We start from the raw sequence: 57671 nt of genomic DNA on the forward strand, positions 1-57671 counted from the left end.
GGTGAGATGCGGCACGCGCTATTTCTGGTTCCCGTGCAACAATCGCCTCGAAAATACTGGCGCGGTGGTTGCTTACCGTCGCCAGCATTTCCCGGCGTGAGTAAAGCAATTCAAAGTTCTGTCGAACGTTCTTCTCGAGCATCGGCCCCATACAGCGAACCAGATGCAGCAGCACCACATTATGGGCTGCTTCTGTTACAGCGACCTGATACTGCATAACCGCGTCGGCTTCTGCGTCCAGATCTCCGCTGTCTTGTGCGGTCTGAATGACCACGTGACAATCGCGAATGCGCTGCAGATCTTCCTCTGTGCCACGAAGCGCCGCGTAATACGCAGCGATACCTTCAAGGGCATGTCGTGTTTCAAGGAGATCGAATTGTGATTCAGGATGGTCGGCCAGTAACTCAGCCAGCGGATCACTCACGCTTTGCCACAGGTTACTTTGTACGAAAGTACCACCACCCTGACGGCGCAGGAGTAGCCCCTTCCCTTCCAGGCTTTGGATTGCCTCTCTGAGAGAAGGTCGCGATACATCAAACTGTTTGGCAAGTTCGCGCTCTGGCGGAAGCTTTTCCCCGGGTCTCAAGGTGCCTTCGAGGATCAGAAACTCAAGTTGCTGCTCGATCACATCGGATAACTTAGGCTGTCGGATTTTGCTGTAAGCCATATATGTGCGGTTCTCTGCGAGTAGCGACTCTGTTAAGTTGCCGGAGTCAATTGGTAATACCAATTTAAAAAACGTGGCCGTAAAGTAACAAAGTATTCACCTTGTGTCCATATGGCTACCCAGTAAATGCGTCGACCCCGCACATTTTAACAAATTTTTATCATTTATCTTTTTTACCCGGCCTCAGATCACATTTTATGGATCCTGAACAAATTTACAGTCAATTTGGCTATTTGTTATGCAGATGATGCATAAACCCCGTGCAAACTTTTCCGCATAACATTATTCTTGCCCGAACGGTAGATGATCCTGATTTTTAGGCACAATCCAGCCGTAAATAATTAGATACAAAAAGTGTAATTATCGCCTTACATTCTCTCTAACACACAGAATGTTATGGGTTTTGCCCCAATGACAGAGGACAGGTAAATGGTTGATCAACAACAAGGCGATGAGCTGAAGCGCGGTCTCAAAAACCGGCATATCCAGTTGATTGCATTAGGTGGGGCCGTCGGTACAGGGCTGTTTCTGGGCAGTGCTTCCGTCATTCAGTCCGCAGGGCCAGGGATTATTCTCGGTTATGCCATTGCGGGTTTTATCGCATTCTTAATTATGCGTCAGTTGGGTGAAATGGTGGTTGAAGAACCGGTTGCCGGTTCATTCAGTCATTTTGCCTATAAATACTGGGGTGGATTTGCGGGTTTTGCTTCCGGCTGGAATTACTGGGTGCTGTACGTTCTGGTCGCGATGGCCGAACTGACTGCCGTCGGTAAATATATTCAATTCTGGTGGCCGGAAATCCCGACATGGGCTTCTGCTGCGGTTTTCTTCGTGCTGATCAACGCTATCAACCTGACTAACGTTAAAGTGTTTGGCGAGATGGAGTTCTGGTTTGCGATCATCAAAGTGGTTGCCGTGGTGGCGATGATTCTGTTCGGTGGCTGGCTGCTGTTCAGCGACACGGCAGGCCCTCAGGCAACAGTTCGCAACCTGTGGGAGCAAGGCGGTTTCCTGCCCCATGGCATGACCGGGCTGGTGATGATGATGGCGATCATCATGTTCTCTTTCGGTGGCCTGGAACTGGTCGGGATTACTGCTGCTGAAGCGGATAATCCGGAAACCAGCATTCCTAAAGCAACCAATCAGGTTATCTACCGTATTCTGATTTTCTATGTGGGCTCACTTGCCGTCCTGCTTTCCCTGATGCCATGGACCCGTGTCGGGCCGGATACCAGCCCGTTTGTGCTGATCTTCCATGACCTGGGTGATGCACTGGTAGCGAATGCTCTGAACGTGGTGATCCTGACGGCAGCGCTGTCGGTTTATAACAGCTGTGTTTACTGCAACAGCCGCATGTTGTTTGGTCTGGCTCAGCAAGGCAACGCGCCTAAAGCATTGCTCAACGTCGACAAGCGCGGCGTGCCGGTGGCTTCTATCCTCGTTTCTGCTGCCACCACAGCGCTGTGTGTTCTGATTAACTACCTGATGCCGGGTGAAGCGTTTGGTCTGCTGATGGCTCTGGTGGTGTCTGCACTGGTGATCAACTGGGCGATGATCAGCCTGGCGCACATCAAATTCCGTCAGGCGAAACGTCGTGAAGGCGTGGAACCTAAGTTCAAAGCGCTGCTGTATCCGCTGGGTAACTACATCTGCCTGCTGTTTATGGCGGCAATTCTGGTGATCATGGCTATCACCCCGGGCATGGCGATCTCCGTATGGCTGATCCCGGTGTGGCTGGTAGTTCTGGCCATCGGTTACTGGATCAAAAATCAGCAAAGCGGGAAATCCGTTAACGCTTAAGTATTCGTTTTAAAATTGAAACGAAAAAGCGCCCCGGTTAAGTGAAGACTTACCGGGGCGCTTTGTTAGGTACGTCACATTTCCTCCCGTATGACCAAAATGTCCATCTTCATGACTCTTACCTCCTGACCCCTCTTCCCTTCCCCGGCCAATACTCAGGGCTAACAAACAGTTTTTTAACAAAATCCTTTTATCCACAATCCGGAGAGAACATCCATGAAGGAAGGCGCACTGTCGTTCAAAGAGAAAGTGGCGTACGGAATGGGGGATGCGGGCTGCAATATGATTGGCGGCGCCATCATGCTGTTTCTTAATTATTTTTACACAGATATCTTCGGTTTAGCCCCGGCACTGGTTGGCGTATTGCTGCTATCAGTGCGTGTTATCGATGCCGTCACCGACCCGATCATGGGCGCGATTGCTGACCGTACCACCACCCGCTGGGGCCGTTTCCGCCCGTATTTGTTATGGGTTTCGGTGCCATACGTACTGTTCAGTGTGCTGATGTTCACCACACCAGAATGGAGTTACAACAGCAAAGTTATCTATGCGTTTGTAACCTACTTCCTGATGTCCCTGACTTACACCGCCATCAACATTCCCTACTGCTCGCTGGGCGGCGTCATTACTGCCGATCCGCATGAGCGTGTTGCCTGCCAGTCTTACCGCTTCTTTATGGTAGGGATCGCGACGCTGATCCTGTCTTCCACCTTACTGCCGATGGCCGACTTTTTCGGTGGCGCAGACAAAGCCAAGGGCTATCAGATGTCGATGGGGGTGATGGCAATCATCGCGCTGTTCATGTTCCTGTTCTGCTTCAGCTCGGTAAAAGAACGTATTCAGCCTGCGGTACCGTCAAAACATGCCTTAAAATCTGACCTGAAAGATGTGTGGAAAAACGACCAGTGGGTACGCATCCTGCTGCTGACGTTCTGCAACGTGTGCCCGGGCTTTATCCGTATGGCAGCCACTATGTATTACGTCACCTGGGTAATGGAAAAATCCACATCCTTTGCCAGCATGTTTATCAGCCTCGGCGTGGTGGGCATGATGATCGGCAGTGCACTGGCAAAACCGCTGACCGATAAATACTGCAAACTGAAAGTGTTCTTCTGGGCCAATATCATCCTGACCATTTTCTCCTGCGGATTCTATTTCCTCGACCCGCACGCCACCACGCTTATTCTGGTAGCGTACTTCATCCTCAACATCATGCACCAGCTCCCTTCCCCGCTGCACTGGTCGCTGATGGCCGACGTTGACGATTACGGCGAATGGAAAACCGGCAAACGTGTTACCGGCATCAGCTTCTCCGGTAACCTGTTCTTCCTGAAATGCGGACTGGCGGTAGCGGGCGCGATGGTCGGCTTCCTGCTCTCCGCGTATGGCTACAATGCCAGCGCAACGCAGCAAAGCGACCATGCCATCAACGGCATCATGTTGTTGTTCACTGTCATTCCTGGCGTGGGCTACCTCATCACTGCCGGTGTTGTACGCTTACTGAAAGTTGATCGCGAAACCATGCGTACCATTCAGGCAGATCTGGAGATTCGCCGCCGTAATTACCGCGAGCTGAATGAATATCACGACGAGAAAAATGCACAGGACGCAGAAGCACTCAGCGTCCCACTGACCAGCAAGGAGCTGAAACATGAGTAATTATCCCAACCCGCTGATTGAGCAACGTGCAGATCCGCATATCTGGCTGCACAGCGACGGAAACTATTACTTTATCGCATCAGTGCCTGAATATGACCGGCTGGAGATCCGCCGCTCGCCAACGCTGACAGGGCTTGCCGACGCGCCAGCCACCATTGTCTGGCATAAACCTGATACCGGCCCGATGAGCGCACTTATCTGGGCACCGGAGTTGCATTTTATCGACGGACAATGGGTGATCTATTACGCGGCCGCCCCCTCACAGGAGATTGTTGACGGCTTATTCCAGCACAGAATGTATGCGCTGGTGTGTGAAGAGGCGGATCCGCTCACAGGGAAATGGCAGGAGAAAGGCCGGATCCAGACGCCGATCGACAGCTTCTCGCTCGATGCCACGCACTTTGAGCATCAGGGCAAAAGCTATTATCTGTGGGCGCAGAAAGACCCGGAAATTCGCGGAAACTCCAATTTGTATCTGGCCGAAATGGAAAACCCGTGGACGCTGAAATCACCGCCCGTCATGCTCAGCAAGCCGGAGCTGGACTGGGAAATCATCGGTTTTTGGGTTAATGAGGGACCGGCGGTGATCAAACACGGTGATAAAATTTTCATCACCTATTCCGCCAGCGCCACCGACGAAAATTACTGTATCGGCCTCCTCACTGCAGACATCAACAGCAATCTGATGGATCCGGTGAGCTGGCATAAATCCCAGCGTCCGGTATTCACCACGCAGGCCCAGAACCGGCAGTTCGGGCCGGGACATAACAGCTTCACTCGCAACGAACAGGGCGCAGACGTGCTGGTATATCATGCCCGAAACTACACTGAAATTGAGGGTGATCCGCTGTACGACCCGAACCGGCATACGCGCATTAAAACCTTCCGCTGGGACGAGAATGGCATGCCCGATTTCGGAGAACCCGCCGCCGATAACCGTCCGCTGACGTTACAAAAACAGCACTGACAAAAAGCAAAAAGCCCGGACACTAAAAATGTACCGGGCTTTTTTATGCAATATCGGATGATAAAAGAGAATTAAATCAAGGTGCCGTAAATCGTCAGCAGCGCTACAACCACCAGGATTATCATCGTCACTTTACGCGCGAGGCTCACAGCAGCGCGAGGTGTCTGTACCGGATCGGTATGCGGATCGCGCGCCAGAGAGAACTGCGCCAGCCGCGTTAATACATGGTATTGCGAAGAGTGAATATCGCCCAGCGAAGCAAACCAGGCCGGTAAGGCTTTCTCGCCATGACCAAGCAATGCATAAGCCACGCCGGCCAGACGAACAGGGATCCAGTCGAGAATATGTAACAGGGCATCCACGCCGGACTGCGAACGTTTCAATGGCGGCATATGGCGCGCCAGCCAGGTCTGGTAACCGCGCAATACGGCATAACCGCCCAGCGCTATCGGTCCGTAAGGCCCACAAACCACGAACCAGAACAACGGCCCGAGATAGTAACGGTAGTTAATCCAAAGCAGCGCATTTTGCAGCTCTCTCAGCCGGGCTTCTTCGCTGCAATCTGTCGGCAACCCGTGGATCAAGGCCAGCTCTTCTGCCATTTCCTTACAGGCATCAGCATCGCCCTGACGGGCGGACTTAAGGTAGGCACGGTAATGCTTGCGTTTGATGCCAGCGCCAATACACAGCAGACATAAAATCACCCAGAAAATCAGGGTTGGCACCCCGAAGAAGATCCCCTGCACTGCGCGCAATACTGCCCAGATGATCACCATCCAGACAATCGTAATGACCAGCGTTTTAGCCAGAGAAGCCTGCCGGCCACGGCGGAAAATCACCTCAAACCGATGATCCAACTGCCAGTGTTCACCCAGTTTGAACAAGCGTTCCCAAGCCAGCACCAGGAGCAAAGTAAATAACGTCATCGATTGTCACTCTCTCTAAACACATCACACCCGTAAAAACGAAACCGAAAACCGGTTAATTACAGGTCAGAAAGGTCATTCTGCCCTACCGGCAGCGCTAACAGCTTGCGATAAAATGCCCAGTCGAATTCAGGGCCGGGATCGGTCTTACGCCCGGGAGCAATATCACTGTGTCCGGTAATCGCTTCAAGACTAATGGGATAATGCTTCATTAACAACTCAGTAACGGCAACCAGGTTGCGATATTGCGCATCAGTAAAAGGCTCAAAATCCGTCCCTTCCAGCTCAATACCAATCGAAAAATCATTACAGCGCTCACGCCCCCGCCAGCTGGATACACCCGCATGCCAGGCGCGTTTATCAAAGGGCACATATTGCACAATCTCGCCATCACGACGAATTAAACAATGCGCAGCAACGCGTAAGTGACTGATCCCTTCAAAATAAGGATCATCCTGCGGATTCAGTGTACCGGTAAACAATTGATCAATATAAGGACCGCCGAATTTTCCAGGCGGCAAACTGATGTTATGGATCACCAGCAATGAGGGAATTTCATCTTCAGGACGGAGATCAAAATGAGGGGAAACGACCTGCCGGGCTTCTGTTATCCAGCCTTGTTTTAAGTGCATCAAAGACCTCAATGATGTGCTCAGGTGGTACTTATCACAGCAACAGGGTAGCATGTTTTTTTGTCCTTCTTATCCGCCATTTCGGAGTATTTGTATGTCTACCCGCAGCTACAGCCGTGAAAGTCGCCGCGCACAGTTACTCGAACGTATCCAGAATGATATTCCTTCTCTTGTTACTCAGGCTCTCGGTGAGGATCTTGGGGGCGAAGCCAATGCCAACAATGACTTAACTGCTCAACTGTTGCCGCAAGACAAAAATGCTAACGCCACCATCATTACCCGCGAAGCCGGTATTTTCTGCGGACAGCGCTGGCTGGACGAAGTCTTTCTCCAACTGGCAGGCGATAAAATCACCGTCAAATGGCATGTCAAAGACGGCGACCACGTTTCTGAAAACCAGACCTTATGTGAACTCTCAGGCTCCGCACGCATGCTGCTGACCGGTGAGCGCACTGCTCTTAACTTCGTGCAAACCCTGTCCGGCGTGGCAACCGAAGTGAATCACTATGTGAAAATCCTTGAGGGCACAAAAACTCAGTTGCTCGATACCCGGAAAACCTTGCCTGGCCTGCGTACGGCACTGAAATATGCCGTGTTATGCGGTGGCGGAAGCAATCACCGCCTTGGTCTTGCCGATGCATTTCTGATTAAAGAAAACCACATCATTGCCTGTGGCTCGATAAAAGCCGCCGTAGAACGCGCCTTATGGATCCACGCCGACGTGCCCGTCGAGGTAGAAGTCGAATCCATGGATGAACTTCAGCAGGCGCTGGATGCGGGTGCTGACATTATCATGCTGGATAACTTCACTGTGCCGATGATGCGCGAAGGCGTTGCCCTCACCGCAGGTCGTGCGCTACTTGAAATCTCCGGTAACGTGACGGAAAAAACGCTACGCGAATTCGCGGAAACCGGCGTGGATTACATTTCTGTCGGCGCGCTGACCAAGCATGTCAGGGCCATGGATCTTTCCATGCGCTTCAGCTAATCGCTGCGCTGTTGCCCCTGAATTCCTTTCGAGGGGCAACACGAATTCTTGCGATCTATTTCATCTTGCCGCACTACCCTCGCATTCACCCTTTCTGAACACCACCCCCTTTTTCATTTCATCTTTATTGTTGCGAGACATCGCACATATGTTTTGCCTGCCTTGCTGGCATACATATTTATCCTGGCAGATGTCGTGGAAAAGCCAGCAATAGCGCTGGAGTCAAGCTTTTTCTCCGTTTAGTTTGCTGCCTGAGAAACAACCACGCAGTCTTACGAAACGGAGAACGCCATGAAACGGCAACAAGGATTTACCCTCATTGAACTGATGGTAGTGATCGCGATTATTGCGATCCTGAGTGCCATCGGCATACCCGCTTACCAGAGTTATATCCAGAAAGCAGCCATGACTGACATGCTGCAAACTATGGTGCCCTACAAAACCGGCGTCGAACTGTGCGTCATCGATACGGGGGCGCTGACGAATTGCAGCGCCGGCAGTCAGGGAATTCCGGCGGCAGCTACCAGTCGTTATGTCAGCCAGATTCAGGTTAATGCGGGCGTAATTTCACTGACAGGTCAGCAGGCACTGGACGGTCTCAGCGTTGTGATGACACCGGTCCGGGATAATCAGGCGGGCGGTATCACATGGAGCAGAATCTGCACCAATGCCAGTAATACTTCGATGGTTGAAGCTTGCGAAAGCGTTTTTCGGTTTGACACCACAGGAGCGCCATAATGAGTGATATGCCACGGCGCCCCGAGTCTCCGCCCGATAATGATCGCCTGCAAAGCGAAGCGTCACTTGAAGCACTGTGTCAGCGCTACAAAGCCGTTGTATTGCATCGCGACAACCAGACTCTTCATGTTGCATGCCATGAAACAGAAGCAGACACGGATGCCTTGAGTAATGTATTGCGCTTTACCACCGGCTTAAAAGTGCAGCTTGAACGCTGGCCACAAACGCGGCTTGAACAAGTCATGGAGCAAGGAAATTCAGAAATAAAGAAAAAAACGGCCGCAGACGAATCGTGGTCATCCGCGCAAAGCGATGAAAACAATGAACTGAATAATCAGAGTGATGCGCCGGTCATTAATTCTCTCAATCAGATACTCAGGCAGGCCATCACCCGCAGGGCTTCAGATATACACTTTGAGCCGTACGAGCACAGTTTCCGGGTTCGTATGCGAATTGACGGAGTATTGCAGGAAGTCCCCGGACCTGAATTTTCGATGGCAGCGGGCGTGTGCGCACGACTAAAGATTATGGGGCAGTTGAATGTCGCTGAGCGACGGTTACCCCAAGATGGCCAGCTCTCAGTCATGCTGCAAAATCAGAGATATTCCATGAGAGTATCTTCTCTGCCGACCTTACACGGCGAAAAGATCGTGCTGCGCATTCTGCATATGACTCAGCAAGATCTCTCTATGCCTCAACTGGGCTTCACACCACGGGATCTGGACTATTTCAAAGCTGCGCTTAAACATCCACAAGGGCTAATTCTGGTCACCGGCCCGACAGGCAGCGGAAAAACGGTCACACTTTACAGTGGTCTTCGTCATCTTAATGCCATCTCCCGCAATATTTGCAGCGTGGAAGACCCGATTGAGATCCCGGTCAGTGGCATCAATCAGACCCAGATTAACAGCAAAACAGACCTCAGTTTTGCCAGTGTCCTGCGTGCGTTATTACGTCAGGATCCTGATGTGATTATGGTCGGAGAGATCCGCGATAAAGAAACGGCCGAAATCGCGGTAAAAGCCGCTCAGACCGGACATCTGGTGCTCTCAACACTGCATACCAATTCCACTTGCGAAACACTGACCCGCCTGCGACAGATGGGGATTGAAGGTTTTCATATTGCTGCCAGCTTACGTTTGGTTATTGCCCAGCGGCTGGTACGAAAACTCTGCCCGCATTGCCGTAAACCGCATGTATCACTGGTCGAAAAAGGCGCTGATGGCAGCAGCGGGCACATGCAGTTGTGGCTACCTGCAGGATGCCATCAATGCTTTTCGGGCTATTACGGACGCACCGGTATTTATGAAATGCTGAACATAACACCCGGTTTACAACAGGCGCTGGTGGCAGAGGCAAGTGTCAATGAGTTGAGTAAGATTGCCCGCGAACAAGGGCAAAAAACGTTGCAGGAAGCCGGTATGGCGCTGGTCGAACAAGGGATCACCTCACTTGAAGAACTTTATCGTGTTACCGGTGAAGGCGCGGATACATGAAAACTGACGGCGGCGCGCCTCAGTCCTGGCGGTTATATCACTGGCAGGCTATCGACACTCTGGGAAGCCTTCAGCAAGATCACTGCATTGAGGTGGGTAAGGACGGCATTTACCAGCAGCTTTTTGCTGCCGGATTGCAACCGCTGAAAATCAGAATGAAGCAGCGATTGGGACGACGTTTCTGGAAAAATCAGGAACGTGTTGCATTCGTCAGGCAACTTGCAACGCTGCTACAAGCCGGGCTACCGCTGGTCAATAGCCTGACGTTGCTGGCCAACGAGCACCCGAAACCCGCGTGGCATTGTGTACTGTCAAATGTTGCGAAAGGCGTTCGCGAAGGAAAACCGCTGTCGGTAACACTGAATCATTATCCCGATGTATTTCCTGATATTTACAGACAGATAATTTCTATTGGTGAGCTAACGGGACAACTGGACAAATGCTGCCTGCAACTGGCGACTCAGCAGGAACAACAGGCTGAATTAAGAAGCAAAGTAAAAAAGGCGTTGCGGTATCCGCTGATTGTTAGCGTTATCGCTATCGTGGTCACTCTGCTGATGCTGACTTTAGTATTGCCTGAGTTTGCCAAAATCTATGCTTCCTTTGATGCCGAACTCCCCTGGTTTACACGCATGCTGGTCATTGCTTCTGATGCCCTCATCAGCATCGGCCCCTGGCTGGTGGGTACTTTTTCGTTTTGTTGTTTCGGCTATCTGCAGAAGTTGCACCCGCTTAAGCACTGGCAACTGCGTGAGCAGATGTTACTGCTCAGGTTACCTCTGACGTCACGACTGGTGACAGACAGTTGCCTCAGCCAGATATTTCAAACGCTGGCAATGACACAACAGGCGGGCATGACGTTAATTGCCGGGCTGGCAGCAGCGTCTGCATCAATGTCCAATCTGCATTTTCAGGCCGCACTGAACCAGATACGTGAGCAAATCATGCAAGGAACACCGTTACACAAAGCTTTTGTACAGTCGCCACTGTTCCCGACCTTATGTCATCAGCTGATAAAAATCGGTGAAGAATCAGGGTCTCTGGACGAGTTACTGCTGAAACTCGCATATCTGCATCATGACAAAGCTAACTCGCTGGCAGAAACGTTGTCACAAACGATTGAGCCGGTACTCATGGCCGTAATGGGGGTGATTGTCGGTGGGCTGGTGATTGTGATGTATCTGCCAATTTTCCAGCTAGGTTCGGTTATGGGATAAATCAAAGAGGAAAAAGCGGCGAAAAATGTTTCGCCGCCATTATGGTCATATCCTTACTTACTGCCGAACAGACGGTTTTCCTGTTCCGCAACGCGGATGAAGGTTGTACGTTTGGTCAGTTCTTTCAGGCGCTCTGCACCGACGTAAGTACAGGCAGAACGCAGCCCACCGAGAATGTCACGCACGGTGTTTTCAACCGGACCGCGCAGAGGCAATTTGACTGTTTTACCTTCCGCTGCGCGGTATTCAGCAACACCGCCGACGTGGCGTTTCATCGCAGATTCTGAACTCATACCGTAGAAAAGCATGAATTTTTCGCCATTCTCTTCAACGACCGTGCCTTCACACTCGTCATGCGCAGCCAGCATCCCGCCAAGCATAACGAAATCAGCACCGCCGCCGAACGCTTTTGCCACGTCACCCGGAACAGCACAGCCGCCATCGCTGACAATCTGTCCGCCCAGACCGTGAGCAGCATCAGCACATTCGATAACAGCAGAAAGCTGCGGATATCCCACGCCGGTTTTTACGCGAGTCGTACATACCGATCCCGGGCCGATGCCGACTTTTACAATATCCGCGCCAGAAAGAATAAGTTCTTCCACCATTTCACCGGTCACCACGTTGCCTGCACAAATGACTTTATCGGGGCAAGCTTCGCGTACACGTTGCAGGAAACCCACAAAGTGCTCGGAATAACCATTAGCGACATCCAGGCAAACAAACTTCAGCAGAGGCGACAAAGCAAGAATTTGCAGGGTTTTAACGAAATCAGCTTCTGACGTCCCGGTCGATACCATGATATTACGCAGCACGGATTCATCGGAGGAAGTCACGAATGCCTGCCACTGTTCTACGGTGTAATGTTTGTGCACGGCCGTAAGCAAACCAAAAGACGCCAGTACGGTCGCCATACGGAATGTGCCGACGGTATCCATGTTCGCAGCAATAATCGGGGTGCCGGACCAGTTAAAACCTGAGTGTTTGAATGTGAATGTGCGCTCCAGTTCAACTTCGGAACGACTTTTGAGAGTGGAACGCTTAGGGCGGATGAGTACGTCTTTAAAACCTAACTTTAAATCTTCTTCAATGCGCATGGCGGGTTAGTCCTGGTTTGGCGACGGGTCGCTAGGGTGCACGAAAAATTTTTACACACCCTTTCCAGTGGTTTTATCATACACAGGAAAATGACAACGGCAAGATGGCTTTTACAACCTTCATCACAGACTTTTGATTGTGCAGATTAATAATTTTTCGCATCAAAACCGAGAACACCACGGCTTGCACTTACTCATAATCTCTTTATCATTTACCTAACTAATTTTATCAGAGCACCAGCATGAGCTATATCGTTGCATTGACCGGGGGTATCGGTAGTGGCAAAAGTACCGTTTCCGAAAGCTTCGCCCGTCATGGCGTAAGCATTGTCGATGCAGATGTGATTGCCCGCCAGGTCGTTGCTCCAGGTGAGCCAGCGCTGGAAGAATTAAGACAGCGATTTGGTGAAAGCATTATTTCCGCTGATGGCTCACTGAACCGCCCGGCCCTTCGGGCGCGGATTTTTAGCAATCCTGATGAAAAAGAATGGGTTAATAAATTATTACACCCCATTATTCATGCCAGAACACAATGTTTGATTGCTGAGGCGCAGACGCCGTACGTGCTCTGGGTCGTACCGCTGCTGATTGAAAATGGATTACAGACGCAAGCAAATCGCGTTCTGGTGGTGGATGTTGAGCCACATATTCAACTTTCCCGGACGATGTCGCGCGATGGCATCAGCCGCCAGCAGGCTGAAAGTATTATTGCTGCACAGGTCAGTCGTGAAAAACGTCTGGCCTGTGCGGATGACATTATTGATAACAGCGGTGATCCGAAATTAATTGAACCGCGTGTTGCCCAACTACATCACCGCTATTTGCAACTTGCGGTGTGAGTAAACAGACAGGATATTGCCAAGCATGACTGATGTAGCTGCAACCGTTCTCTTTGAACATCCACTGAATGAGAAAATGCGCACCTGGCTTCGCATCGAATTTTTGTTGCAACAGATGCATTCCAACGCACAACTCACTGATATTGCTTCTGCTCTGCTATTTTTTCGCACCGCTTCAGATTTACTGGATGTACTGGAACGTGGTGAAGTCCGTACCGATTTACTGAAAGAGCTTGAACGCCAGCAGCAAAAATTGTCTCAATGGAAAGATGTTCCGGGCGTTGATTTAGCAAGGATCGAGGGGCTGCGCGCTGAGCTTAAGCAATGTGCATCTGTGTTAATGAAAGCACCACGCATAGGGCAAGCGCTGAAGGAAGATCGCCTGATGGCCCTGGTTCGCCAGCGTCTGAGTATCCCCGGCGGGTGTTGCAGCTTTGATTTGCCGACACTGCATATCTGGCTGCATCTGGCACAATCACAACGTGATCGTGAAGTGCAAAACTGGCTCGAAACACTGGCTCCGCTGAATAATTCGCTCATGATGGTACTGGATCTGATCCGCCAGTCAGGCGCGTTTCGCAGTCAAATCAGTTTGAATGGTTTTTTCCAGGACAACGCTGAAGGCGCAGATCTGTTACGATTGCGGCTCTCGATGGAAAATCAGCTTTACCCGCAAGTATCCGGGCATAAAACCCGTTATGCCATTCGCTTTTTACCCCTCAACAGCGAACATGGCGTGGTTCCCGCGCGACTGAATTTTGAACTTGCCTGCTGCTAGGAGTTGCAAATGGACCCTGAAATCATTGAAGTAAATTGCCCGACCTGTCAGAAAATCGTGGTTTGGGGTGAGCAAAGCCCTTACCGCCCTTTTTGTTCCAAGCGTTGCCAGCTTATTGATCTCGGCGAATGGGCCGATGAAGAGAAACGCATCCCAAGTAAGGGTGACGTGAATGATCTGGACGACTGGAGTGAAGAAGAGATTTAATCCAGACAACGGGTATAGAAAAAGGGGCTTCGGTCCCTTTTTCTATATGCCACCAAATTCTACACGTAATCAGTACTGATTGTTTTTGAGGGCTGTAACAACCACTTCGTTGGCGGGAGGGAATTCCTCCTCTTTCAAATCGGCCTGCGCAACCCAGCGCTTCGGCTGCCCTTCTTTGCCATACGGCTCGCCCTGCCAGTCTTCCACCAGGAAAAAATAGAGTGTAATGATGCGATCCGGGAATCGGTGCTCCAATGTTTTCAGCAGCACAGGAGATTTAGCATCAATGCCGACCTCTTCCTGTAATTCGCGAATAACAGCCTGTTCAGGTGTTTCACCCGCTTCAATCTTACCGCCCGGAAACTCCCAGAACCCCGCCATATGTGACGATGCATCGCGTTGAGTGATAAAGATTTCTTTGCTGGCATTCCGGATAATGCCCGCTGCGATATTAAGTTGTTTAAGCGCCACAGTTTCCACCTATCCGCTGACTGCAATGACTGTCTTTATGGGGACTTTTTAGACAAAAATAAAGGCGGCAATTACGCCGCCTTCAAGATTAACACGATGACTTAGCCGGAGATCTTACTTTTGCAGGCGGCCATGGCATTGTTTGTATTTTTTACCAGAACCGCACGGGCAGAGATCATTACGACCCACTTTGCGATCACCAGAAGAAGCAAGACGTGCAGCTTCGGCTACTTCGATTTCTTGCTGATCCTGATGGCTAAGCTGCTGCTGACGAGCCAGACGTTCAGCTTCTTCACGACGCTGAATTTCCATCGCTTCAACTTCTTCAGGCATACGAACCTGAACTTTGCTTAGTACGCTGACCACTTCATATTTCAGAGATTCCAGCATGGCAGCAAACATCGCGAAGGATTCGCGTTTGTATTCCTGCTTAGGATCCTTTTGAGCGTAACCACGTAAATGGATGCCCTGACGCAGGTAATCCATTGCCGCCAGATGTTCTTTCCACAGAGAATCCAGCGTTTGTAACATCACGCCTTTCTCAAAATTGCGCATCATTTCAGCGCCAACCACTTCTTCTTTACGGGCATAAGATTCTTTCGCGATTTCCATGATACGTTCGCGCAGGGTTTCTTCATGCAATTCCGGCTCTTTGTCCAGCCATTCTGCAATCGGCATTTCCAGCTCGAAGTCTTTTTTCAGACGTTCTTCCAAACCCTGTACATCCCACATTTCTTCCAGAGACTGTGGCGGAATGTAGCTGTCGATGGTCGCCTTGAACACGTCTTCACGGATGCTGGCGATGGTTTCGCTCACATCAGACACGTCCAGCAATTCGTTACGCTGGCTGTAGATCGCACGACGCTGATCGCTTGCCACATCATCGTATTCCAGCAGTTGCTTACGGATATCGAAGTTACGGCTTTCGACTTTACGCTGCGCATTGGCAATCGCTTTGGTCACCCATGGATGCTCAATCGCTTCGCCCGGTTTCATACCCAGTTTACGCATCATGCTTGATACACGGTCAGAGGCGAAAATACGCATCAGTGCATCTTCCATAGACAGGTAGAAGCGGGATGAACCGGCATCACCCTGACGACCCGCACGGCCGCGCAGCTGGTTATCAATACGACGGGATTCATGACGCTCGGTACCAATAATATGCAAACCGCCGGAAGCCAGAACCGCGTCGTGGCGAATCTGCCAGGCAGCTTTGATTTCTGCAATTTTCTCATCGGTGGCTTCTTCACCCAGGTTTTCAACTTCAACCTGCCAGCTGCCGCCCAGCACGATATCGGTACCACGACCCGCCATGTTAGTAGCGATGGTCACTGCGCTTGGCTGGCCTGCCTGCGCGACGATATCCGCTTCTTTAGCGTGGAATTTGGCGTTCAGAACGCTGTGCGCAATGCCTGCTTTGGTCAGTTCGTTAGAAACAACTTCTGATTTTTCGATGGAAATAGTACCGACCAGAACCGGCTGGCCTTTGGCAGTACACTGACGGATATCTTCGATAATCGCGCCAATCTTTTCCATTTCAGTCATGTACACCAGGTCGGCCATATCTTTACGCACCATAGGGCGGTTAGTTGGCACAACAATGGTATCCAGCTTGTAGATAGAGCTGAATTCGAACGCTTCGGTGTCCGCAGTACCGGTCATGCCAGCCAGTTTTTCGTACAAACGGAAGTAGTTCTGGAAAGTAATGGAAGCCAGTGTCTGGTTTTCGTTCTGAATATCCACGCCTTCTTTGGCTTCAACCGCCTGATGCAGACCGTCTGACCAGCGACGACCTTGCATGGTACGACCGGTGTGTTCGTCAACGATGATAACTTCGCCGTCTTTGACGATGTAATCGACATCGCGGGTGAACAGGACGTGCGCGCGCAGTGCTGCGGTCACGTGATGCATCAGCATGATGTTAGTCGGGGAATACAGAGATTCACCTTCTTCCATAATACCGGCTTCAACCAACAATTCCTCGATCAGGACCAGACCACGTTCAGTCAGGTGAACCTGACGTGATTTCTCATCAACAGAGAAGTGGCCTTCCCCCTGGAAGGAATCGGAATCTTCTTTTTCCTGGCGGATCAGTTTAGGGATCAGTTTATCCACACGCGTATACATTTCTGAGCTGTCTTCGGCCGGACCGGAGATAATCAGCGGTGTACGTGCTTCATCGATCAGGATGGAGTCAACCTCATCCACCAGCGCGTAGTGAAGTTTACGTTGCACGCGTTCTTCAGGGCTGAATGCCATGTTGTCACGCAGATAGTCAAAACCGTATTCGTTGTTTGTGCCGTAAGTGATATCAGCAGCGTAAGCAGCACGCTTAGCCGGAGAAGGCATGCCTGGCAAGTTGATTCCGATGCTCAAGCCAAGGAATTCAAACAGCGGACGGTTATTTTCGGCGTCACGCTGTGCCAGGTAATCGTTGACAGTGACGACGTGAACGCCCTTTCCGCTCAATGCGTTCAGGTAAGCGGGCAGGGTTGCGGTTAACGTTTTACCTTCACCGGTACGCATTTCCGCGATGCAGCGCTCGTTCAGTACCATACCGCCGAGTAACTGCACGTCAAAGTGACGCATCCCGAAGACACGTTTACTGGATTCACGCACCACAGCAAAAGCTTCCGGGATCAGGTTTTCCAGCACTTCACCTTTCGCCAGACGCTCACGGAACTCATTGGTTTTCGCCTGCAGTTGCTCATCAGTCAGTTTTTGGATTTCAGGTTCCATGCGGTTGATCAGGTCAACCACTTTACGCATGCGGCGCAATGTGCGGTCGTTACGGCTACCAAAAACTTTGGTCAATAATTTGATTAACATAGTGCTTAATATCTCTTGGAGGCCACCAAATGCAGCCAATAATTTGTTGATTTATAAATAGAGTTTAGAATTACAGTCTGTTAAATCAGAGAGAACGGGCCGGCACGAATGCCTTGCACCTGTGCTAACCACAGGCCGGTTTGATGCGATGAAGCAAGAGGGAGGAATGGCTGTTGCGTCTGACGGATGATAACCGGAGGTTTTGGCTCATGGGTCAGTAAAGCATTAAGGGTAACCAGCAACGCGAGTTGCTGAACATGCAACGGCTCAGCGGCCTGCATTTCTGCTTCCGGCTGCGCTACGGTGTAAACCACCTGCGGGGCCAAAGCAAAAGAAAGATGACGGATGACCGTGCGTAATGCATGCTGTTGCCAGTAATCAACACCAAAAGCCGGGCGGCGATTCGCCTGGAGTAACGCAAGATTACTCAGCCCTGTACTGGCGATGTTAAGACGATTTAGACTTGAGGAAGTATTAGGAACCGCTGGCAGTTCCGTTTGCGACAGGCTCGTGGACACGCCAAGGCTTGCCGCGACCATCCCCAACAGGAGATGCGGCCAAAAATACCTTCTGCCAAATTGTCGCCAACGATTTAGAATGCCAATCACAAGTTTACAATCCGCCGGAGCCCATCATGCGCGATAGTCGCCCACAATTATTAGATATCCTGTTCGATGATGCCTCTTCGACTGAACAAAGCCCGCTGCGTATTGTTCAACAGCGTGCTGCGGCGTTATTGAAACTCAACCGCGCAGTGAAAGGTCTGTTACCGACGCCCATGCAACCATGGTGTCGTGTCGGTAATTATCGACAGGGAGTTTTAGTACTTGAAATAGCTAATGCCAGCTGGATGATGCGATTACGCTATGAACAACCCGCATTACTCTCTGCACTTCGAGCGCAAATTCTACCATCATTGTCATCAATCGACATCAGGATTAATCCTTCGCTCATGGCGAAAATGGAAAATGCTTCGCAGATCGCGATTAAAAATAAAGCGATCGCTGCAGAATCTATGCCCGTCAGGCATTTAAGCGCGCAGAGTGCAGAAGAATTAAGGGGACTTGCGAGCCGTAGCCCGGAGAAACTCAGAAAGGCTTTAGAACGACTGGCTGGCCTGGCCGGAGAGAGTGTCAAACCAACCAGTCGTAATAAGTAATACCAAAAGTACCGATTACGCCAATACTGTAGACGGTGCTTTAAAAGCCAGTGGCATTTCAGCTTCATCCTGGAATGTGACTAATTCCCAGGCTTCCTGCTTAGCCAATACCGCTTGCAATAACTTGTTGTTCAACGCGTGACCCGATTTGTATGCGGTAAACGCACCAATGATGTTATGGCCACACATGAACAAGTCACCGATAGCATCCAGCATTTTGTGACGAACGAATTCATCTTCAAAACGCAGGCCATCTTCGTTAAGCACGCGGTAATCATCCACAACAATTGCGCAATCAAAGCTGCCACCCAGGCACAAACCGCGTGACTGCAGGTACTCGATATCACGCATGAAACCAAAAGTACGTGCGCGGCTGATTTGGCGAACAAATGCTTCTGCGGAGAAGTTCATTTTGTAGCGCTGTGAGCTGGAATCAATCGCCGGGTGATTGAAGTCGATAGTGAAGTCCAGAGAGAAACCATTAAATGGTTTGAACTCGGCCCACTTATCACCGTCTTCAACACGCACGGTATCTTTGATGCGCAAGAATTTCTTCGCGCTGTTCAGCTCTTCAATCCCTGCATCCATCAACAGATAGACGAAAGGTGCAGCACTGCCGTCCATAATCGGCACTTCAGGCGCATCGACTTCGATAACAATATTATCGATGCCCAGGCCAGCTAATGCCGCATTAAGGTGCTCTACCGTAGAAATACGTACGTCATGCTCATTAACCAGGCAAGTACAGAGCATGGTATCACGCACGGATTTTGCATCTGCCGGGAAATCAACCGGTGGATTCAAGTCAGTGCGACGATAGATGACCCCGGTATTTGCCGGTGCAGGACGCAGAGTCAGGGTGACTTTCTTGCCGGTATGCAAACCGACGCCCGTCGCCTGAACGATACGTTTTAATGTACGTTGTTTGATCATCGTTTTTATCTCGCAATGTTTATCCATCCAACCGACCTAAGCATACCTTAAGGTCGGCGGGACAGTTTAGCACAAAGAGCGGAGATCCTACAATTCGGACTAGTCTGCCTGCTTACGCAGGAAGGCCGGGATGTCCAGATAGTCGGGCTCTTTATTAGATTGCGCGCTTTGATCATTGACCACTTTCGCCGCGGGTTTCGTTTCCTGCGGCAACGGAGACATCCCGTGCTGCTGGTAACGATGATCCATGACTGGCTGGCTGGCCGGTTTGTTGGTCACCAGAGTGATCTCAGGACGTTTGTCCATGCCGATACCCGTTGCAACAACGGTCACACGCAATTCGTCGTTCATTTCCGGATCAAGAGACGTACCGATAACGACGGTTGCGTTGTCTGATGCGAAAGCACGAATGGTGTTACCCACGGTTTCGAACTCATCCAGACGCAGGTCGAAGCCCGCAGTAATGTTGACCAGAACGCCGCGCGCGCCGGACAAATCGATGTCTTCCAGCAGCGGGCTGGAAATCGCCATTTCAGCGGCTTCTTCAGCACGGTCTTCGCCACATGCCACACCGGAGCCCATCATGGCATAACCCATTTCGGACATAACTGTGCGCACGTCAGCGAAGTCGACGTTCATCAGACCTGGACGGGTGATCAGTTCAGCGATACCCTGCACCGCACCTTTCAGCACGTCGTTGGCCGCACCGAAGGCGTCCAGCAGAGAGATACCACGGCCCAGAACTTTTAAAAGCTTGTCGTTCGGGATAGTGATCAGGGAGTCCACATGTTTGGACAATTCAGCAATACCCTGCTCCGCGAATGCCATGCGCTTTTTGCCTTCGAAGTTGAAAGGCTTAGTCACAACAGCAACGGTCAGAATACCTAAATCTTTTGCTACTTCAGCAACCACTGGCGCTGCACCGGTCCCGGTACCGCCACCCATGCCCGCTGCGATAAAGACCATGTCAGCACCTTCAAGCGCAGCGCGCAGGGCTTCACGATCTTCTTCTGCAGAATTGCGACCCACTTCCGGGTTCGCACCAGCTCCCAGACCTTTGGTAATACCGCTACCGATCTGAATCGTCTGGCCTACTGCCGTTTTACGTAACGCCTGAGCGTCTGTGTTAACGGCAAAGAATTCAACACCTTCGATGCGCTCACGCACCATGTGTTCGACAGCATTACCGCCGCCACCACCGACGCCGATGACTTTAATCACCGCGTCATTGGTCAGTTCCATAGGTTCAAACATAGTTTCTCTCCGTTTTGTGCCTGTCGCGTCGGGATCAAAAACCTTAACAGCATGATCCCGTTGTTAAAACATTAGAACTCTTTTCTCAGCCAGCTGTTGATTCGTTTGAACCAGTTGCCCACTGAGGCACGTTTTTCTACTTCGGCCTCACCGCTCAGGTGAGACTCCTTCCCGTAGTGCAGCAGCCCTACAGCCGTTGAGTAGTAAGGTTCCTGCGCATAATCCGTCAGCCCGGTGATGTTCAGGGGTTGCCCGATACGCACCTGGGTATGGAATACCCGCTGCGCACAAGCTGCCAGACCATCAATTTGTGCTGCACCGCCTGTCAGAACAATGCCGGCGGCCAGATGATGTTTTACGCCTTGCTGACGTAACTGCTCCTGCAATTGCAAAATTTCATCGTTCACTAAATTCAGCAATTCTGTGTAACGAGGCTCGATAACTTCAGCCAGTGTCTGACGCTGCAGACTGCGTGGTGGACGCCCACCGACGCTCGGCACTTCGACGTTTTCGTCTTTGCCGACAATTGAACCTAATGCACAACCGTGGCGAACCTTGATCGCTTCGGCATCGGTCGGTGGCGTTCCAAACGCATAAGCGATGTCGCTGGTGACCACATTCCCTGCATAAGGGATTACCTTAGTATGACGTAGTGCGCCGCCGGTATAAACCGCGATATCCATGGTTCCACCACCAATATCAACGACACAAACACCTAATTCACGTTCATCTTCCGTCAGAACGGCATAACTGGCTGCCAGACCGGCAAAAATAAGCTGGTCGACTTTTAAGCCACAGCGTTCTACCGCTTTCACAATGTTCTTCGCCATATCGTTATGGCAGGTAATCAGGTGAACTTTAGCCTGCATACGCACGCCGGAAAGTCCGACCGGGTTTTTAATCCCTTCCTGATAATCAATGGCATATTCCTGAGGGATCACATGCAGAACCCGATGCTCATCACGTACGCGTACCGACTTAGCGGTATGCACCACGTTCTCTACATCTTCCTGCGTGACTTCCTCTTCTGAAATAGGAACCATCCCTATTTCATTCTGACAACTGATATGTTTACCAGACAAAGCAAGGTAAACAGAGGAAATTTGGCAATCCGCCATCAATTCAGCCTGATCGATGGCGCGCTGTACGCATTTCACCACCGATTCCAGGTCATTCACGCCACCCTTGTCCATGCCACGGGATGGGCAACTGCCCACGCCAATAATATTGACCATGCCATCGGGCAGAACTTCCCCCACCAATGCGGCGACCTTTGCCGTACCGATCTCCAGCCCAACTACCAGTTTTCTGTCCGTCGACTTGATCATTGTTGTTTAGCCTGTGCCTGATTCTGTTGCTGATTACTGTTTTGCTGGTCAATAAACTCTGGTGCCCAACCTGCTGACGCACCGCTGTCATAACGTAAATCGACATAAGTGATGCGTTTTTTATCGGCTTCAGCCTGTTGCTGGAATCGCGGGTAAAGCTCGATAAAACGTTGTAAACGCCCCATCCGGTCATCTCTCCCCAATTCCAGCCGGACGTCATTATCCAGAGTTAACTGCCACGAGTGACGTGCACTCATTGCCACTGCTTTCAACGTGAACTTGCCGGCGGCCAGCGCCTGACTCATCGTTTGAAAGCCCTGCAAAACATCCTGTTCGCTGCCTTCCGGACCGTAAAGCAACGGCATTTTTTGTTTGACCACACGCTCGGCGGGTATGCTGAAAGATTTGCCATCGGCATCAACCATATGCAGATCATTCCAGTGTGCGACCGGCACATACTCCACGAGATGTATCTTCAGTTCATTCGGCCATTGCTTACGTACGCTGACCTGTTTTATCCAGGGTAAACGCTCAATCTGCTGCTGAATGACGTTCACATCCTGCGTCATGAACGTTCCCGGTGCCCCTAAGGACAGAATCGCCTGACGAATATCATCGTTGGTCGTGTAATGCCGCTCCCCGGTGACAACTAACTGGGACAACGGCAATCGGTTTGCATCCTGCATCCAGCCGACAACGGCCCACGCACTCCATAAAATCGTTCCTACCACCAACAGCAGAAACACGATCCCTGCCAGCTGGCCACCGTTACTGCGACGGCCGTTGCTCTCGGCCGTCTCACGCTCTCGGGTATTCAGGGCGGCTTGAGACATATCAGTCTGCCAGTTCCAGAATACGGAAAACGAGTTGCGGGAAACTCAACCCGGCGTGTTTAGCCGCCATCGGCACCAGACTGTGGCTGGTCATTCCCGGCGACGTATTCACTTCCAGTAAGTTGAAGTTGCCGTCACCGCCCTGCATGACGTCGACACGTCCCCAGCCACTGCAATCGAGCGCCTGATAAGCCTGCAAAGCCAGTGAAGTCAACTGCTGCTCCTGCGCTTCGCTTAAACCGCTCGGGCAAAAATATTGTGTTTCATCAGACAGATATTTTGCCTGATAGTCATAAAACGTACCGGCTGGCTGGATGCGAATCGAGGGCATCACCTGGTTGCCCACGATAGCCACGGTATATTCCGGGCCACTCAGCCATTTTTCGATCAGTACGTTATCGTCATGCCTGAAGCCTTCCTGCAGGGCGGGTAACAACTCTTTTTCCGTTGTCACTTTGCTCATCCCGACGCTGGAACCTTCACGGCTTGGTTTGACGATCACCGGCAGGCCTAATTCAGCGATTTTTGCCGCCAGAGCGCCCTGCCCTGCTTCCTCAATTTGTGAACGATGCAGTGCGACAAACGGCGTGACCGGTAACCCTAAAGCCTGCCACACCAGTTTGGTGCGGAACTTGTCCATAGTGAGCGCCGACGCCATCACGCCGCTGCCGGTATAAGGCAAACCGATTTGCTCCAGCAACCCCTGCAACGTTCCATCTTCGCCACCGCGACCGTGAAGTGCGATAAAGACTTTGCTGTACCCTTCTTCTTTGAGAAGCGCCACATTAAACGTTTTGGTATCGATGCCGTGGGCATCAACACCGGATTCGCGTAAACCAGCCAGCACTGCGGCGCCTGACTGTAATGACACATCGCGTTCTGCGGAAGTACCACCCAACAATACCGCTACTTTCTCAGACATGATGTTCTTCACCTTTCTTTACTGGTTGCAGCTTTTGATCTGCCAATTTACGGGCCACTCTGCCGACATTACCGGCGCCCTGAACCAGAACTAAATCGTCGCCTTCGAGGATTTGCGCCAGACTTTCCGGCACCGCCTCAATATCAGAAACCAAAATCGGATCAAGCTTGCCGCGTGCGCGAATAGTGCGGCACAACGAGCGGCTGTCTGCGCCAGGGATCGGCGCTTCACCGGCCGGATACACATCCAGCATGATCAGCACATCAACCTGCGAAAGCACATTTGCGAAATCGTCGTACAGATCGCGAGTACGGGTATAACGGTGCGGCTGGAAGATCATCACCAGGCGCTTGTTTGCCCAGCCCGCACGCGCGGCTTTGATCGTCGCATCCACTTCTGTCGGATGGTGGCCGTAGTCATCGACCAGCATCGCGCTACCTGTTTTACCGTTCACATTTTCCAGCGCGTATTCGCCCAGAAAATCGAAACGACGGCCGGTACCCTGAAAACCTGCCAGCGCGCGCAAAATAGCATCGTCGCTGATATTTTCGTCCGTCGCGACGGCAACTGCGGCCGCGGCGTTCAGCGCATTGTGACGACCCGGCGCATTGAGCGTAACGCTTATCAGCGGCAAGTCCTGACGGCGCAGCGTAAAGTGACCTTGCGCGCCCACCTGACGGTAATTTTCGATAATCACATCGGCGTCTTCGCTGAAACCGTACGTCGTCATATGACGTCCTACGCGTGGGATCAGCTCACGGATAACCGGATCATCAATACACATCACTGCGCGCCCGTAGAACGGCAGGTTGTGCAGGAAATTGATGAACGTCTGCTTCAGGATTTCAAAGTCACCCTGATACGTGTCCATGTGATCCGCTTCAATGTTGGTCACGATGGCCACCATCGGTTGCAGATGCAGGAAAGACGCGTCGCTTTCGTCTGCTTCAGCGATCAGAAAGCGGCTTGACCCCAGACGCGCATGCGTACCTGCCGCTTTCACCAGTCCACCGTTTACAAAGGTCGGGTCTAGTCCGGCCTCGGCATAAATACTGGTCACCATCGCCGTGGTCGTTGTTTTACCGTGCGTACCTGCCACGGCAATACCGTGGCGAAAACGCATCAGTTCAGCGAGCATTTCTGCACGGCGGATCACCGGAATACGGGCTTCACGCGCCGCAACAATTTCCGGGTTATCGGATGAAATAGCGGTGGAAACTACCACCACACTGGCATCCAGCACGTTCTCCGGGCGGTGATTGAAATAAATCGTCGCGCCCAGCGCGGTCAGTTGCTGAGTCACCGCGTTAGGTGCTAAATCAGAACCGCTGATCTGATAGCCTTCATTGGCCAACACTTCGGCGATACCACCCATGCCGGCACCACCGATGCCAACAAAGTGAATGTGCCGGACACGATGCATCTCGGGCACGAAGGTACGCAGTTTCGCCAATTGTTGTGTATTCACGTTTTTATTCACTATTTCAGGTTACTGATTAATCCGTTTCTTACGGCTGGGACCCCACACTGCGTGGCCCGTTCATTTTCATTTTTTGCTTGCGGCAACCACTTCAGCGGCTACACGCGCTGTCGCATCGGGGATGGCGGCGGCACGTGCTGCCATCGCCATTTCCATCAGATGGGTTCTGTCCCATCCGGCCATCAGATCAGCGACGGCGGCGGCACTAAAATCTTTCTGTTCGATAATCTTCGCGGCACCGGCTTTTTCCAGCGGCAGCGCATTCCAGTACTGTTGACGGTCTTTATGCTGGAAAGGCACAAAAATCGCGGGTAAACCTGCGGCGGCAATTTCACTGACCGTTAACGCACCGGAGCGGCAAACCACCACATCGGCCCAGGCATAAGCCTCTGCCATGTCATCAATGAATTCGGTCACTTTATGCTGCGTCTGACCGGCTTTTTCATAAGCCTGATTCACTGACGCCAGAGCACCTTTACCGACCTGGTGCCACAACGTAATCTTATCGCCCATCAGCGCTGCCACTTCCGGCATGCTCTGATTAAGGACTCGCGCGCCCTGACTGCCACCAATCACTAATACGCGGATTGGACCTTCGCGGCCGGCCAGTCGGGTTGCCGGTAATTCCAGCGCCAGCACGTCAGTACGCACCGGATTGCCAACAACGTCAGCATTTGGAAATGCCCCCGGAAACGCCTGCAATACTTTTTTGGCAATGTGCGACAACCCTTTATTGGTCATGCCGGCAATGCCATTTTGTTCGTGTAACACCACCGGAATACCCAGTGACCAGGCAGCCAGGCCTCCGGGACCGGACACATATCCGCCCATGCCCAATACCACATCAGGCTGGAAGCGCTTCATGATGGCCTTCGCCTGACGCCACGCATGATATATGCGAACCGGTGCCGTTAGTTGCGCTTTAAGACCTTTCCCACGCAATCCGGCAATTTTAATGAAATCAATCTCGATACCATGTTTTGGAACCAAATCCGCTTCCATTCGGTCTGCTGTACCCAGCCAGCGAACTTCCCAACCTTGCGCGATAAGATGATGGGCTACTGCCAGTCCCGGGAAAACATGTCCCCCGGTACCACCTGCCATCACCATTAAACGCCGGGTATTGCCACTCATCGGGCACTCCTTACAAACGCCTGGGCTTTTGCCAGCCGCGTTTCAAAATCCACTCGCAGCAATAACACGATTGCCGTCGACATAATTAACAGGCTCGACCCACCGTAACTGATGAGCGGCAATGTCAGGCCTTTAGTTGGCAACATGCCCGCCGCAGCCCCGACGTTAACCAACGCCTGGAAGCTAAACCACACGCCAATTGAACAGGCTAAAAACCCAGAAAAACGCTGGTCGGTCTCTAACGCGCGACGCCCGATGGACATGGCGCGAAAAGCGACGAAGAATACCATTAACAGGGCGAGAACCACACCGAAATACCCCAATTCCTCGCCTAAAATGGAGAAGATAAAGTCGGTGTGTGCTTCAGGTAAATACTCCAGTTTCTGGACTGAATTACCTAAACCTTGTCCCCAGAATTCGCCACGACCAAATGCCATCAGTGACTGAGTTAACTGGTAGCCACTACCAAACGGATCCGCCCACGGATTCCAGAACGATGTCACACGGCGCATACGGTATGGCTCGGCAAGAACCAGCAGTACCACTGCGAATACGCCCGAACCGATAATGGCCAGGAACTGCCACATTTTTGCCCCTGCCAGGAATAACATCGCCAGCGTGGTGATGAACAGTACAACCACCGTACCAAGGTCCGGCTGAGCCAACAGCAATACTGCCAGCACGACCATCACACCCATCGGTTTGCAGAAGCCCCAAAAGTTACTGCGCACTTCATCCACTTTTCGCACCAGATAGCTGGCGAGGTAGCAGAACAGTGACAACTTGGAGAACTCTGCCGGCTGAATACGCAGCGGCCCGAGAGAAATCCAGCGAGATGCCCCGTTAACCGAGCTGCCCACCACCAGCACCACCAGCAACATGATGACCGACAGCAGCAGCAGGACATTGCTGTACTTCTGCCAGACCGCCATCGGCACACGCAATGTCACCAGCGATAAACCAAAGGCCAGACCGAGATAAATAGCATCACGTTTAGCAAACAAAAACGGATCGTCTGCCAGACGCTGACCAATCGGCATCGACGCTGATGTCACCATCACGAAGCCGACGATAGCCAGCCCGAAGGTCAGCCACAGCAAAGTCCGGTCATACAACACCAGGGTGACGGACTCGCTTTCTTTGGCGCCCATCACCCAATCATTAAATTTGCCGACGAGGCTCAGCCCGGGTATCCGCATCAACCCAACTCCTTCGCCAGCGCGGTAAAGACATCGCCGCGTTGTTCAAAACTGCGGAACTGATCCAGGCTGGCGCAGGCTGGCGACAGTAAAACCATATCGCCGGAAACCACACGCGTGCTGATATCACGCATCGCCTGTTCCATCGTTTCAAACAAGGAAGAAACGTCAGGGCGCAAATCCGCCAGCTCTGCGCCATCACGGCCAAAGCAGTAAATACGCAGATTGTCGCCCTGCAAATAACGCGTCAGTGGCGAGAAATCAGCAGATTTACCGTCCCCGCCTAATAACAGATGCAGCGTGCCTTCAACGTGCAGACCGTTCAATGCGGCTTCGGTACTGCCGACATTGGTCGCTTTAGAGTCGTTAATCCAGCGAACGCCGTTATGTTGCCATGCCACCTGAAAACGATGAGCCAGACCGGTAAAGGTCGTCAGGGCTTTCAGGCTGGACGCATGAGGAATACCGACTGCATCCGCCAGCGCCAGCGCCGCCAGGGCATTGGTGTAGTTATGGCGTCCTGTCAGTGGCATCTCACGGGTATTCAGGACTTTCTCGCCACGCACACGTAACCAGATATCATCCTGCTGACGGGTCAGATGGTAATCACCCACATCAACACCAAAACTCACGCAGCGTTTATCCGCGCCACGTACCGGCATGGTCAGCGCATCGTCGGCATTGACGACGCATAATGCTGCGTTCTCATAAACTTTCAGTTTGGCTGCACGGTATTGCTGCAAACCAAACGGATAGCGGTCCATGTGGTCTTCAGTTACGTTGAGAATAGTCGCCGCCGCCGCATGAAGACTGTGTGTGGTTTCAAGCTGGAAGCTGGAAAGCTCAAGCACAAACAGATCGTATTCGTGATCCAGCATGGTCAGCACAGGCAAACCGATATTGCCGCCCACGCCCACGCGCCATCCGGCCGCTTTCGCCATCTCGCCGACCAGCGTGGTGACGGTGCTTTTACCGTTCGAACCGGTGATAGCCACAATTGGGGTTTGCGTTTCGCGGCAGAACAATTCGATATCGCCAATGATTTCCACGCCAGCCTCTGCAGCTGCACTCAGTGCTGGCGTTGCCAGCGCAACACCCGGACTTGAAATGATCAAATCAGCGTCCAGCAGCCAGTCTTCATTGAGTGAACCGAGATGACACTCAATGTTATCCGCCAGTTTATCGAGTCCTGGCGGGCTGACGCGGGTATCAATGACACGCGGCGTGACGCCACGTGCAACAAAGAAATCAACACAAGACAGGCCGGTAAGACCCAGCCCGATGATGACCACTTTTTTACCCTGATAGTCAGCCATAATTACCGTACCTTCAGCGTCGCTAGGCCAATCAGCACCAGCATCAGCGAAATAATCCAGAAGCGCACAATAACGCGCGGTTCCGGCCAGCCTTTAAGTTCGTAGTGATGATGGATAGGCGCCATACGGAAAATGCGCTGCCCACGTAACTTAAAGGACCCAACTTGTAAGATTACCGACAGGGTTTCGACAACAAACACACCGCCCATAATCACCAGCAAAAACTCCTGACGCAGCAGCACAGCGATAGTGCCCAGCGCGCCACCCAGCGCCAGAGAACCGACATCGCCCATGAAAACTTGTGCCGGATAGGTGTTGAACCACAGGAACCCGAGCCCGGCACCGACAATTGCGGTACACACGATCACCAGTTCACCCGCGTGACGCAGATAAGGGATGTGCAGGTAGCTGGCAAAATTCATGTTACCGGTCGCCCATGCCACCAGCGCAAAGCCCGCCGCGACGAAAACCGTTGGCATAATCGCCAGCCCGTCCAGACCATCCGTCAGATTGACGGCGTTACTGGTACCGACAATCACAAAGTAGCTCAGCAGGATGTACATCAAACCCAGCTGCGGCATGATGTCTTTAAAGAACGGCACCACCAGCTCGGTCGCTGGCGTGTCTTTACCAATGGCATACATCGTGAAAGCGGCGGCCAGCGCAATGACTGACTGCCAGAAGTATTTCCAGCGGGCGATCAGCCCCTTGGTGTCTTTACGCACGACTTTGCGATAGTCATCGATAAAGCCCACCACACCGTAACCCAGCAATACGAACAGCACACACCACACGTACGGATTGGACGGATAGGCCCACATCAATACGGAAATCGTGATAGACGCCAGAATCATCAGGCCGCCCATCGTTGGTGTACCACGTTTACTGAAATGTGATTCCGGGCCGTCGTTACGGACAATCTGGCCGAAAGACATTTTCTGCAGACGGGCAATCATGCGAGGCCCAATCCACAGCGACAGGAACAAAGCGGTCAGCAGGCTGACAATGGCGCGAAACGTCAGATAAGAAAAGACGTTGAAGCCGGAATAATATTTGACCAAATGTTCGGCCAGCCAAACTAACATGTTGCATTCTCCTGTAACGCGCGTACTACCTGCTCCATTGCGGCACTACGTGAACCTTTAATCAAAACGGTAATTACCGCATGTTCAGACAGTAAGCTCGTTAAACGGGCCGTCAGGGCTGCCTTATCTTCCAGATGTTCACCACACCCGCTGACATCACTGATGATGCGGCTGTCATGACCAATGCTGAATACTTTGTCGATACCGGCGTCGCGGATAGCTTCACCGACCTGACGATGGCAATGTTCGCTTTCAGCGCCCAGTTCAGCCATATCGCCCACTGCCATCACGCGGTAGCCCGGCATTTCCGCCAGCACCTGTGCGGCAGCGGTCATTGAACCCACATTCGCGTTGTAGCTGTCATCAAGCAAGGTTTTGCCCTCGCTGATAACGATCGGGAATAAGCGCCCTTTCACGGATTGCAGCGTCGCCAGCCCGGCGCGCACGTTCTCCGGCGATGCACCGACAGACATTGCCAGCGCAGCCGCAGCGAGTGCGTTAGCGATATTGTGACGACCCGGAACCGGCAGCGAGACATCAATGCTGCCCTGAGGAGAATGCAGAGTGAACGTGGTATTCAGCGGGCTGATGTTGACATCAGTGGCACTGAAATCGATGCCTTCACCGAAAGTGGGAGAGAAACGCCAGACGGTTTTACCGTTCAGCTTATGCTGCCAGTTCGCCCAATCGTTGTTATCCGCATTGATCACGGCAATGCCGTTTTCCGGCAGCCCATCGAAAATCTCGCCTTTCGCACGAGCCACGCCTGCGAGGGAACCGAAACCCTCCAGATGTGCGGCGGACAAGTTATTCACCAGCGCCGTTTCAGGTCGTGCCAGGGCAGTGGTGTAGGCGATTTCACCCGCATGATTCGCACCCATTTCGATGACAGCAAAATCATGTTCTGCCGTTAAGCGCAGCAACGTCAGAGGAACGCCAATGTCGTTATTGAAGTTGCCTGCGGTATACAGCACATTGCCGCACTCGCGCAAAATCGCCGCGGTCATCTCTTTCACAGACGTCTTGCCGGAAGAACCGGTCAGGCCGACGACACGCGCCGGAACCTGCTGACGCACCCAGCCGCCCAGTTGCCCGAGCGCAATACGGGTGTCAGCAACCACTAACTGAGGAACATCTACCGGTAAGCGCTTACTTACCAGTAAAGCCCCTGAACCGGCTTTTACGGCATCAGCGGCAAAGTCGTGGGCATCGAATTTTTCGCCTTTCAGGGCGACAAACAAACAGCCTTCAGTGATCTGACGGGTGTCCGTCGTCACGCTGTCAATTTGAGTATCAGTGCCGATGAGCTCAGCGTTGAGCGCATCAGCCAGCGTTTGCAGGGAAACACGGATCATGCGATCACCCCCAGCAAACGTGCAACCGTCACACGGTCGGAATAGTCGAGACGCTGGTTTCCGACGAGCTGGTAATCCTCATGCCCTTTACCGGCAATCAACACAACGTCGTCTTCTTTCGCCTGCATGATCGCGCTGGTGACTGCTTCTGCGCGGCCATGGATTTCCTGCACACGTCCTGCATCAAGCAGACCGGCAAGGATATCTGCAACGATAGCGCGAGGCTCTTCGCTGCGAGGATTATCATCGGTAACAATCACGCGGTCAGCGTATTGCTCAGCAATAGCGCCCATCAGCGGACGCTTGCCTTTATCGCGATCTCCACCGCAACCAAAAACGCACCACAACGTGCCACGACAATGTAGCCGCGCTGCCGCCAGCGCTTTTTCCAGTGCGTCAGGAGTGTGCGCATAATCAACCACCGCCGTAGGTTTACCCGGCGCATTGAAAACTTCCATACGGCCACAAACCGGTTGCAGCTGAGAGGCGGTCGCCAGTAATTGCGCCAGCGGATAATCCAGAGAAAGCAGCGTGGCCAGCGCAACCAGCAGATTGCTGACGTTGAAGGCCCCCATCAGGCGGCTCTCCAGCTTGCCTTCACCCCAGCTTGAATCGATGTTTACGGTGGCACCGTTATCGTGATAATTCACGCTACGTGCCACCAGCCAGCGGCCACTCCAGCCTGCCGGAATTTTGTCTTCCATGCTGACCGCAATAGCATTTGGCGTTTTCGCCAGCCAGCGTGCACCGACTTCATCGTCAGCATTGATAATTTTTTGACCGACCTGATGTGAGGCGAAAAGCTGCCATTTGGCATCTTCATAGCTTTGCATATCACCGTGGTAATCAAGGTGATCACGGCTCAGGTTGGTAAATGCGGCAGCGGCAAACGGCAGTGCGGCAACACGGTGCTGAACCAGCCCGTGTGAAGAAACTTCCATTGCGGCAAAGGTTGCACCCAGTTTCACCAGGTCAGCCAGAATGTGCTGAACCTGTACGGCAGAACCGGTGGTGTTTTCCGCTGGTATCACGTTATCCAGCAGGCCATTGCCCACAGTGCCCATCACGGCACTGGTTTCGCCCAGCAACTGGCTCCATTGCGCCAGCAGTTGCGTGGTCGTGGTTTTGCCGTTGGTGCCAGTTACGCCAACCAGACGTAATTCTTTGCCCGGTTGCTGGTAAAAACGTCCCGCCAGCTCTGACAGCAGAATATTGAGATCCTCAAGATAAACCACCGGTACGCCATGCATCTGGCAGACCGTTCCGTGCTGTTGCTCACCCTTTGCCTCGGCCACAACGGCGGCGACGCCCTGGGCAATTGCCTGGGGAATAAAACGACGCCCGTCACTGGTATGGCCTGAAACCGCGACAAACAGATCGCCGGCAGCCGCAACGCGGCTGTCCAGAATCATGTCTTTTAGCGCTACCGCCGGGGCATCACTCACCCAGGGCGCTAAGATGTCGCGCAAATTACGATCTGCCACCTGAAGCCTCTTTTTGATTATTCACTATGTCTGCGTTTTCATCGGCAGTCAGCGCATCCGGTTCAACGTTCATGGTGCGCAATACGCCGCCCATGATGGCGCCAAACACCGGTGCGGAAACGGCCCCACCGTAATATTTCCCTGCCTGTGGATCGTTGATAACCACCACAAGGGCAAATCTTGGATTGCTTGCTGGCGCAACGCCGGCGGTATAGGCAATGTATTTGTTAACGTACTTCCCATCCGGGCCGACTTTTTTTGCGGTACCGGTTTTAATCGCAATGCGATAGCCCTTGATTGCCGCTTTCACGCCACCGCCGCCAGGCAGTGCCACGCTTTCCATCATATGCACAACGGTACGTACCAGCGGTTCAGGGAAGACGCGCTCGCCGGAAACCGGCGGATCAACTCGTGTGATCGACAATGGGCGATAAACGCCCATGCTGCCGATTGTTGCGTAGACTCGCGCTAGCTGGAGAGGTGTCACCATTAGCCCGTAGCCGAAAGAGAAGGTGGCCCTCTCTATGTCAGACCACCGTTGTTTTTTAGGGTATAAGCCACTGCTTTCTCCGACCAGCCCCAAATTGGTCGGTTTTCCCAATCCGAATCGCGAGTAAGTATCTACCAGCTCAGCGGATGGCATCGATAACGCCAGTCGTGAAACACCGACGTTACTCGACTTCTGCAAGATACCCGTAACGGAAAGCTCCGCGTAACGGGCCACATCTTTAATCTCATGACCGTTAATCCGGTACGGCAAAGTATTCAGTACGCTGTTCTCGCGCACCACACCGTTTTTCAATGCCGTCATCACCACCATCGGTTTCACTGTGGAACCCGGTTCGAAGATGTCGGTGATGGCACGGTTACGCATCACGTCTTTTGGCGTATCCGGCATGTTGTTCGGGTTGTAGGACGGGCTGTTAGCCATCGCCAGCACTTCACCGGTTTGCACGTCAACCAGCACCGCAGTGCCCGACTCCGCTTTGTTGAATGCCACGGCGTTGTTAAGCTCGCGGTAAACCAGCGCCTGCAAACGCTCATCGATGCTGAGCGCCAGATTGTGTGCTGCCTGGCTGTCTACAGTAGAAATATCCTCGATGACGCGCCCGAAGCGGTCTTTACGAATGGTACGTTCACCCGGTTTACCGGTCAGCCAGCGGTCAAAACTCTTCTCGACGCCTTCAATACCTTCGCCGTCGATATTGGTGACGCCAATAACATGCGACGTCACCTGCCCGGCCGGGTAATAGCGGCGGGATTCCTGACGCAGGGAAATCCCCGGCAGTTTGAGTTTACGGATATATTCGCCGACCGCAGGATTGACCTGACGCGCCAGATACACGAAGCGCCCATTTGGATTGGCAGTAATGCGGGAAGAAAGTTGGGTAAGAGGCATATTCAGTGCATCGGCCAGCGCTTTCCATTTGGTATCGGAGGTGATACCGCCGCGATCGCTAATTTCTTTTGGGTCAGCCCAGATGGCATTAACCGGTACACTGACCGCCAGCGGGCGACCAGAGCGATCGGTAATCATGCCACGGGAGGTTGGAATGGTTTGTACGCGAAGGGAACGCAGGTCACCTTCCTTCACCAGCTTATCCGGATTAATCACCTGCAGATACGCCACACGCAACATCAGGCCAACCAATGCCAGCAGGATACAAGCGCACAACAACGCAAAACGCCAGCTGATAAAGCTGGCTTGATTTTCGGGACGCTTTAACTTCGCGGTGCGTGTTGCTTTCATTCGCTGCCTGTATTCTCCGTGCGCATTTTAAGGCTGAACCACAATAATTTCTTGAGATGGATCAACGTGTTGCATTTGCAATTTCTCCGTTGCGATGCGTTCTACCCGGCTGTGATCACCGAGGGCGTTCTCTTCAAGGATCAGGTTGCGCCATTCAATGTCCAGCGCATCCCTTTCCAGGACTAATTGTTCACGCTGAGCCGTCAGCAAACGCGTACGGTGAGCGGTAGTGACCACTAAAATTGCACTGACCAAAACGGCGATCATCAGAATTAACGGGATCTTGCCGTTGCGAAGGATATCGCTGGCGATCACTCCCACTAATCCGTGGCGTTCGTTGCCTATCACGCTGTTGTTCTCTCAGCAAAACGCAGAACAGAACTGCGTGCCCGCGGGTTCTCTGCCACTTCGGCTTCAGAGGGCATCATTTTCCCGACTGATTTCAGAGAACGTCCGCCAAGTTCCGCGATTTGCGCTTCCGTCATCGGGATACCGGCTGGCACCTGCGCGCCACGGCTATGCTGACGGATGAAGCGTTTCACAATCCGGTCTTCCAGAGAGTGGAAGCTGATCACGGATAAACGTCCTTCAGGTGCCAAAATTTCCAGTGCGCCATCCAGCGCACGTTCAATCTCTTCCAGCTCACTGTTGATGTAGATACGGATCGCCTGGAAGCTGCGCGTGGCCGGATGCTTGTGCTTCTCACGCACTGGCGAGGCATTAGCGATCAGATCCGCCAGCTCTTTAGTCCGGGTCATCGGCAATTCGCGGTTACGCTCAACGATCGCGCGTGCAATGCGTTTGGCAAAACGCTCTTCACCAAAAGTTTTCAACACCCAGGCAATATCTTCGGCTTCAGCTTTCATCAGCCATTCAGCTGCTGAATAACCACGGGTAGGATCCATACGCATATCCAGAGGCCCGTCACGCATAAATGAGAATCCACGTTCAGGATCATCAAGCTGAGGAGAAGAAACGCCTAAATCCAGCAGTACGCCGTCGATCTTGCCTTCGAGACCCCGATCCCGCACATAGTCGGCCAGATCAGAAAAAGGTCCGTGAACGATAGAGAAACGCGGATCATCAATAGATTCTGCGGCTTTGATCGCCTGTGGATCACGGTCAATCGCCAGCAAGCGTCCTTCCGGCCCAAGCTGGGACAGAATCAGACGTGAATGGCCACCACGGCCAAAAGTTCCGTCTATGTAAATGCCGTCCTGTCGAATGTTGAGGCCGTTAACGGCTTCATCCAGCAAAACGGAAGTGTGTTTGTAGTTTTCAACCATGCTTATAATGACAAGTCCTGTAATCGGTCAGAAAGTGGCTCCTGAGACGATTGTTCAGCGTCGATGTCTTCCTTAACTTGTTGATACCAGGTCTGTTCATCCCACAATTCAAACTTATTGAACTGCCCAACCAGCATCACTTCTTTTGCGAGCCCGGCATGCTGACGCAATGTTGTTGCAATCAGCAGACGCCCGGCGTTATCCATCTGACATTCACTGGCATGCCCCAGTAAAAGGCGCTGAATACGGCGCTCAATGGGGTTCATACTCGACAGACGGGACAATTTTTGTTCGATAACTTCCCACTCAGGGAGGGGGTAAAGGAGGAGACATGGGTGATGGAGGTCTATGGTGCACACCATTTGACCTTGCGATTCTTCGCTCAGTAAATCCCGATAACGGGTGGGTACGGCAAGTCGCCCTTTACTGTCGAGGTTAACCATCGTCGCGCCACGAAACATGACCGCTCTACCCCTCTGTGACCCTTTTCACCACTTTCCCCCACAAATTCCCACAGAAAAGAGTTTACGGATGGTTTTAAAACCTTGTCAAGCCAGAGCGGAGACGGTTTGGCAATATTTACGCAGCCACACAAATGCTTAGCGCAATGTGATGAGGTTTTTTAGAGGGGGTATAGAAAATAACGTCATGATTAGTTGAAGAAATTTCGGAGGGTTAATAATTTCGTTTAAAAAAAAGCCAAACTGAACATTATTTAACTATTTATATTCTTCTGCTATCCAACTCTCATTTCCTGACCGTTTTGCCTTAACAAAAATCATTTTCAATTTTTTTCTGGCTGTCACGTCTAAATCAACATCATTTTACATGCCAACCCGCATGGCATAAGCCTTCGGGCAGATTTAAAAGCCATCAGTACCGCAGCAAACTCACACCGCTGGAATTTAAGCGGGGAATTCTACAGCACTTTTGCGGCGAGCATTAACGTATTTTAGAAATTGATTGGAAGGTTTATATCAGCGGAAGGAAAGCAAAAACATTTGTTAATAATTCAGCAGTCTGGGAATGCTCCTAAATTGCCCATTAAAGTCATATGGGAATTCTCGTATTTTGATTATCAGAAACGGCAACGCAAATTACCGGAATGTTTTAACGCGATTCAGCAACGGTGAAAAAGACGGGCAGTCAGGTGAATACCCGTCCGGGGTTTATTTGCGGCTCAGGCGACCACGGCGGAACAAATTACGGCGGATACGGGTCAGCCCTGCTTTCGGCTTCTTCGGCTCATCCAGACAGGCCAGAACCAGCTCCAGTACACGTTCAGCCACATCGCGGTGACGCTGCGCCACGGCCAGAACCGGGCATTCGAGGAAATCGAGCAGCTCGTTATCGCCGAATGTGGCAATAGCGAGATTGACCGGTAAACGCCCTTCCATTTTCAGCGTAACGTCCATCACACCCTGTAACAGCTGGAATGACGTCGTAAATAACGCCTGCGGCATCGGGTGCGTTTTTAGCCATTCGGCAAACACTATGGCCGCTGATTCACGATCATAAGCATTGGCATAAAGGTATTCCGGCTGGCGTGGATCTTCAGCCCATGCCTGGCGGAATCCCTGCTCGCGCAGAAAACTCACGGAAAGCTCAGGCAGCGCGCCGAGATACAATACCGATTCAGCAGGAAAGGTGCGCAACTCCTGCGCCAGCATCAGTGCGTCATCCTGATCGGCACCCACAACACTGATGAAGTGTTCGGGATCCAGAGCGCGATCAAGCGCAATGATCGGGAAATCATCGTTGGCCCAGCGCTGATAGAAAGGATGTTCCGGCGGCAATGACGTGGAGATAATGATCGCATCTACCTGACGTTGCAGCAGATGTTCGATGCAGCGCATTTCGTTGTCAGGCTGATCTTCTGAACAGGCGATTAGCAGTTGATAACCCCGCTGACGGGCCTGACGCTCGAGGAAGTTGGCGATTTTGGTGTAACTGGTATTTTCCAGATCGGGGATCACCAGGCCAATAGAACGGGTGCGACCGGCGCGTAAACCCGCTGCCACCGCATTCGGGTGATAGTTATGTTCCTTCACGACAGCCATAACTTTTTCGACTGTCTTATCGCTGACACGATACTGTTTCGCTTTGCCATTAATCACATAACTGGCCGTTGTACGCGAAACGCCCGCTAACCTCGCGATCTCATCCAGCTTCACTGAGAAACCCCTTAATAAAGATAATGCTTTATCTAACCGCAGAAGCCTCTGCCGGGCAAGGTGTTTTACCGAATCGCTTCACCTGTCTCGCAAAAAATAAAGCCCAACTCAAGAGCCGGGCTTTTAAATATCAGATAAGTTTCACATCTTGCTGATTATTTACGCTTTAGCGCATGATTTTGTCGCCACGGGAGACACCCACTACGCCGGAGCGCGCAACTTCGACGATTTCAGCCACATCACGGATACTGGCTAAAAACGCGTCCAGTTTGTCACTGGTACCCGCCAGCTGAACGGTGTAAAGCGTTGCTGTGACATCCACAATCTGACCGCGGAAAATCTCGGTAGAGCGTTTAACTTCTTCCCGGCCATAACCGGAAGCCTGCACCTTCACCAGCATGATTTCACGCTCAACGTGAGCACCCTGCACCAGCTCAGTGACTCGTAATACGTCTACCAGCTTATGCAGCTGTTTTTCGATTTGCTCGAGCACCTTGGCATCACCCACGGTCTGAATCGTCATGCGCGACAAGGTAGGATCATCCGTCGGTGCAACGGTCAGGCTTTCAATGTTATAGCCACGCTGAGAGAACAGGCCAACCACGCGGGACAACGCGCCCGATTCGTTTTCCAGTAATACTGATAAAATCCGGCGCATGATCAGGTCCTCTCCGTTTTGCTTAACCACATTTCGTCCATCGCACCGCCACGGATGTGCATAGGGTAAACGTGTTCTGTTTCATCCACGCTGATATCAACAAATACCAGACGATTTTTCTGTTCCAGCGCCAGCGCCAGCTTGCTTTCCAGCTCATCCGGCGTGCGGATAGCAATACCCACATGCCCGTAAGCTTCCGCCAGTTTCACGAAATCAGGCAGCGATTGCATGTAAGACTGAGAATGACGGCCGGAGTAAATCATGTCCTGCCACTGCTTCACCATGCCCAGATAGCCATTGTTCAGGTTCACGACGATCACTGGCAAATCGTATTGCAGCGCGGTCGACAGCTCCTGAATGTTCATCTGGATACTGCCGTCACCGGTCACACAAATTACCGTCTCATCCGGCAGGCCAAGTTTCACACCCAGCGCAGCAGGCAGGCCAAAGCCCATCGTGCCGAGGCCACCGGAGTTGATCCAGCGACGCGGTTTATCGAACTTATAATACAATGCGGCAAACATCTGATGCTGCCCGACGTCCGACGTAACATAGGCATCGCCTTTGGTCAGACGGTGCAGCGTTTCGATAACCGCCTGTGGCTTGATGGTACCGGTATTTTTGTCGTAGCTCAGGCACTCACGCCCGCGCCAGTTCTCAATATTTTGCCACCAGTCGCGCAGCGCATCGAATTCCTGCTTTTCGTCGCTTTGTGCCAGCAATTCCAGCATCTGAATCAGCGTCTGCTTCGCATCACCCACAATCGGAATATCCGCATTCACGGTTTTGGAAATGGACGTCGGGTCGATATCAATGTGCATAACCGTCGCATTCGGGCAGTACTTCGCCAGATTATTGGTGGTACGGTCGTCGAAACGCACACCTACACCGAAGATTAAATCCGCGTTGTGCATCGCCATATTGGCTTCGTAAGTACCGTGCATGCCGAGCATACCAAGGCTCTGGCGATGGGTACCGGGAAATGCGCCCAACCCCATCAGGGAACTGGTGACGGGCAGATTCAGTTTCTCCGCCAGTTGCAGCAGTTCAGCATCACACTCAGAATTAATCGCACCGCCACCGACGTACAGCACCGGTTTCTTCGCCGCCAGTAAAGTCTGGACTGCGCGCTTGATTTGCCCGCGATGGCCTTGCACCGTCGGGTTATAGGAGCGCATCGCAACCTGATCAGGATAGGCGTAAGGCAGTTTAATCTGCGGGTTCACCACATCTTTTGGCAGGTCGACAACCACCGGGCCAGGACGGCCGGTAGAGGCAAGATAAAACGCTTTTTTCAGCACAGTCGGAATATCTTCCGCACGTTTTACCAGAAAACTGTGTTTCACCACCGGGCGGGAAATCCCCACCATGTCGCATTCCTGGAATGCGTCATAACCGATGAGTGAACTGTGTACCTGGCCGGATAGCACCACTAGCGGAATGGAATCCATATAAGCCGTGGCAATGCCGGTGATCGCATTGGTTGCGCCGGGACCGGAAGTCACCAGCACGACGCCCACGTCACCCGTGGCACGCGCATAACCGTCAGCCATATGAACAGCACCCTGTTCATGTCTCACCAGCACATGATCTATCCCACCGACCGTATGCAGGGCATCATAGATATCCAACACCGCACCGCCGGGATAACCGAATACGTGCTTAACGCCCTGGTCGATTAACGACCGGACGACCATCTCGGCTCCTGACAACATCTCCATGGTTTTGCCTCCAGGCTTTTTGCTTCTTTTATAGGATGACTTGTGTTTCAGCTAGCTGTTCTATCAGCAGCAATTTAAAGATAAATTGCTGAATTTTAGGACTTTCTATCGGGCTCACAAAACCCTGCTGTTCTTATTGGCGTTCAAGAATCTAACTCAGTACCTTAGCGTCAGAACCGGAGTCAGGCAAACGCCAAAAATTCTGCACAGGCATGATTTTATCGCCTCGCACTGCCTTCATTCTCTCGCTCGGGACAAAACACTGCCTGTGAGCACTAACCAGTCAGAAATATCAGGAAGGCTGGAAAAATTACAGTATTAAATTATGTCCATAGCGGACCTGAAACTAAAACGAGGGAAGAAAACCGGCGAAGTGACATACGCCGGTGATTCAGAAAGGAAAGTGATGAAACGGGCAGATGAAGCATTACTCCTGATAAAGCTGATCGATTTCCTTCTGATAACGGCTGAAAATATTTTTGCGGCGCAGTTTAAGGGTCGGGGTCAGTTCACCCGCTTCCATCGTGAAAGGTTTGGTCAGCAACACAAACTTTTTCACCTGCTCAAAACCGGCAAGATCATGCTGAATCTCGCGTAGCTGGTGGGCAAACAGCGAGAGGATCTGCTCGTTTTTCACCAGTCCGGCGCGATTGAAATAATCAATACGGTGCGCCTGGGCATAGACGTTCAGCACATCAAAATCAGGCACGATCAGCGCAGAAACAAAGTGCCTTTCATCGGCGATGACTGCCGCCTGCTCGATATAACGATCCTGCACCAGCGTGCCTTCGATACGCTGCGGAGCAATGTATTTTCCGCCCGACGTTTTCATCAGATCTTTGAGTCGTTCGGTAATAAACACATTCCCTTGTGCATCCATTTTCCCGGCATCACCGGTTTTAAACCAGCCGTCGGCAGTGAAACTGGCCGCCGTCTCTTCCGGTTTATTGAAGTAACCCCGCAGGAGTGTTGGGCCGCGAACCTGAATCTCATTCTCCTCGCCGATCCGCACTTCAATCTCTGGTAACGCCGTTCCGACAGAACCAAAGCGGAAATCATTTTCTTCCCAGCAGGTCACCGTCGCGCACGTTTCCGTCAGGCCGTAGCCGTATTTGATTTTCAGACCGAGTGATTCGAAAAACAGAATGACATTGTCGTCCAGACTTGCACCGGCGGCAGGCAGAAAACGCAGATTGCCACCCAGCAAATCACGCAGCTTTTTTAGCACCAGTTTATCGGCGAGAAAATGCGCAGGCACCAGCCAGAACGGATAACGTTCGCCACGGCGCTCGATCAAAAACTTCTCTTTGCCCTGCCCGACGGCCCAGTGGAAAAGCCGCTTTTTGAGGGTTCCTGCGCGAGAGACTTTGTCGTGGATCGCGCTGAACACTTTTTCATAGAAGCGCGGTACCGCACACATTACTGTCGGTTTAATGGCCTGCAAAGCATCACGCACCAGATCAGTTTCGCGCAGGAAGACGTTTTGCGCACCGCAATGCATCACGAAGAAACTCCATGCGCGTTCAAAAACGTGCGCCAACGGCAGAAAACAAAGGGAAACATCATGCTCCGAAATGCTCAGACGCCTTTCATGCTGCATCAGTTGCGTCGCCATGCTGCGGTAATCCAGCATCACGCCTTTTGCTTCTCCGGTGGTGCCCGAGGTATAGATGAGCGTGAACAGATCACTCAGGTCACGGGCATTCACCCGCACTTCACGCTCAGCAGCTAGAGCAGCATCCCGGGGAACAACGCCTGAAACATGCCGGGCAATGGGTACGCCACGTAAATCGACATCATTGTCCAGCACCAGTATGTGTTTCAGCTGCGGGCAGAGATCACGCACAGCCACCGCCGCGTCATATTGTTTCTGACCGACGACAAACAAAATACGGACATCCGCATCATTGAGTACATATGCGGACTGCGCGGGTGTATTGGTGGCATAAACCGGCACGGTGACAGCACGCAATTGCAGGATCGCAAGATCTGCTGTCGCCCAGGCCATCGAATTATTCCCGCAAATGGCGATGCGTTCCTGAACGCCCACTTGCTCCTGCAATAACACGTCGGATAAGGCATCCACTTTCTCGCCCAGCTCACGCCAGGTCAGGGCAGATTCTGCCGCTGGCGACCACTCGCGAAATGCAGTCTGTTCAGCGCGGGCAACGACTTGCTGACGAAAACGGGAAATCAGATGGTAATCATTTAAGGTTGGATTCATTGAGCGTTTATACCGGCGTCCAGCGTAGTCAGTAAAAGGAGGGAGCTGACTGCATTGCTCTGTTACAAAGATTTAACGCAGTCTACCGACAAAGATTGCAAGGCGAAATGAAATTGTAGGAGCTGCAGCAGGGTTTTGGAAATATCACGCGGAATTTCTAAGACAAAAAAAACCTGCAGGACTCTAACGAGGAGAAAAAAACCTGCAGGATAAAAAACTATCTGATAAAGAACAGGCAGCCGCTTTCGCTGCGATCACCTCTGCCAAAAAAGTCGTAATGACTGACTGATTACAGAGAAACAACACACTGGCTCAATAATGTTTTCATCCACATATTACCTTTGTCTTTGCTGGATGATTCGTGCCAGGAAAGATAACAAGTCAGCGTATTTTTCATCCACGGCAATGGAATGACGGATAAATTAAGTATTCCTGCATTTGCCTGTGCCAGCCAGCGCGGCACCAGTGCAACCATCTCGGATTTGGAGACAATTTCCACAACGCTGAACAGATCGGTTCCTTGATAGGAAATCAGCGAAACTAACTCAGAGTCGTCGTAATAAGGTGAACTGAAAGAATAGAAGCGGTCCATCATCATGACAGCATGTTTTTCTTTCAGATACTTTTCATCAGACATATGCGGACTGATACGGGGATGATTTTGCGCCGCGACCAGAACCAGCTCATCATTAAATAAGGCATGATTGCAAAAATCAGCACGCTCAAATTTACGATAACTGATCACAAATTCTATATTCTGGTAACGCAGCTGATGTTCAATATCATCGTTAACAATCGTTTGCAGTTTAACACTGACACCCGGCGATAATTCTTCGGCGGCCTTCAGCACCAGGCTGGTGAAGCGTTTATCGAGCGGGCTGCAAATAGCGACATTAAACTGGCGTGTGCTGAGATAAGGGTCAAAACCTGCCCCCGGCAGTTCGTTCATCACCAGTTGCAAAGCCTGTCTGATCGGGCCAAACAGTTGACGTGCGCGCATCGTCGGTTGGATCCCGCGCCCGAAACGCACAAACAAGTCATCATTAAACATCACTTTCAAACGGGCAACGGCATTACTGACCGCTGGCTGGGACATCCCCAACATATTGGCTGCACGTGTAATATTTTGTAATTGCATGACGGCATCAAAAACCGTTAATAAATTTAAATCAACATTGCGAAGGTGCGTTTCTGCCTCAGCGGTTTTAGGTTGTATTTCTGTATCGGCGTCAGACATGATATCCCTCATAATAGACATTCGAATCCAAATAAAATGATTATCTTCAATAATCTATTTCGTAAAGCGCAGCATTGAGATGGTATTGGGGAACATAAATATTGGCAGAGAAAACGCAGCAAATTCTCATCAATTTATTTTCAGAAAAATATGAATTTTTGTTTCCAATAATCAGAAACAGAAATACAAATTTTATTTCCCACAAAGAAACTGATGATATCAAACAGCAAAATATTTCCGTAAACAACATTCTAAAAATGAATAATAAGTTAAGCCATACTAAATCATTTTTAATTCACTGTATTAAATAGAGTATTTATCCAGGTGCCCCCGGGCGGGTGCATTTTTTTTGTTCTTATTTTTCCGCCCCCCTTTAAAACCTTCATCCCGAGTACCTCCGCGACGCCAGTGTTTTATGCTAAATGAGATTCAATATCATTTTGGCGATTTTCTGGAATTTCCACACAGTGAAGGTTGACATACCGCACACATTCCCGTATCACTTTAGTCACTGTTTGAACGATATCCGTTCTGACCACCCGATGATGAGAAGCTGAAACACATGTTCATGATGACCCGTCTCCTAGGCCTACTACTCAACGCAGAATATTTGCGCGGTAAGCCAGTGGGCGAAAATCAGAACTGATTCAACTTCCACAGACAATAAACCCGCGCCGATGCGCGGGTTTTTTTTTATCTCCCGCAGGGCGCGAAAGTAAAAGCAGACAAGGAATAACCCATGAGCGAGCAAGTCATTATTTTCGATACCACGCTGCGTGACGGTGAACAGGCGTTACAAGCCAGCCTGAGTGTTAAAGAGAAGATTCAAATTGCAATGGCGCTGGAAAGAATGGGCGTTGACGTGATGGAAGTCGGCTTCCCGGTCTCCTCTCCCGGCGATTTCGAGTCCGTACAAACTATCGCACGCCAGATTAAAAATAGCCGTGTTTGCGGTCTGGCCCGCTGTGTGGACGGTGACATCGACGCCGCTGCCGAAGCATTACGCGTCGCAGAAGCTTTCCGTATCCACGTCTTCCTGGCCACTTCTACCCTGCACATTGAATCCAAACTGAAGCGCTCGTTTGATCAGGTGCTGGAAATGGCCACGCATTCCGTGAAACGCGCCCGTAATTACACTGACGACGTCGAATTCTCCTGCGAAGATGCCGGCCGTACCCCGCTGGATAATCTGTGCCGCGTGGTCGAAGCTGCAATCAAAGCCGGGGCGACCACCATCAACATTCCTGACACCGTGGGTTACACGACGCCGGTTCAGTTCGGTGGAATCATCACCAATTTGTATGAGCGTGTTCCAAACATTGATAAAGCGATTATTTCCGTTCACTGCCACGATGATCTGGGCATGGCTGTCGGTAACTCCATCGCCGCGATACAGGCCGGTGCGCGCCAGGTTGAAGGCACATTGAACGGTATCGGTGAACGCGCCGGTAACACTGCGCTGGAAGAAGTGATCATGGCGATCCGCACCCGCAGCGACTACATGAACGTTCACACCAACATTAATCACAAAGAAATCTACCGCACCAGCCAGATTGTCAGCCAGATAACCAACATGCCGATCCCGGGCAACAAAGCCATTGTCGGCTCTAACGCCTTCGCACACTCCTCCGGGATCCATCAGGACGGCGTGCTGAAAAACCGTGAAAACTACGAAATCATGACCCCGGAATCCATCGGTCTGAATCAGGTTCAGTTGAACCTGACTTCCCGTTCCGGTCGTGCTGCCGTTAAGCATCGCATGGAAGAAATGGGCTACAAAGAAGCTGATTACAATCTGGATCATCTGTATGCCGCGTTCCTGAAGCTGGCCGACAAAAAAGGTCAGGTTTTCGACTACGATTTAGAAGCACTGGTCTTCATTAACAAGCAGCAGGAAGAACCTGAATTCTATCGTCTGGATAACTTCAGCGTGCAGTCCGGCTCAAAAATTACCGCCACTGCGTCAGTCAATCTGGCCTGTGGCGAAGAAATCATTACCGAAGCCGCTACCGGCAACGGTCCGGTAGATGCCGTGTATCAGGCTATCAACCGCATCACCGGTTATCAGATTGAACTGGTGAAATACCAGCTGAGCGCCAAAGGTCAGGGCCGCGATGCTCTGGGTCAGGTTGACGTGGTCGTCTCCTTCAATGGCCGCCGCTTCCACGGTGTCGGGCTGGCGACAGACATTGTCGAATCCTCCGCAAAAGCGATGGTACACGTACTGAATAACATCTGGCGCAGCAAACAAGTTGAGATCGAAAAACAACGTTTGCAGCAGACAGGTCAGCAACACAACAACATTCAAAATAATCAGGAAACGGTGTGAACATGAGCAAGACCCATCATATTGCCGTCTTACCCGGAGACGGAATTGGCCCGGAAGTCATGGCCCAGGCATATAAAGTTCTGGACGCAGTACGTCAGCGTTTTGGCCTGAAGATCACCACCAGCGAATACGATGTGGGTGGCGCAGCCATCGACAAACATGGCAGCCCGTTGCCGCCAGCGACCGTTGCCGGTTGTGAACAAGCTGATGCGATTCTTTTCGGCTCCGTGGGTGGCCCGAAATGGGAACATCTGCCCCCAAACGATCAGCCTGAGCGTGGCGCATTATTGCCACTGCGCAAACATTTCAAGTTGTTTAGTAATCTGCGCCCTGCCCGCCTGTATCAGGGGCTGGAAGAGTTTTGTCCGTTGCGTGCCGATATCGCCGCAAAAGGCTTCGACATTCTGTGTGTTCGTGAACTGACGGGCGGTATTTACTTCGGTCAGCCTAAAGGTCGCGAAGGTCAGGGCATGCACGAGAAAGCATTTGATACCGAAGTGTATTACCGTTTTGAGATTGAACGCATCGCCCGCATCGCCTTTGAATCAGCGCGCAAACGCCGCAGCAAAGTGACCTCCATCGATAAAGCGAACGTGTTGCAGACTTCCATTATGTGGCGTGAAGTGGTTAACGAAATCGCTAAAGATTACCCGGATGTCAGCCTGAGCCACATGTACATCGATAACGCGACCATGCAGCTGATTAAAGATCCGTCGCAGTTTGACGTGTTGCTGTGTTCAAACTTATTCGGCGACATCCTGTCGGACGAATGCGCGATGATCACCGGTTCGATGGGGATGTTGCCTTCTGCCAGCATGAACGAGCAGGCGTTTGGTCTGTTCGAGCCTGCGGGGGGGTCAGCCCCGGATATCGCCGGTAAAAACATTGCCAACCCGATTGCACAAATTTTGTCCGCCGCACTGTTACTGCGTTACAGTCTGGGTGCTGATGATGCAGCCAATGCTATCGAGCAGGCGGTTAATAAAGCACTGGAAGCAGGCCACCGCACCGGCGATTTAGCTAACGGTCAGCAGGCGCTGGGTACCAATGAAATGGGCGATATCATTGCCCGCTTTGTGAAAGAAGGGGCATAACATGGCCAAAACTCTATATCAGAAATTGTTTGATGCGCATGTGGTTTACGAAGCGCAAAACGAAACGCCATTGTTATACATTGACCGCCATCTGGTTCACGAAGTGACCTCTCCGCAGGCGTTTGACGGCTTGCGTGCGATGGGCCGCCAGGTTCGCCAGCCAGGTAAAACCTTTGCGACCATGGATCACAACGTGTCCACGCAAACTAAAGACATCAATGCGAGCGGCGAAATGGCGCGCATCCAGATGCAGGAATTAATCAAGAACTGTGCTGAATTCGGCGTGCAGTTGTATGACCTGAATCACCCGTATCAGGGCATCGTTCACGTTATCGGCCCTGAACAGGGCATGACGTTGCCGGGCATGACGATTGTCTGCGGTGATTCCCATACCGCCACGCACGGCGCATTTGGCTCACTGGCTTTCGGTATCGGGACTTCGGAAGTTGAACACGTTCTGGCGACACAAACCCTGAAACAGGGTCGCGCCAAAACCATGAAAATTGAAGTGACCGGCGAAGCTCCTGTCGGTATCACAGCGAAAGATATCGTTCTGGCGATTATCGGGAAAACCGGCAGCGCAGGCGGCACCGGTCACGTGGTGGAATTCTGCGGTAAAGCGATTGAAGCGTTAAGCATGGAAGGTCGTATGACCCTGTGCAACATGGCGATCGAAATGGGGGCGAAAGCCGGTCTGGTTGCACCGGATGAAACTACGTTTGCTTATCTGAAGGGCCGTCAGTTTGCGCCGAAAGATCAGAACTGGGACGCGGCGGTCGAATACTGGAAAACCCTGAAAACCGAAGATGGGGCGAAGTTCGACAGCGTTGTTACGCTGGATGCGTCTGAAATCGCACCACAGGTCACCTGGGGTACCAACCCGGGTCAGGTGATGGCCGTGAATCAGACCATCCCGGACCCGGCATCCTTTGCCGATCCGGTAGAACGTGCCTCAGCGGAAAAAGCGCTGGCGTATATGGATTTGCAGCCGGGCATTAAACTGACCGACGTGGCGATTGATAAAGTGTTCATCGGCTCCTGCACCAATTCCCGTATCGAAGATTTACGCGCTGCGGCAGCGGTGGCCAAAGGCCGTAAAGTGGCGAACGGCGTACAGGCCATTGTGGTACCGGGATCCGGCCCGGTAAAAGCGCAGGCGGAAGAAGAAGGGCTGGATAAGATCTTCATCGAAGCGGGCTTTGAATGGCGTCTGCCAGGCTGCTCTATGTGTCTGGCGATGAACAATGACCGTCTGGAACCGGGCGAACGTTGCGCGTCTACCAGCAACCGTAACTTCGAAGGCCGTCAGGGTCGTGGCGGTCGCACGCATCTGGTCAGCCCGGCAATGGCGGCAGCGGCGGCGGTCACCGGCCGTTTCGCTGATATCCGTGAACTGAACTGAGGAAAACACCATGGCTAAATTTACCCAACACATCGGTCTGGTGGTTCCGCTGGATGCAGCTAACGTCGATACCGATGCCATCATTCCAAAACAGTTTTTACAGAAAGTCACCCGTACCGGTTTTGGCCAGCATCTGTTTAATGACTGGCGTTTTCTGGACGATGCCGGTCAGGTGCCAAATCCTGATTTCGTGCTGAACAAACCGCGCTACAAAGGCGCGAGCATTTTGCTGGCACGCGAAAACTTTGGCTGCGGTTCTTCCCGCGAACATGCGCCATGGGCACTGACCGATTACGGTTTCCATGCTGTGATCGCGCCAAGCTTTGCCGATATCTTTTACGGTAACTCATTCAACAACCAGTTGCTGCCAATCACGCTGAGCGACGCCGAAGTGGATGAACTGTTTGAGCTGGTGAAAGCTAACGAAGGCATTCAGTTCGAAGTGGATCTGGAAGCGCAGACTGTTAAAGCGGGCGATAAAAGCTATCCGTTTGTCATCGACAGCTTCCGTCGTCACTGCATGATCAACGGTCTGGACAGCATCGGTCTGACCTTGCAGCACGAAGAAAATATCTCCGGCTACGAGAAGAATCAGCCTGCGTTTATGCAGTGATTATTATCTGTAAACGATGAAGAAGGCGGGCCCAGCCCCGCTTTCTTCATCAGCCTTCAGGCATCCCCGAAAGCCTCTGCAAAGTTACCCCTGCATAGTCATCCTGTCTTCAGTTTCTTTGTCACGATTATTTCACTTACAGCGATGGGATCCTGGTACTTGCCTGATAAAAAATCGACTGAACCATAATTTTTTTCGATGGAATAACAGTAATCATATTCAAAACACTTCTAATATTTTTACTCAACAACGGCGAATGCACAAAAATCGGCCACCATTTAATTAGCCTTTCTTAGAAACTATAAACTCCATTAATGGAACAGCCTCTCTGTATACTTGTTTAATATATTTAGTAATATCTAACATAGGATAAGAAGAGGATATTTTAAATAATCCTAAATTGGGATCGAGAAAAAAACATTCCGAAGCACTGTAGCGAAACGCCGCAACGGCATGATAGCCAACCTCACCCGGTACCTCAGAAAACCGGAAAGCAATGATCGCTCCGGTGAGAGGGTGAGCCTGACCAAAACTGTTTACCCCGTTAAATAACATGAAATCATTACGTGTTATCAGACGATACTGTAAACCGGGAACGCCAGTTATTCTTTCCTTTTCTGCCTGACGGAAATTTTTATAATTAACAAAGACCTGATGGCGTCCTGTCTGACGTTTCGGATCCTGCTGACTCTCCTTGCAGCTCCTCAGATAGCTCTCGTGCAGCCGGTATGAACGTTCAAGCAATAGCCTCAGCTTCGCAGTATCAGAGGGGATTAAGGCTTTCTTGTCAGGTGTCAGTGGCGTGGAGAACCAACCGGAAAGCCAGCCGGAAAACCAGCCCCCCCTTTGTTGTACCGGCCTTTCTTTTAATATATCGCCCAGCCACGTCAGGCATAACCCAATACAGCAGCCCTCAGATTTTTTCTCATCAATAAATGAATTATATGTTTTCCTGATAAGTACAACTGGAATCATATTTAATACCCTGCATTAGAATTTTAAGAAAGACGATATTATAGAAAATACTTTTCATTAGCCATACAGGTAAAGAGGATTCGAAGTACTTAAAACATTAATCTTTGCAGGATAAAAACAGATATTTCAAAATTATTAAGACGTTGCCGGAACAAGCAAAAAACGGAATATATTATTCAGTTGAATAGGTTAAAGAGCGAATAAATCGCTCATTAACCTTACGTCATTTAAACATCTTTGACTTTATACATCAGCCCGAGCGCCACCACCGCCAGCACAGTTGCCGCCCAGTAGACCGGATAATGGCCGAAGTTTTCCACGATAAAGCCCTGCAGCAACCCCGCGCAAATCACACCGGTGGAAATGCTGTTGGTGAATAGCGTAGTCGCTGAACCTGCCCTTCCCGGCATCAGATCCTGAAAATACAGCATGCCGATCCCCGCCACGATGCCGATGAAAATCGCATTGAACAGTTGCAGGATCATCAGCGCCGCCTTGAACTGAAACGCCACCAGTCCGGCATAGAAAATCACACCACTCGCCACGGCATACAGCATCAGCTTGCGTTTGCCGGTACGTTTCACCAGATATCCGGCCAGCAACATGGCAGGAATTTCCAGCCCGGCCGCCGTCCCCATCAGCAAGCCTGCCAGCCCTTCCGGCAGGCCCAAATCGCTGGTGATGTACAGCGGCATATCAATGACATACATGATATTGCAGGTCCACATCAGCAAAGAAGAAAAGAACAGCAGACGAACATCTTTGTTACGCCAGGCGCTGGCATGCACTACTTTTTCGTCCACTGGCAGTTCAAGGCGTGGTACTGAGGGCAGGAAAAACAGGATCATCAGTATGCTGCCGACAAACACCGCTGCCGCACTCAGGTACATTGGCGTAAAGCCGTAGTTCAACGCCACCATGAACGACAGCGGCGGGCCAAGCACCCAGGCCAGCGAGAGCATCGCACGCATCATCGAGCTGAACATCACCACTTCACTGGCGGAGCGATCCGCATGTTCCCGCGCCAGTGCAAAGAGCTGGGGCATCGACGCGTTACCTATCGCTGCCAGCAACACGCCGACGGTGATCAACACCAGATAATCGCGGCTGAAAGCAAAGACCAGACTGTTGCCGATCGCCATCAGGCAGCAGAACATCAGCAATTTCCGCCGGTCGCCTTTGTTATCGGAACGGTTAGCCAGCAGAAAGCTGATCGCGATCCCCGCGATGGCGTTAACGGTATAAAAGAAGCCGACCCACAATGGCCGGACTTTCACTTCATTGGTCAGAAACAGACTCAGCGTCGGCGCCTGTAATGCACCCGCCACGCCGCACAGCAAGGAGACCACCAGAAAGGTGACATAAATACGATTAAAACGAGGTTTTGACATGACGTCGTCCCTGAGAAATGAATGCAGATAAAGCAAGACAGACAGTGTAGCGAAGTTTCAGTCGGTTCTGGAAAATGAGCATAAAAAAACCAGTGAGTTTCCTCACTGGCTGGTGACAATACACCATTACTCAGAAAATCGAATTTAGTCAGACCTGAAGTCACAGTCGCCGGCGGTATTGCTCGTCGTCCATCGTTTCCATATCCCACTGCGTGAGACGGGACAGAATATCCAGACGGTACTGCACCGGAACCCAGGACAGCCAGTCTGCATGATTTTTAGAGGCGTTCTTTTTGATGGCTTCAAAATAACGCTGATAGAAACGGGCGTTCAGACTGCGTTTCATGATGATCTCCGGTTGTTCACAACAGGCTTTCGTTGAGAAACAGTATCGGCGTAATATGAGGAAAGATAAATTGATGAAGATCGGCCACGGAGTTCCTCTTTTATGTCCTCATCCCGTTTGCAACAACAGTTCATCCGCTTATGGCAAAGCTGTCACGGTGAAGAAACTGAAACGACATTACAGGCACTGTCAGAAGTCCTGAACTGTTCACGCAGACACATGCGCTCGTTGCTCAGCACCATGCAGGGACAGGGCTGGCTGACGTGGGATGCAGAGGCCGGACGCGGCAAACGATCCACGCTGAAATTTTTGTATACCGGGCTGGCACTCCAGCAACAGCGCGCTGAAGAGCTGCTGGAACAGGACAGCATTGATCAGCTGGTACAACTGGTCGGCGACAAAACCCTGGTGCGTCAGATGCTGCTGTCCCAGCTCGGGCGCAGCTTCCGTCAGGGTAAACATATCCTGCGCGTACTGTATTATCGCCCGCTGATGAATCTGCTGCCCGGCACCATGTTGCGCCGTTCAGAAACCCACATTGCCAGACAAATCTTTAGCGGCCTGACACGCATAAATGAGGAAAATGGGGAAGCAGAAGGCGATTTAGCCCATCACTGGCAGGAAGTTTCGCCGCTGCACTGGCGGTTTTATCTGCGCCCCGCCATTCATTTTCATCATGGTCGCGAACTCGAGATGGCAGATATTATCGCCACGTTTATTCGCCTGAAATCGCATCCGCTGTTCAGCAACCTGAAATCAGTCACGACGCCCACGGCAAATGTCATAGATATCCACCTGAATGAACCCGACCGCTGGCTGCCGTGGTTATTTGGCAATATCCACGCGATGATCCTGCCGCAGGAATGGCAGTCACTGCCTGATTTTGCCCGCCATCCGGTCGGCACCGGCCCTTACGCCGTGGTGCGTAATCTGAAAACACAGCTGCGCATCCGCGCCTTTGACGATTATTTTGGCTTCCGGGCACTGATCGACGAGGTGAATATCTGGGTATTACCGGAACTGAGTGAAGAGCTGGTGCATTCCGGCGTACAGCTTCAGGCCGATGAATCAGGCAAAAGCGAGCTGGAAAGTCGCCTTGAAGAAGGCTGCTATTTCCTGTTATTTGACCAGCGTTCGCCGGTCGGACAATCAGAAGAAACACGCCAGTGGTTGTGCGATTTACTCAATCCCATCGCCTTACTGAATAATGCCGAACCGATTTACCAGCGCTACTGGTCTCCTGCGTATGGCCTGCTGCCACGCTGGCATCACAAAGCGCCCCGGCCACGTCCGCCCAAACCGCAAAACCTGACGCAGGTAACGCTGACATTTTACGGCGAGCATTCCGAACATCAGGCGATCTGCAACGCCCTGCGCCCGTTGCTGGCGGAAGAAGGTATCGAACTGATTATTCAGATAGTGGATTACGCAGTCTGGCACCGCGGCGATGCCAAAAGTGATCTGTGGCTCGGCAGTGCCAACTTCACCCTGCCGCTGGAGTTTTCACTGTTCGCGCATTTCTACGAATTGCCGCTGGCAAAGCATTGCTTTAGCGAAGAGATGAACGACGATGCCGCCCTGTGGCACGCCGGGAATTTATCGATGGCGAAATGGAGCCAGAAACAGACGGTCAGCCATCAGATCCATCCCCTGTTCCATCACTGGCTGGTGCTACAGGGGCAACGCAGTATGCGCGGTGTGCGTATGAACACCCTCGGCTGGTTCGACTTTAAATCCGCCTGGTTTGCCCCACCGGACAGTTAATCGGACTATCGCATCGCGCCGTTAATCTCTAGAATGACATCCGTTCTCAACGGGGTGCCCGACTTGTTAAAGCTGCGATGTAAACGCCATGAGCAAGTTTGGCTGAGATTTGAAACCCGTCGAACCTGATCCGGTTAATCCCGGCGGAGGGATTTGAGACTGCGCGATGCTTACTCAAAATCCTTTGCCCTTTCATTTTTTTGGAGCGCAAAGTTGAAAAAATTACTGTCCTGCCTGCTGTTACTTTCTGCACCTGCATTTGCGGCAAAACCTGTTTTGACGGTTTATACCTACGATTCTTTCTCTGCTGACTGGGGCCCCGGTCCCGCCATTAAAAAAGCCTTTGAAGCCCAATGCGGCTGCGAACTGAAATACGTGGCGCTGGAAGATGGCGTGTCTTTGCTCAACCGTCTGCGGATGGAAGGTAAAAACAGCAAAGCCGACATCGTGCTGGGGCTGGATAACAACCTGTTGCAGGCCGCTGAACAAACCGGTTTATTCGCCAAAGCACCGAAAACCAACGCCAGACTGACGGTGCCGGGCGGCTGGAATGACAGCACTTTCGTGCCTTACGATTACGGTTATTTCGCCTTCGTCTACGACAAAAATAAACTGAAGAATCCGCCAAAAAGCCTCGATGAGCTGATCAACAGCGACCAGAAATGGAAAGTGATTTATGAGGATCCACGCACCAGTACACCGGGTCTGGGCCTGATGCTGTGGATGCAAAAAGTCTACGGCGATAAAGCGCCGCAAGCGTGGGAAAAACTGGCGAAGAAAACTGTCACCGTCACTAAAGGCTGGAGCGAGGCTTACGGTTTATTCCTCAAAGGTGAAAGCGACCTGGTGCTGAGCTACACCACCTCTCCGGCATACCATATTGTCGAAGAGAAGAAAGATAACTACGCCGCAGCCGATTTTACCGAAGGGCATTACATGCAGGTCGAAGTGGCGGGCCAGCTGGCAAACAGCAAGCAACCGAAACTTGCTGAACAGTTCATGAAGTTCGTCACCACGGAAGATTTCCAGAAAGTGATCCCGACCGGCAACTGGATGTATCCGGTGGTGAATACCCCGCTGCCTGACGCTTTTAAACAACTGACGATTCCGGCCAAATCTCTGCAATACAGCGCACAGGATGTCGCTACTCATCGTTCACAATGGATCCAGGCATGGCAGAACGCCGTCAGCCATTGATCCCTCGCTGGCTGTTGCCGGGCGTCATCGCGTCACTGGCTATGTTGCTGGTGGCAGTACTGGCCTTAGGCTCTCTGTGGCGTCATGCGCCACAGATAAGCGGCGCATCGCTCTGGCACGATCCTTATCTCTGGCATGTGATCTGCTTTACTTTCTGGCAGGCGCTGCTTTCAGCGCTTTGCTCGGTGCTGCCCGCAATTTTGCTGGCACGCACCTTGTTCCGCCGCCGTTTCCCCGGCCGTCAGCTGTTATTACGTTTATGTGCGATGACGCTGGTCTTGCCGGTTTTGGTGGCGGTGTTTGGCATTCTCAGTGTCTACGGAAGACAGGGCTGGCTGGCGCAAATTTGCGGCTGGCTGGGCATGGATTACCGTTTCTCGCCGTATGGTTTACAGGGCATTTTGCTGGCGCACGTCTTTTTCAATCTGCCGCTGGCAGCGCGGCTCTTAGTGCAGGCACTGGAAAATATCGCCGTTGAGCAGCGCCAGCTCGCCGCACAACTCGGCATGAATATCTGGCAGCAATTCCGCTTTGTGGAATGGCCTGCCATTCGCCGGCAGATATTCCCCGCCGCCGCCTTAATCTTTATGCTGTGTTTCGCCAGCTTCGCCACGGTGCTTTCACTGGGTGGCGGTCCGCAGGCGACGACCATTGAACTCGCCATTTATCAGGCGCTAAGTTACGACTACGATTTAAGCCGCGCCGCCACGCTGGCCCTGATCCAGCTGTTTTGTTGCCTGGCGCTGGTGTTGCTCAGTCAGAAACTCAGTCAGGCGTTGCCGGTGGGCCAAACGCATTCTCAGCGCTGGCGTAATCCTGACGATTCCTGGTTGCGGCGCATCGCCGATGCCGTACTGATTGGCCTGGCGTTGTTGCTGATCCTGCCGCCGTTACTCGCCGTCATTACCGATGGCATAAACCGGGCAGCGGTCGGTGTTTTGCAACAACCCGCGCTCTGGCAGGCATTATGGACATCCGTGCGTATCGCGCTCGGCAGCGGATTATTGTGTGTGCTGCTGACCATGATGCTGCTGTGGAGCAGCCGCGAACTGCGGTTACGCAAGAGAAATAGCTGGGCGCAGGCGATGGATCTGAGCGGCATGCTGATCCTCGCGATGCCGGGTATTGTGCTGGCGACCGGTTTCTTCCTGTTGCTCGGCGATACCACCGGTTTACCACAATCGCCGTGGCCGCTGGTGATCCTCACGAATGCGCTGATGGCCGTACCTTATGCATTAAAAGTGCTGGATAACCCGATGCGCGACGTGGCAGAACGCTACACGCTGCTGTGTCTTTCGCTGGATATGCATGGCTGGCAGCGGCTGCGCCGGGTTGAACTCAGCGCACTGAAACGCCCGATTGCACAGGCACTGGCTTTCGCCTGTGTACTTTCGCTGGGGGATTTCGGTGTGATTGCCTTGTTCGGCAACGAGAATTTCCGCACCCTGCCGTTTTATCTGTATCAGCAGATTGGTTCCTACCGCAGCCAGGACGGCGCGGTGACGGCGCTGTTATTACTGCTGCTATGCTTCCTGTTATTCACCCTGATTGAGAAACTGCCGGGCCGCCATGCTGACGCTGAATAAACTGACGTATTTGTACGAACATCTGCCGATGCGCTTCGATTTACAGATCGACGCCGGTGAACGTGTGGCAATCCTCGGCCCGAGCGGCGCCGGGAAAAGTACCCTGCTGAGTCTGGTCGCCGGTTTTCTGGCACCGGTCAGCGGGCAGATCCTGCTCAACGGCGCAGATCACAGCGTGACGCCACCGGCAAAACGTCCGGTGTCGATGTTGTTTCAGGAAAATAATCTGTTCTCGCATCTGACGGTGCGTCAGAACATGGGGCTGGGATTGCATCCGGGGCTGAAACTTACCGCGCAGCAGAAGCAGGAACTGGAAGAAATTGCCCGACAGGTCGGGCTGACTGAATGTCTGGACCGGCTGCCATCGCAACTTTCCGGTGGCCAGCGTCAGCGTGTCGCGCTCGCCCGTTGCCTGCTGCGCAGTCAGCCGGTTTTATTGCTCGATGAGCCCTTTTCAGCACTCGATCCGGCACTGCGCAGTGAGATGCTGACGTTGCTGGATAAGGTATGTGAGCAACGCCATCTCACGCTGCTGATGGTGTCGCACAATCTGGATGATGCGGCACGGATCGCGCCGCGCACGTTGCTGATCGTCGATGGCCGGATTTTTTACGACGGGCCGACGCAGGCACTGACCGACGGCAGTGCGCCGCAGGCCAGCGTGTTGGGGATAATGCCGGGGATCAGCGGGTGATCACTTGCCACAGCAAATGACCATAAACCGGCATCATCGGCTGTTCGCTTAACATCACCAGACTCACTGCGGTTGCGACCAGACTTAGCACACAGACGATGCGCAGACGCGCTAAGGGCAACCATTTTGTCATCGCATCAGGTGAAGCTTTGCCCGAACGGAACCAGCGCCACAGCAACCAGGCACTCAGCCAGATCAGCACCACGGCGGCAAACAGCATCCATTTGAAGACCGAGCTGTTGTGACTGGCCGGAATATCAATGGCCACGCCCGCCAGAATGCCCGGCAGGAAATACACCGGTGGCCAGGTGATGCAGCCAATAATATTCGGCGGTGCAAATTTGTAAGGCGGAAGGTTCAGCATACCGGCAACCATCGGCACCAGCGGGCGTGTTGGTCCGATGAAACGCCCGATAATCACCGTCGCAAAACTA

General features: G+C 52.0%; 51 protein-coding genes and 1 riboswitch (2 of these 52 running past the window's edge). Of the genes, 19 read left to right on the forward strand and 32 right to left on the reverse strand.

Annotated features, from left to right (window positions below; all coding sequences use genetic code 11):
• Nucleotides 1–667 carry the 5' portion of a pyruvate dehydrogenase complex transcriptional repressor PdhR gene (gene pdhR / locus HGO41_RS10920; RefSeq protein ID WP_013576986.1) on the reverse strand. 104 nt of this gene lie to the left of the window's left edge, so only the first 667 of its 771 coding nucleotides appear in the window; it begins with the start codon at nt 665–667; the stop codon falls past the left edge of the window.
• Between the two features lie 429 nt (nt 668–1096).
• Here pdhR and aroP point away from each other — a divergent pair, with 429 nt between their 5' ends.
• From aroP to HGO41_RS10935, 3 genes are all read left to right on the forward strand, one after another.
• Nucleotides 1097–2467, forward strand: a complete 1371-nt coding sequence (gene aroP, locus HGO41_RS10925; protein ID WP_013576987.1) for an aromatic amino acid transporter AroP — start codon at nt 1097–1099, stop codon at nt 2465–2467.
• Between the two features lie 216 nt (nt 2468–2683).
• The gene (locus tag HGO41_RS10930; RefSeq protein ID WP_013576988.1) at nt 2684–4126 is read left to right on the forward strand and encodes a glycoside-pentoside-hexuronide (GPH):cation symporter; all 1443 of its coding nucleotides are present in this window, start codon (nt 2684–2686) and stop codon (nt 4124–4126) included.
• A complete protein-coding gene (locus HGO41_RS10935) occupies nt 4119–5093 on the forward strand; it encodes a glycoside hydrolase family 43 protein (RefSeq protein WP_013576989.1) in 975 nt (324 codons plus the stop codon). Before HGO41_RS10930 ends, HGO41_RS10935 begins: the two co-directional genes overlap by 8 nt.
• Nucleotides 5094–5164: 71 nt before the next feature.
• Here the strand turns inward: HGO41_RS10935 and ampE are convergent, their stop codons facing one another.
• On the reverse strand, nt 5165–6019 hold the full coding sequence (gene ampE, locus HGO41_RS10940) for a beta-lactamase regulator AmpE (RefSeq protein ID WP_013576990.1): 855 nt from the start codon (nt 6017–6019) through the stop codon (nt 5165–5167).
• Between the two features lie 59 nt (nt 6020–6078).
• Nucleotides 6079–6651: a 1,6-anhydro-N-acetylmuramyl-L-alanine amidase AmpD gene (gene ampD / locus HGO41_RS10945; RefSeq protein ID WP_013576991.1), complete on the reverse strand. Its 573-nt coding sequence runs from the start codon at nt 6649–6651 to the stop codon at nt 6079–6081.
• Between the two features lie 94 nt (nt 6652–6745).
• On the opposite strand from ampD, the gene nadC reads away from it, so the two are divergent.
• The 4 genes from nadC (at nt 6746) to hofC (ending at nt 11090) form a co-directional block, all read left to right on the forward strand.
• On the forward strand, nt 6746–7639 hold the full coding sequence (nadC, locus tag HGO41_RS10950) for a carboxylating nicotinate-nucleotide diphosphorylase (RefSeq protein WP_250981025.1): 894 nt from the start codon (nt 6746–6748) through the stop codon (nt 7637–7639).
• Nucleotides 7640–7930: 291 nt separating this feature from the next.
• Nucleotides 7931–8377, forward strand: a complete 447-nt coding sequence (gene ppdD / locus HGO41_RS10955) for a prepilin peptidase-dependent pilin (RefSeq protein WP_013576993.1) — start codon at nt 7931–7933, stop codon at nt 8375–8377.
• On the forward strand, nt 8377–9873 hold the full coding sequence (gspE, locus tag HGO41_RS10960) for a type II secretion system protein GspE (protein WP_250981026.1): 1497 nt from the start codon (nt 8377–8379) through the stop codon (nt 9871–9873). Before ppdD ends, gspE begins: the two co-directional genes overlap by 1 nt.
• Complete coding sequence (hofC, locus tag HGO41_RS10965) at nt 9870–11090, forward strand: protein transport protein HofC (RefSeq protein WP_250981027.1); 1221 nt, start codon at nt 9870–9872, stop codon at nt 11088–11090. Before gspE ends, hofC begins: the two co-directional genes overlap by 4 nt.
• Nucleotides 11091–11143: 53 nt before the next feature.
• Here the strand turns inward: hofC and HGO41_RS10970 are convergent, their stop codons facing one another.
• Nucleotides 11144–12187: a GMP reductase gene (locus tag HGO41_RS10970; RefSeq protein ID WP_126125175.1), complete on the reverse strand. Its 1044-nt coding sequence runs from the start codon at nt 12185–12187 to the stop codon at nt 11144–11146.
• Between the two features lie 242 nt (nt 12188–12429).
• On the opposite strand from HGO41_RS10970, the gene coaE reads away from it, so the two are divergent.
• The 3 genes from coaE to yacG are packed head-to-tail and all read left to right on the forward strand — an operon-like array spanning nt 12430 to nt 14011.
• The gene (gene coaE / locus HGO41_RS10975; protein ID WP_112197238.1) at nt 12430–13026 is read left to right on the forward strand and encodes a dephospho-CoA kinase; all 597 of its coding nucleotides are present in this window, start codon (nt 12430–12432) and stop codon (nt 13024–13026) included.
• A 25-nt stretch (nt 13027–13051) separates the two neighbouring features.
• Entirely contained in the window at nt 13052–13804 is a 753-nt protein-coding gene (gene zapD / locus HGO41_RS10980; protein ID WP_121019705.1) for a cell division protein ZapD, read from the forward strand.
• Nucleotides 13805–13813: 9 nt separating this feature from the next.
• The gene (yacG, locus tag HGO41_RS10985; protein WP_013576999.1) at nt 13814–14011 is read left to right on the forward strand and encodes a DNA gyrase inhibitor YacG; all 198 of its coding nucleotides are present in this window, start codon (nt 13814–13816) and stop codon (nt 14009–14011) included.
• A gap of 69 nt (nt 14012–14080) precedes the next feature.
• Here yacG and mutT read toward each other — a convergent pair whose 3' ends face one another.
• The 3 genes from mutT to secM form a co-directional block, all read right to left on the reverse strand.
• The gene (gene mutT, locus HGO41_RS10990; RefSeq protein ID WP_037033571.1) at nt 14081–14482 is read right to left on the reverse strand and encodes an 8-oxo-dGTP diphosphatase MutT; all 402 of its coding nucleotides are present in this window, start codon (nt 14480–14482) and stop codon (nt 14081–14083) included.
• A 114-nt stretch (nt 14483–14596) separates the two neighbouring features.
• On the reverse strand, nt 14597–17314 hold the full coding sequence (gene secA, locus HGO41_RS10995; RefSeq protein WP_013577001.1) for a preprotein translocase subunit SecA: 2718 nt from the start codon (nt 17312–17314) through the stop codon (nt 14597–14599).
• 80 nt (nt 17315–17394) lie between these two features.
• Entirely contained in the window at nt 17395–17922 is a 528-nt protein-coding gene (gene secM / locus HGO41_RS11000; protein WP_037033422.1) for a secA translation cis-regulator SecM, read from the reverse strand.
• Between the two features lie 26 nt (nt 17923–17948).
• Between secM and HGO41_RS11005 the strand changes: the two genes are divergently transcribed.
• Nucleotides 17949–18473: a DUF721 domain-containing protein gene (locus tag HGO41_RS11005; RefSeq protein WP_013577003.1), complete on the forward strand. Its 525-nt coding sequence runs from the start codon at nt 17949–17951 to the stop codon at nt 18471–18473.
• Nucleotides 18474–18488: 15 nt separating this feature from the next.
• Here the strand turns inward: HGO41_RS11005 and lpxC are convergent, their stop codons facing one another.
• The 21 genes from lpxC to leuO all read right to left on the reverse strand — a co-directional run bounded on the left by lpxC (nt 18489) and on the right by leuO (nt 43846).
• Nucleotides 18489–19406 carry a UDP-3-O-acyl-N-acetylglucosamine deacetylase gene (lpxC, locus tag HGO41_RS11010; RefSeq protein WP_015690467.1) on the reverse strand — a complete coding sequence of 306 codons (918 nt, stop codon included), beginning with the start codon at nt 19404–19406 and terminating at the stop codon, nt 18489–18491.
• Between the two features lie 99 nt (nt 19407–19505).
• A complete protein-coding gene (ftsZ, locus tag HGO41_RS11015) occupies nt 19506–20660 on the reverse strand; it encodes a cell division protein FtsZ (RefSeq protein WP_013577005.1) in 1155 nt (384 codons plus the stop codon).
• Between the two features lie 71 nt (nt 20661–20731).
• Nucleotides 20732–21988: a cell division protein FtsA gene (ftsA, locus tag HGO41_RS11020; RefSeq protein WP_009634688.1), complete on the reverse strand. Its 1257-nt coding sequence runs from the start codon at nt 21986–21988 to the stop codon at nt 20732–20734.
• The gene (gene ftsQ, locus HGO41_RS11025) at nt 21985–22821 is read right to left on the reverse strand and encodes a cell division protein FtsQ (RefSeq protein ID WP_250981028.1); all 837 of its coding nucleotides are present in this window, start codon (nt 22819–22821) and stop codon (nt 21985–21987) included. The genes ftsA and ftsQ overlap by 4 nt, the downstream gene beginning before the upstream one ends.
• 1 nt (nt 22822) lies before the next feature.
• Nucleotides 22823–23743 (reverse strand): D-alanine--D-alanine ligase, encoded by a 921-nt coding sequence (locus HGO41_RS11030; RefSeq protein ID WP_153375623.1) that lies wholly within the window; start codon nt 23741–23743, stop codon nt 22823–22825.
• Nucleotides 23736–25211 (reverse strand): UDP-N-acetylmuramate--L-alanine ligase, encoded by a 1476-nt coding sequence (gene murC, locus HGO41_RS11035; RefSeq protein WP_015690468.1) that lies wholly within the window; start codon nt 25209–25211, stop codon nt 23736–23738. The genes HGO41_RS11030 and murC overlap by 8 nt, the downstream gene beginning before the upstream one ends.
• Before the next feature lie 78 nt (nt 25212–25289).
• Nucleotides 25290–26357: an undecaprenyldiphospho-muramoylpentapeptide beta-N-acetylglucosaminyltransferase gene (gene murG / locus HGO41_RS11040; RefSeq protein ID WP_112150991.1), complete on the reverse strand. Its 1068-nt coding sequence runs from the start codon at nt 26355–26357 to the stop codon at nt 25290–25292.
• Complete coding sequence (gene ftsW, locus HGO41_RS11045) at nt 26354–27556, reverse strand: cell division protein FtsW (protein WP_013577010.1); 1203 nt, start codon at nt 27554–27556, stop codon at nt 26354–26356. The genes murG and ftsW overlap by 4 nt, the downstream gene beginning before the upstream one ends.
• A complete protein-coding gene (murD, locus tag HGO41_RS11050) occupies nt 27556–28872 on the reverse strand; it encodes a UDP-N-acetylmuramoyl-L-alanine--D-glutamate ligase (RefSeq protein WP_015690469.1) in 1317 nt (438 codons plus the stop codon). The genes ftsW and murD overlap by 1 nt, the downstream gene beginning before the upstream one ends.
• Before the next feature lie 2 nt (nt 28873–28874).
• Nucleotides 28875–29957, reverse strand: a complete 1083-nt coding sequence (gene mraY, locus HGO41_RS11055; protein ID WP_013577012.1) for a phospho-N-acetylmuramoyl-pentapeptide-transferase — start codon at nt 29955–29957, stop codon at nt 28875–28877.
• Nucleotides 29951–31312: a UDP-N-acetylmuramoyl-tripeptide--D-alanyl-D-alanine ligase gene (gene murF / locus HGO41_RS11060; protein WP_119262106.1), complete on the reverse strand. Its 1362-nt coding sequence runs from the start codon at nt 31310–31312 to the stop codon at nt 29951–29953. The genes mraY and murF overlap by 7 nt, the downstream gene beginning before the upstream one ends.
• Nucleotides 31309–32796 (reverse strand): UDP-N-acetylmuramoyl-L-alanyl-D-glutamate--2,6-diaminopimelate ligase, encoded by a 1488-nt coding sequence (gene murE, locus HGO41_RS11065; RefSeq protein WP_013577014.1) that lies wholly within the window; start codon nt 32794–32796, stop codon nt 31309–31311. The genes murF and murE overlap by 4 nt, the downstream gene beginning before the upstream one ends.
• On the reverse strand, nt 32783–34546 hold the full coding sequence (gene ftsI / locus HGO41_RS11070) for a peptidoglycan DD-transpeptidase PBP3 (RefSeq protein WP_119262108.1): 1764 nt from the start codon (nt 34544–34546) through the stop codon (nt 32783–32785). The genes murE and ftsI overlap by 14 nt, the downstream gene beginning before the upstream one ends.
• Before the next feature lie 27 nt (nt 34547–34573).
• Complete coding sequence (gene ftsL / locus HGO41_RS11075) at nt 34574–34894, reverse strand: cell division protein FtsL (RefSeq protein WP_013577016.1); 321 nt, start codon at nt 34892–34894, stop codon at nt 34574–34576.
• On the reverse strand, nt 34891–35832 hold the full coding sequence (gene rsmH / locus HGO41_RS11080) for a 16S rRNA (cytosine(1402)-N(4))-methyltransferase RsmH (RefSeq protein ID WP_250981029.1): 942 nt from the start codon (nt 35830–35832) through the stop codon (nt 34891–34893). The genes ftsL and rsmH overlap by 4 nt, the downstream gene beginning before the upstream one ends.
• 2 nt (nt 35833–35834) lie before the next feature.
• Nucleotides 35835–36293, reverse strand: a complete 459-nt coding sequence (gene mraZ / locus HGO41_RS11085) for a division/cell wall cluster transcriptional repressor MraZ (protein ID WP_013577018.1) — start codon at nt 36291–36293, stop codon at nt 35835–35837.
• Nucleotides 36294–37001: 708 nt separating this feature from the next.
• Entirely contained in the window at nt 37002–38006 is a 1005-nt protein-coding gene (cra, locus tag HGO41_RS11090; RefSeq protein WP_013577019.1) for a catabolite repressor/activator, read from the reverse strand.
• A 166-nt stretch (nt 38007–38172) separates the two neighbouring features.
• Nucleotides 38173–38664: an acetolactate synthase small subunit gene (gene ilvN, locus HGO41_RS11095; protein ID WP_013577020.1), complete on the reverse strand. Its 492-nt coding sequence runs from the start codon at nt 38662–38664 to the stop codon at nt 38173–38175.
• A 2-nt stretch (nt 38665–38666) separates the two neighbouring features.
• Entirely contained in the window at nt 38667–40385 is a 1719-nt protein-coding gene (ilvI, locus tag HGO41_RS11100) for an acetolactate synthase 3 large subunit (protein WP_013577021.1), read from the reverse strand.
• 427 nt (nt 40386–40812) lie between these two features.
• Nucleotides 40813–42609, reverse strand: a complete 1797-nt coding sequence (locus HGO41_RS11105) for an AMP-dependent synthetase/ligase (RefSeq protein ID WP_131638363.1) — start codon at nt 42607–42609, stop codon at nt 40813–40815.
• Nucleotides 42610–42898: 289 nt separating this feature from the next.
• Complete coding sequence (gene leuO / locus HGO41_RS11110; RefSeq protein WP_250981030.1) at nt 42899–43846, reverse strand: transcriptional regulator LeuO; 948 nt, start codon at nt 43844–43846, stop codon at nt 42899–42901.
• 739 nt (nt 43847–44585) lie between these two features.
• On the opposite strand from leuO, the gene leuA reads away from it, so the two are divergent.
• The 4 genes from leuA to leuD are packed head-to-tail and all read left to right on the forward strand — an operon-like array spanning nt 44586 to nt 49284.
• Nucleotides 44586–46175 (forward strand): 2-isopropylmalate synthase, encoded by a 1590-nt coding sequence (leuA, locus tag HGO41_RS11115; protein ID WP_013577024.1) that lies wholly within the window; start codon nt 44586–44588, stop codon nt 46173–46175.
• A 2-nt stretch (nt 46176–46177) separates the two neighbouring features.
• A complete protein-coding gene (leuB, locus tag HGO41_RS11120; RefSeq protein ID WP_013577025.1) occupies nt 46178–47269 on the forward strand; it encodes a 3-isopropylmalate dehydrogenase in 1092 nt (363 codons plus the stop codon).
• 1 nt (nt 47270) lies between these two features.
• On the forward strand, nt 47271–48671 hold the full coding sequence (gene leuC, locus HGO41_RS11125) for a 3-isopropylmalate dehydratase large subunit (protein WP_013577026.1): 1401 nt from the start codon (nt 47271–47273) through the stop codon (nt 48669–48671).
• A 10-nt stretch (nt 48672–48681) separates the two neighbouring features.
• The gene (leuD, locus tag HGO41_RS11130) at nt 48682–49284 is read left to right on the forward strand and encodes a 3-isopropylmalate dehydratase small subunit (RefSeq protein ID WP_013577027.1); all 603 of its coding nucleotides are present in this window, start codon (nt 48682–48684) and stop codon (nt 49282–49284) included.
• A gap of 282 nt (nt 49285–49566) precedes the next feature.
• Here leuD and HGO41_RS11135 read toward each other — a convergent pair whose 3' ends face one another.
• The 3 genes from HGO41_RS11135 to sgrT form a co-directional block, all read right to left on the reverse strand.
• A complete protein-coding gene (locus HGO41_RS11135; protein ID WP_250981031.1) occupies nt 49567–50259 on the reverse strand; it encodes a hypothetical protein in 693 nt (230 codons plus the stop codon).
• 227 nt (nt 50260–50486) lie between these two features.
• Nucleotides 50487–51650 (reverse strand): MFS transporter, encoded by a 1164-nt coding sequence (locus HGO41_RS11140; RefSeq protein ID WP_037033441.1) that lies wholly within the window; start codon nt 51648–51650, stop codon nt 50487–50489.
• A gap of 160 nt (nt 51651–51810) precedes the next feature.
• On the reverse strand, nt 51811–51996 hold the full coding sequence (gene sgrT, locus HGO41_RS11145) for a glucose uptake inhibitor SgrT (RefSeq protein ID WP_037033442.1): 186 nt from the start codon (nt 51994–51996) through the stop codon (nt 51811–51813).
• Between the two features lie 102 nt (nt 51997–52098).
• Here sgrT and sgrR point away from each other — a divergent pair, with 102 nt between their 5' ends.
• The 4 genes from sgrR to thiQ all read left to right on the forward strand — a co-directional run bounded on the left by sgrR (nt 52099) and on the right by thiQ (nt 57237).
• A complete protein-coding gene (gene sgrR, locus HGO41_RS11150; RefSeq protein WP_013577031.1) occupies nt 52099–53760 on the forward strand; it encodes an HTH-type transcriptional regulator SgrR in 1662 nt (553 codons plus the stop codon).
• Between the two features lie 40 nt (nt 53761–53800).
• Nucleotides 53801–53930, forward strand: a riboswitch (TPP riboswitch).
• A gap of 43 nt (nt 53931–53973) precedes the next feature.
• Nucleotides 53974–54957, forward strand: coding sequence for a thiamine ABC transporter substrate binding subunit (thiB, locus tag HGO41_RS11155; protein WP_119262113.1), 984 nt, complete (start codon nt 53974–53976; stop codon nt 54955–54957).
• The gene (gene thiP / locus HGO41_RS11160; RefSeq protein WP_015690472.1) at nt 54933–56543 is read left to right on the forward strand and encodes a thiamine/thiamine pyrophosphate ABC transporter permease ThiP; all 1611 of its coding nucleotides are present in this window, start codon (nt 54933–54935) and stop codon (nt 56541–56543) included. The genes thiB and thiP overlap by 25 nt, the downstream gene beginning before the upstream one ends.
• Nucleotides 56527–57237, forward strand: coding sequence for a thiamine ABC transporter ATP-binding protein ThiQ (thiQ, locus tag HGO41_RS11165; RefSeq protein ID WP_013577034.1), 711 nt, complete (start codon nt 56527–56529; stop codon nt 57235–57237). Before thiP ends, thiQ begins: the two co-directional genes overlap by 17 nt.
• Here thiQ and HGO41_RS11170 read toward each other — a convergent pair.
• Nucleotides 57227–57671, reverse strand: partial view of a DedA family protein gene (locus tag HGO41_RS11170; protein WP_112150996.1) — the 3' portion only. It continues 323 nt past the right edge of the window; 445 of the gene's 768 nt are visible here — the last part of the coding sequence; its start codon lies off the right edge, out of view — the gene reads right to left on this strand; it ends in the stop codon at nt 57227–57229. The two genes, thiQ and HGO41_RS11170, sit on opposite strands and share 11 nt — an antisense overlap.

The sequence above is a fragment of the Rahnella sp. CG8 genome, assembly GCF_023701875.1.
GTDB lineage: Bacteria > Pseudomonadota > Gammaproteobacteria > Enterobacterales > Enterobacteriaceae > Rahnella > Rahnella aceris.

What these genes read in the sequence shown, in the direction of transcription:
- mraZ (WP_013577018.1), bottom strand. Translation starts at nt 36,293, where the DNA reads ATGTTTCGTGGCGCGACGATGGTTAACCTCGACAGTAAAGGGCGACTT.
- leuB (WP_013577025.1), top strand. Translation starts at nt 46,178, where the DNA reads ATGAGCAAGACCCATCATATTGCCGTCTTACCCGGAGACGGAATTGGC.
- HGO41_RS10930 (WP_013576988.1), top strand. Translation starts at nt 2,684, where the DNA reads ATGAAGGAAGGCGCACTGTCGTTCAAAGAGAAAGTGGCGTACGGAATG.
- ftsQ (WP_250981028.1), bottom strand. Translation starts at nt 22,821, where the DNA reads ATGTCTCAAGCCGCCCTGAATACCCGAGAGCGTGAGACGGCCGAGAGC.
- ftsA (WP_009634688.1), bottom strand. Translation starts at nt 21,988, where the DNA reads ATGATCAAGTCGACGGACAGAAAACTGGTAGTTGGGCTGGAGATCGGT.
- aroP (WP_013576987.1), top strand. Translation starts at nt 1,097, where the DNA reads ATGGTTGATCAACAACAAGGCGATGAGCTGAAGCGCGGTCTCAAAAAC.
- mraY (WP_013577012.1), bottom strand. Translation starts at nt 29,957, where the DNA reads ATGTTAGTTTGGCTGGCCGAACATTTGGTCAAATATTATTCCGGCTTC.
- nadC (WP_250981025.1), top strand. Translation starts at nt 6,746, where the DNA reads ATGTCTACCCGCAGCTACAGCCGTGAAAGTCGCCGCGCACAGTTACTC.
- murF (WP_119262106.1), bottom strand. Translation starts at nt 31,312, where the DNA reads ATGATCCGTGTTTCCCTGCAAACGCTGGCTGATGCGCTCAACGCTGAG.
- secA (WP_013577001.1), bottom strand. Translation starts at nt 17,314, where the DNA reads ATGTTAATCAAATTATTGACCAAAGTTTTTGGTAGCCGTAACGACCGC.
- coaE (WP_112197238.1), top strand. Translation starts at nt 12,430, where the DNA reads ATGAGCTATATCGTTGCATTGACCGGGGGTATCGGTAGTGGCAAAAGT.
- murD (WP_015690469.1), bottom strand. Translation starts at nt 28,872, where the DNA reads ATGGCTGACTATCAGGGTAAAAAAGTGGTCATCATCGGGCTGGGTCTT.
- murG (WP_112150991.1), bottom strand. Translation starts at nt 26,357, where the DNA reads ATGAGTGGCAATACCCGGCGTTTAATGGTGATGGCAGGTGGTACCGGG.
- ampE (WP_013576990.1), bottom strand. Translation starts at nt 6,019, where the DNA reads ATGACGTTATTTACTTTGCTCCTGGTGCTGGCTTGGGAACGCTTGTTC.
- hofC (WP_250981027.1), top strand. Translation starts at nt 9,870, where the DNA reads ATGAAAACTGACGGCGGCGCGCCTCAGTCCTGGCGGTTATATCACTGG.
- HGO41_RS11140 (WP_037033441.1), bottom strand. Translation starts at nt 51,650, where the DNA reads ATGTCAAAACCTCGTTTTAATCGTATTTATGTCACCTTTCTGGTGGTC.
- gspE (WP_250981026.1), top strand. Translation starts at nt 8,377, where the DNA reads ATGAGTGATATGCCACGGCGCCCCGAGTCTCCGCCCGATAATGATCGC.
- lpxC (WP_015690467.1), bottom strand. Translation starts at nt 19,406, where the DNA reads ATGATCAAACAACGTACATTAAAACGTATCGTTCAGGCGACGGGCGTC.
- HGO41_RS10935 (WP_013576989.1), top strand. Translation starts at nt 4,119, where the DNA reads ATGAGTAATTATCCCAACCCGCTGATTGAGCAACGTGCAGATCCGCAT.
- leuD (WP_013577027.1), top strand. Translation starts at nt 48,682, where the DNA reads ATGGCTAAATTTACCCAACACATCGGTCTGGTGGTTCCGCTGGATGCA.
- ftsI (WP_119262108.1), bottom strand. Translation starts at nt 34,546, where the DNA reads ATGAAAGCAACACGCACCGCGAAGTTAAAGCGTCCCGAAAATCAAGCC.
- HGO41_RS11105 (WP_131638363.1), bottom strand. Translation starts at nt 42,609, where the DNA reads ATGAATCCAACCTTAAATGATTACCATCTGATTTCCCGTTTTCGTCAG.
- ilvI (WP_013577021.1), bottom strand. Translation starts at nt 40,385, where the DNA reads ATGGAGATGTTGTCAGGAGCCGAGATGGTCGTCCGGTCGTTAATCGAC.
- ampD (WP_013576991.1), bottom strand. Translation starts at nt 6,651, where the DNA reads ATGCACTTAAAACAAGGCTGGATAACAGAAGCCCGGCAGGTCGTTTCC.
- HGO41_RS10970 (WP_126125175.1), bottom strand. Translation starts at nt 12,187, where the DNA reads ATGCGCATTGAAGAAGATTTAAAGTTAGGTTTTAAAGACGTACTCATC.
- yacG (WP_013576999.1), top strand. Translation starts at nt 13,814, where the DNA reads ATGGACCCTGAAATCATTGAAGTAAATTGCCCGACCTGTCAGAAAATC.
- ilvN (WP_013577020.1), bottom strand. Translation starts at nt 38,664, where the DNA reads ATGCGCCGGATTTTATCAGTATTACTGGAAAACGAATCGGGCGCGTTG.
- ftsZ (WP_013577005.1), bottom strand. Translation starts at nt 20,660, where the DNA reads ATGTTTGAACCTATGGAACTGACCAATGACGCGGTGATTAAAGTCATC.
- ftsW (WP_013577010.1), bottom strand. Translation starts at nt 27,556, where the DNA reads ATGCGGATACCCGGGCTGAGCCTCGTCGGCAAATTTAATGATTGGGTG.
- rsmH (WP_250981029.1), bottom strand. Translation starts at nt 35,832, where the DNA reads ATGGTTGAAAACTACAAACACACTTCCGTTTTGCTGGATGAAGCCGTT.
- sgrR (WP_013577031.1), top strand. Translation starts at nt 52,099, where the DNA reads ATGTCCTCATCCCGTTTGCAACAACAGTTCATCCGCTTATGGCAAAGC.
- HGO41_RS11005 (WP_013577003.1), top strand. Translation starts at nt 17,949, where the DNA reads ATGCGCGATAGTCGCCCACAATTATTAGATATCCTGTTCGATGATGCC.
- zapD (WP_121019705.1), top strand. Translation starts at nt 13,052, where the DNA reads ATGACTGATGTAGCTGCAACCGTTCTCTTTGAACATCCACTGAATGAG.
- sgrT (WP_037033442.1), bottom strand. Translation starts at nt 51,996, where the DNA reads ATGAAACGCAGTCTGAACGCCCGTTTCTATCAGCGTTATTTTGAAGCC.
- thiQ (WP_013577034.1), top strand. Translation starts at nt 56,527, where the DNA reads ATGCTGACGCTGAATAAACTGACGTATTTGTACGAACATCTGCCGATG.
- leuO (WP_250981030.1), bottom strand. Translation starts at nt 43,846, where the DNA reads ATGTCTGACGCCGATACAGAAATACAACCTAAAACCGCTGAGGCAGAA.
- HGO41_RS11135 (WP_250981031.1), bottom strand. Translation starts at nt 50,259, where the DNA reads ATGATTCCAGTTGTACTTATCAGGAAAACATATAATTCATTTATTGAT.
- leuA (WP_013577024.1), top strand. Translation starts at nt 44,586, where the DNA reads ATGAGCGAGCAAGTCATTATTTTCGATACCACGCTGCGTGACGGTGAA.
- thiP (WP_015690472.1), top strand. Translation starts at nt 54,933, where the DNA reads ATGGCAGAACGCCGTCAGCCATTGATCCCTCGCTGGCTGTTGCCGGGC.
- HGO41_RS11030 (WP_153375623.1), bottom strand. Translation starts at nt 23,743, where the DNA reads ATGTCTGAGAAAGTAGCGGTATTGTTGGGTGGTACTTCCGCAGAACGC.
- ppdD (WP_013576993.1), top strand. Translation starts at nt 7,931, where the DNA reads ATGAAACGGCAACAAGGATTTACCCTCATTGAACTGATGGTAGTGATC.
- leuC (WP_013577026.1), top strand. Translation starts at nt 47,271, where the DNA reads ATGGCCAAAACTCTATATCAGAAATTGTTTGATGCGCATGTGGTTTAC.